This window comes from Pseudomonas sp. FP2335 (assembly GCF_030687535.1).
Taxonomy (GTDB): Bacteria; Pseudomonadota; Gammaproteobacteria; order Pseudomonadales; family Pseudomonadaceae; genus Aquipseudomonas.
Genome location: NZ_CP117437.1, coordinates 2,194,193 through 2,251,863, shown reverse-complemented (window position 1 = coordinate 2,251,863; position 57,671 = coordinate 2,194,193). Strand labels below are relative to the sequence as shown.

The following is a 57,671-nucleotide window of genomic DNA, read 5'->3' as shown; positions in this document are numbered from 1 at the left end:
CTTGACGAAAATATCCACCGCCGACAGCGGCGTGTAGTCCGCCTTCAGAATGTGCGGCACGCGGTTTTCAAACATCCACGAGTTGCCGGCGCTGTGGGTGATGACTTCGTACAAGGCATCGGCGTCGACGCCTTCGCGCAGGCCCAGGGCCATGGCTTCGGCAGACGCAGCGATGTGCACGCCGGCGAGCAACTGGTTGATGATTTTGACTTTGGAGCCCAGGCCATGGACATCGCCCAGGCGATAGACCTTGCCCGCCATGCCGGCCAGCACGGCCTCAGCCTTGGCGTAAGCAGCGTGCGGGCCGGAGGTCATCATGGTCATTTCACCGGCGGCAGCCTTGGCCGCACCGCCGGAGATCGGCGCATCGAGGTACAACAGGCCCAGCTCCGCCAGGCGCTGGCCGAGGTCAACCGCATAGGTCGGCGCCACGGTGGCGCAGCCGATCAGCAGGCTGCCCGGACGCAGTGCCGCCACCGCCCCGCCTTCACCGAACAACACGGTTTCGGTCTGCTCGGCGTTAACCACCACGGTGATGATCACATCGCAGGCTTCGGCCATCTGCGCCGCAGACGTGCAGGCCACCCCGCCTTCGCCTGCGAACTGCCGGGTGACGGCGTCACGCACGTCACAGGCATGCACATTGAAGCCGGCGCGCAGCAGCGAGCGGGCAATGCCCAGGCCCATCGCGCCCAGACCGACAACACCAACATTCTTATTATTCATGGGGTACTCCAGGGGAAAACGGCGGCTGAGGCCACACCGGCGAGCCGCGTTGGAATTGCTATCGATCATCCACCAATGAACAGATTATGTGAAGTATTTTTTCAATCTAACATTTTTTAACATCGCGTCTTTTCCGGCAAAGCGCCGCGCTCCCTGCTTGAATCATCACATCACCTGCTACTTACGTCTTATCGTAAGAATGTACTAACCAGTTACTTATCTTGCTAACATTCTCTCTTTGCCATTCACCTTGAGTGCTGTCGACATGAAACAAGCATCACGCGCCACGGGCGCCTCTAGATTTCTCCTGCTGGGATTGGGCGTCATCATCGCCCTGCTCGGCGTGGCGCTGGCCGTTGGCGGCGCCAGGCTGGTCAGCCTTGGAGGTTCCTGGTACTTCCTGATCGGCGGCCTGGCCATGGCGGTCTCCGGGCTGCTGATTGCGCGGCAGAAACCAGCCGGCGCGTGGCTGTTCGCCGCGTTCCTGGTCGGCACGGCGATCTGGGCCGTGGCGGATGTGGGCCTGGTGTTCTGGCCGCTGTTCTCGCGGCTGTTCATGTTCGCGGCCATCGGCATGGTGGTGGCACTGGTTTACCCGCTGCTGGCCGGCAAGCCGGCGCGTGGCGCGTATGGCGTCGCCGCCGTGTTAGCGGTCGGCGTGGCAGTGGCGGCGGGCAATATGTTTGTCGCCCACCCCAGCGTCGCGCCGACGGGTGCCGGTCCGGGCATCACCCCGGTGGCGGCGGCCGATGCGCAGAAAGATTGGGCGCACTACGGCAACACCGAAGGCGGCAGCCGTTTCGCCGCGCTGGACCAGATCAACCGTGACACCGTGAACAAACTCAAAGTGGCGTGGACCTACCACACAGGTGACGTCGCCCTCAGCGACGGCAACGGCGCCGAAGACCAATTGACGCCCCTGCAGATCGGCAACAAGGTGTTCATCTGCACACCGCACAACAACCTGATCGCCCTCGACGCCGACACCGGCAAAGAGCTGTGGAAGAACGACGTCAACGCCAAGTCGGCGGTGTGGCAGCGTTGCCGTGGCATGGCTTACTTCGACGCCACCGCGCCGATTGCCCAGCCGACCCAGCCCAACAGCTCACCGATCATTGCCGCCAGCGTCCCCGCCGGTGCGCAGTGCCAGCGTCGCCTGCTGACCAACACTATTGATGCACGCCTGATCGCCGTAGACGCCGACACCGGCAAGTTCTGCGAAGACTTCGGCACCCACGGCCAAGTGGATCTGAAAGCCGGCCTGGGCAACGTGCCGGACAGCTACTACCAACTGTCCTCGGCGCCATTGATCGCTGGCACCACCGTGGTGGTTGGCGGGCGCGTGGCGGACAACGTCCAGACCGACATGCCCGGCGGCGTGATCCGTGGCTTCGACGTGATCACCGGGCAAATGCGCTGGGCCTTCGACCCCGGCAACCCACAGGACAAACAAGCCCCGGCCGAGGGCAGCACCTACGTGCGCAGCACGCCAAACAGCTGGGCGCCGATGTCCTATGACCCGCTGATGAACACCCTGTTCTTGCCGATGGGCAGCTCGTCCACCGACATCTACGGGGTTGAACGCACGCAGTTGAACCACAAATACGGCGCGTCGGTCCTCGCGCTGGACGCCTCCACCGGCGCCGAAAAGTGGGTGTACCAGACCGTCCACAATGACCTGTGGGACTTCGACCTGCCGATGCAGCCAAGCCTGATCGACTTCACTGCACCCGGCACCGACAAAGCCGTGCCTGCAGTCGTGATCGGCACCAAGGCCGGGCAGATCTACGTGCTCGACCGCGCCACCGGCAAGCCGCTGACCGAGGTTAAGGAAGTACCGGTCAAGGCCGCCAACATCCCCAACGAACCCTACTCGCCGACCCAGCCTAAATCTGTGGGTATGCCACAGATCGGCGCGCAAACCCTGACCGAGTCGGACATGTGGGGTGCCACCCCGTTCGACCAACTGCTGTGCCGCATCGACTTCAAGGGCATGCGCTACGACGGCCTGTACACCGCGCCGGGCACCGATAAATCCCTGAGTTTCCCGGGCTCCCTGGGCGGCATGAACTGGGGCAGCATTTCCACCGACCCGGTGCACGGTTTTATCTTCGTCAACGACATGCGCCTGGGCCTGTGGATCCAGATGATACCGTCGCAGAACAAGGCCCAGGCCGCGTCCGGCGGCGAAGCGCTGAACACCGGCATGGGCGCCGTGCCCCTCAAGGGCACGCCGTATGCCGTGAACAAAAACCGCTTCCTGTCGGTGGCCGGTATTCCGTGCCAGGCGCCGCCGTTCGGCACCTTGACCGCGATCGACATGAAGACCCAGAAGGTCGCGTGGCAAGTGCCGGTGGGCACCGTTGAAGACACCGGCCCCCTGGGCATCCGCATGCACTTGCCGATCAAGATCGGCCTGCCGACCCTCGGCGGCACGCTGTCGACCCAAGGCGGCCTGATCTTTATCGCCGGCACCCAGGACTTCTACCTGCGCGCCTTCAACAGCGCCAACGGTGATGAAATCTGGAAAGCCCGCCTGCCCGTCGGCAGCCAAGGCGGCCCGATGACCTACGTCTCGCCGAAAACCGGCAAGCAATACGTGGTGATCACCGCCGGCGGTGCACGCCAGTCCACTGACCGTGGCGACTACGTGATCGCCTACGCCCTGCCTTAACCCCTCGATCAAGCGCGGTGCCCTCTGCACCGCGCTTTCTGTCTGGAAGAACCCGCATGACCCTCACTTCTCACACGTCCCTGGGGCGCCTGCTGCTCGGCCTGGCCCTGGGCGCAGCCTTGCCCGTACAAGCCGATGACAGCACCCTGACCGGCGACTGGGGCGGCCTGCGCCGCGAGCTCGACGCACAAGGCATCCGCTTCACCGGCGACTACAGCGGCGAGACCGCCTACAACGCCCACGGCGGCATGCACCGCTCGGCGCGCTACTCGCAGAACCTCAAGCTCGGCGTGCAGTTCGACCTGGGCAAGCTCTACGGTTTCAACAACGGCGACCGCATCCAGCTGACCATCAACGACCGACGCGGCAACAGCGCCTCCGAAGACCTGGTGGGCAACCGCCTGCCGATCCAGGAAAACTACGGCGGCCTCTACACCCGCCTCACCGAGTTGAGCTATGAGCGCACGCTGTTCACCCCGGCGCTGAACGTCAAGCTTGGCTACATGGCCATGGGCAACGACCTCGGCGGCCTCGACAGCGGCGTTCTGTGCAACTTCATGAACGCCGGTTTCTGCGGGCACCCGCTGAACATGTCCGGCGGCAGCGGCTGGACCAACTACCCGAATGCGCGCCTCGGTGCACGGGTCAAATACGACCTCTCGCCAAACTGGCAACTGCGCGTGGCGGCATTCAACGTCGACCCGCAAAGCAACGGCAACTCCAGCCGCGCCTGGCATCTGACGCCCAAGCACACCACCGGCACCGTGGTGCCCATCGAGCTGATCTACAAGCACGCGGGCACCCTGCCGGGCGAATACAAGGTGGGTTATTACTACGACAGCTCCGACGTCAAACGCATCGGCAGCACCAAGGAAGTGAGTGGACGCAGCGGGCACTACCTGCTGATCGACCAGGCCGTGTGGGCCTCGGATACATCCGCCGGTCGCGTGCTGCATGCATTTGGCCAATACTCGGCGGCCAGTGAAGCGGCCTCACCGTTCAGCAAGTGGTATGGCGCGGGCGTGGTGTTGTACAAACCGTTCGAAGGCCGCCCGCGTGACACCCTCGCCCTCGGTTACGGGCGTGCCGTGCCGAACCCGCGCAGCCGTGAGGTGCAGGAACTGGCGGCGTTCAACGCCGGTACCGATTACCCCAACCTGAACAACGCCGAGCAGTTGATCGAACTGAGCTACGGCTACCAGGCCACGCCGTGGCTGACCTTGCGTCCGGATGTGCAATACATCATCGAACCGGGGGCGTTTTCCGGGGACAAGATCGACGACGCGTTGGTCCTGGGTTTGCAGGTCAAGGCGACCTTCTAAGCCACCGGCAGCGCGTTGTTGATAATCTCGCGTGCGTAGTTCGCCAGTTGCTTGGCGCTCATCGCCGTGACCTCATCCGCCTCGATGGGCGGATGGGCGACGATGCTGACATCAGTCCTGCGCCACGCGTTGTAAGCGATATGGTTCACCGCCGGGCTGATCGTCACCGGGACGATCCCCACCCCCATTTCCTTGGCCAGCCGAAAGGCACCGCTCTTGAACGCGAGCATCTTTTCGCCATGGGTGCGCGTGCCTTCCGGGAAGATCCACAGCGACGTGTTGTCGGCCACCACCCGCCTGGCCAGCTTGCGCAACCCCTCGATAGACGCCCGTGGGCTGCTTCGATCGATGAACAGGCTGCCGGTCAACCAATACAACTGCCCTAGCAGCGGCAACCATTTGAGTGAGTGCTTGGCCACAATCACCGTACCGGGGTTGAGCGCTTGCGCCACGATCAGCGCGTCATGGTTGCATTGGTGGTTGGCCACATAAATATAGGGTTGGGTGGTGGGTACGCGGTCAAAGCCGTGCACCTCGACACGCACCGCACAGATGCGATTGATCAGCGCGTAGACTCGGCAGGCCACGTACAGGTTTCGGTTCTTCGACGGGTTGATCAGCATGTAGAGGCATAAAAACGGAAAGCTCGACACGATCAACAACAGCACCAACAAGGCTCTGGCCAACGCAATCATAAATAACCCGCTTCAGGCCGCGAGGCACAAGGCGCGGGTGGTGGTGTCGTCGATGTCGATCCAGAATGGCACGATGCGTTGGTTGTCGATGAGGTGCGGCGCCGAGATCCGGCGCGTGGTAACGCCCATCCGCTTGAGCAGGCGCTCGTTGCCCACCGCGCTGAACGCAATCAGGCGAAAAGCGCCCTTGGAGCGCGCCACATCAATCACTTCGCGAACCAGCTTTACCGTGTTCTGCCACGCTTGCTCGGCGCTCAACACCTGCCCCTTGGGCTGGCTGATGGCAAAGCGTGACAGCTCCCAAATATCCGCCGAGAACGGCGGCGGGCTTTCCCCCATCAAGTGCGGGAACACTTCACCCAGCAGGTACGGGCCATTGGTGGGCAGCAGGCGGGCGCAACCGAAGATCTCGCGATCACGGTCACAGGCCAGAACGTAAACGGTATCCGGGCGATCAAACGCATCCAGCTCACGCCCCTCTTCGCACGGCAAGGGCCAGCCCAGGGCTTTGACAAATACCTCATACCGATACTTCGCCAGGGCACTCGCCATGCCTGGCAATAGTTCACCCACTGTCCCTGTTACTGCCGTAAGCATGCCAACCACCCAACCAATATTATTGGCCGAGTACAGCAAACCGTTGATTTTGTGAGTAGCTGCCCGAATGGGCAGGTGGACTACCCCCAGAAACTATGCATCCGCCGCCTGGAACAGCCTGTATAATTCGACTCCGCCCAGCTATGACGGGCGTCGAGCATGGAAGGAACTCTTGGTGAATGACTGGCGCGAAACGTTAGTCGAGGCAGTGTCGGGCTGCACGACCGAACATGAACTATTCAATAAATTGCATGCCATTACGTCCGGCTTGGGCTTTGAATTCTGCTCCTACGGTCTAAGAATTCCGCTGCCGCTGGGCGCACCGCACTATGTCCTGCTGTCGAACTACCCGAGCGCCTGGGAAAGCAAGTACGTCAGCGAGAACTACTTCGTCCAGGACCCTACCGTCGAACATGGCCTGACCCGTTCCATCCCCCTGCATTGGTCCGCCGCGCAACAGCACAAACAATTGGCCTTCTGGGAGGAGGCGCGGCACTACCAGCTGAACCATGGCTGGTGCCTGTCTTCCCAGCGGGGGCCCAACGCGATTGGCCTGCTCTCGGTTTCACGCTCCAGTGAATATATTTCTGCGCTGGAGCTGGAGAGCGTCGAAAACAAGCTGATCTGGCTGACGCAGTTGGCGCACGAGTCCATGACACGCTTTTTCTCTGACAAATACCTGCCTGAAATCGACCGCCCCCTGACCGTGCGCGAGAAAGAAACCTTGCGCTGGACGGCACTGGGCAAGACCTATTTCGAGATCAGCATGATCCTGACCATCGACATCCGTACGGTGAAGTTTCATCTGGTCAACGCCATGCGCAAACTCCAGGCCAGCAACAAGGCCGAGGCGGCCGTCAAGGCGGCCTTGCTGGGGCTGCTTTTTTAACCCTGGCGATACTCTCCTGGCGTGCAACCAAACTCACGACGAAAGACCGTGTGCAGGTACTGCGCCGACTTGAAGCCGCAACGCTGCGCAATGTCGGCAATCGCCAGGCCACGGTTTTCCAGGCCTTTGGCGGCCGCCGCGAGCTTGAAACGCAGGATCTCGTCATGCACGCTGCACCCGCGTTCGCGGCGAAAGTGCGCCTCGAGGGATGAACGCGATACCCCCACATACGCTGCCACCTGGGCGGTCTTGATGCCCTGGCAGGCGTACTGGCGGATAAACAGCAGCGCCTGCATCACATACGGGTTGCCCAAGGGTTGATGCAGGCTGGAGGCTTGCACATTGATCGCCTCCGGCGGCACCAGGATCTGCTCGGCCTTGCACGGCTTGCCATGCAGCATCTGGTGCAACAGCGCCGCCGCCGTGCGGCCCATGGTTTCGGTGCCCTGAATCACCGAACTCAGCGGCACCCGCGTGAGCGTGCGGGTCAGTGGGTCGTTGTCGATGCCGATCAGCGCGACCTCCTCCGGCACGGCAATCCCGGCGGTCAGACAGGCTTGCAACAACTGCCGCGCACGGGCATCGGTGACGGCGATGATGCCGATGGGTTTGGGCAAGCCCTGCAGCCAGGCGATCTGCTGCTCTACGGCGCTGTCCCACAGCGGTGCGCTGGTGCCCAGGCCGCGATAGATCTCGACGGGCAGGCCGTCGCGCTGCATCAGGCGGCGAAAGGCTTTTTCCCGCTCCTGGGCCCAGCGATTGGCCTGGGCCTCGGGCAGGCTGAAACAGGCAAAGCGCGTCAGGCCCGCTTCGATCAAGTGCTCATAGGCCAGCTTCATCAAGCCGTGGTTATCGGTGGCCACGTAGGGAATGCCCTTCGGATACGCCCGCGCATCCTCATAGGAACCACCCACCGCCACCACCGGCAGTCGGCTCCCGGCCAGCGCCTCGCCAATCAGCGGATCGTCGAAGTCGGCAATGATCCCATCGCCCTGCCAGCGTTCGATGCCCTTGAGGCGGCACAGAAAGTCCTCTTCAAGGAACAAGTCCCAGGAGGCGCGGGTGCTGCTCAGGTAATTGCCGATGCCGGCGATGATGCCGCGGTCGTAGATTTTGCTGCCGTTGAACAGCAAGGCAATGCGGTGCACGGGCGGTAGGGTTTTCATTGTTTTTGTCCTGGGGCCGGTCGGGACAGACTAGACCCCACCACTCAAAATCGCACCATCCCTTGGTGATTTTCATAATCGCCAGCCCCAACACCGTTGCTAGTATCGAGACACCGCCAAGAATAATAAGGAAAACGCCATGCCGTACTTCCCAGGTGTCGAGAAGGTTCGCTTCGAAGGCCCAAACAGCGACGCTCCCCTCGCCTTTCGCCACTACGACGCAAACAAACTGATCCTCGGCAAACCCATGCGTGAACACCTGCGCATGGCCGCCTGTTATTGGCACACCTTTGTCTGGCCGGGGGCGGACATGTTTGGCGTGGGCACCTTCCAGCGCCCGTGGCAGCGCAGCGGCGAGCCAATGGCCGTGGCCATCGGCAAGGCCGAGGCGGCGTTTGAGTTTTTCTCCAAGCTGGGCATCGATTACTACAGCTTTCACGACACGGATGTCGCCCCCGAAGGCCACTCGTTGAAGGAGTACCGCCACCACTTCGCACAGATGGTCGATCACCTGGAGCGGCATCAGGAACAGACCGGCATCAAACTGCTGTGGGGCACCGCCAACTGCTTCAGCAACCCGCGCTTTGCCGCCGGCGCCGCGAGCAATCCAGACCCCGAGGTGTTTGCCGTGGCGGCCGCCCAGGTGTTCAGCGCGATGAACGCCACGCACCGGCTCAACGGGGCCAACTATGTGCTGTGGGGCGGCCGCGAAGGCTACGAAACCCTGCTCAATACCGACCTCAAGCGCGAACGCGAACAGCTCGGGCGCTTTATGCGCATGGTGGTGGAGCACAAGCACAAGATCGGCTTCAAGGGCGACCTGCTGATCGAGCCCAAGCCCCAGGAGCCGACCAAGCACCAATACGATTACGACAGCGCCACGGTGTTCGGCTTCCTGCATGAATACGGCCTGGAACATGAGATCAAGGTGAATATCGAAGCCAACCACGCGACATTGGCCGGGCACAGTTTTCATCACGAAATTGCCACCGCCGTGTCCCTGGGGATTTTCGGCAGCATCGACGCCAACCGCGGTGACCCGCAGAACGGCTGGGACACCGACCAATTCCCCAACAGCGTCGAGGAAATGACCCTCGCCACCTATGAAATCCTCAAGGCTGGCGGTTTCAAGAATGGCGGCTATAACTTCGACTCCAAGGTGCGCCGCCAGAGCCTGGACGAAGTGGACCTGTTCCACGGGCATGTAGCGGCCATGGATGTGTTGGCCCTGGCGCTGGAACGCGCAGCGGCGATGGTGCAGAACGATCGGCTGCAACAGTTCAAGGACCAGCGTTACGCCGGTTGGCAGCAACCGTTGGGCCAGGCGGTGCTGGCGGGTGAATTTAGCCTGGCGTCGCTGGCCGAGCATGCGTTTGCCAATGAGTTGAACCCGCAGGCGGTAAGCGGCCGCCAGGAAATGCTCGAAGGCATCGTCAACCGCTTCATCTACCGCTGAACGCGTTGTGAGCGGGCTTGCCCTGCACCGGGTGGCGAAGCCGCCCTAAACCCGGACGCCGCGGTGTATCAGAAAGACCGAGGCGTCTGGATTTGGGGCGGCTTCGCCACCCAGCGCGGGGCAAGCCCGCTCACTACAAAAACCCGTTTCACCTGAGTCTTTCCAACAACAATAAAAGGACGCACACCCATGAAACGCACACTTATCGCCACCGCCCTGGCCCTGCTCGCCCTGCCCGTCATGGCCGACCCAGCCCACCCGAAAATCGGTTTTTCCATCGACGACCTGCGCCTGGAACGCTGGTCACGCGACCGTGACTACTTCGTCGCCGCCGCCGAAAAACTCGACGCCAAGGTCTTCGTGCAATCGGCCGACGCCAACGAGCAAAAGCAGATTTCCCAGATCGAAAACCTAATCTCCCGGGGCGTCGACGTGATCGTCATTGTGCCGTTCAACGCCACCGTCCTCACCAACGCCGTGGCCGAAGCCAAGAAGGCCGGGATCAAGGTGGTGTCTTATGACCGCCTGATCCTCAACGCCGACATCGACGCCTACATCTCCTTCGATAACGAAAAAGTCGGCGAGATGCAGGCCAGTGGCGTGTTGCAAGCGGCGCCCAAGGGCAACTACTTCCTGCTCGGCGGCGCGCCCACCGACAACAACGCCAAGGTGCTGCGCGAAGGCCAGATGAAGGTGCTGCAACCGGCCATCGACAAGGGCGACATCAAGGTGGTGGGCCAACAGTGGGTCAAGGAATGGAACCCCACCGAGGCCCTGAGCATCGTTGAGAACGCGCTGACCCGCAACGACAACAAGATCGACGCCATCGTCGCCTCCAACGACGCCACCGCCGGTGGCGCGATCCAGGCCCTGGCCGCGCAGCAACTCGCGGGCAAGGTGCCAATCTCCGGCCAGGACGCCGACCTCGCCGCCGTCAAGCGCGTGATCGACGGCACCCAGACCATGACCGTGTACAAACCGCTCAAGCTGATCGCCACCGAAGCGGCCAAGCTTTCGGTGCAGTTGGCGCGCAATGAAAAACCGGCCTACGGCTCGCAATACGACAACGGCAGCAAAAAGGTCGACACCATCCTGCTGACCCCGACCCCGCTGACCAAGGCCAATATCGACCTGTTGGAGAAAGACGGGTTCTACACCAAAGAGCAGATTGCCGGGCAGTGACCGCCATGGCCGACTACCTGCTGCAAATGAACGGCATCGTCAAACGCTTTGGCGGTGTCAACGCCCTCAACGGCATCGACCTCAAGGTGCGGCCGGGGGAATGCATCGGCCTGTGCGGCGAGAACGGTGCCGGTAAATCCACCTTGATGAAGGTGCTGTCGGCGGTCTACCCCCACGGCACCTGGGACGGTGAAATCCTCTGGCACGGGCAACCGCTCAAGGCCCAATCCATCAGCGAAACCGAGGCCGCCGGCATCGTGATCATCCACCAGGAACTGACCCTGGTGCCCGACCTGTCGGTAGCCGAGAACATCTTCATGGGCCACGAGCTGACCCTGCCCGGCGGGCGCATGAACTACCCGGCGATGATCCACCGCGCCGAAGCCCTGATGCGCGAGCTCAAGGTGCCGGACATGAACGTGTCGCTGCCGGTGTCGCAGTACGGCGGCGGCTACCAGCAGCTGGTGGAAATCGCCAAGGCCCTCAATAAACGCGCGCGCCTGTTGATCCTTGACGAGCCCTCCTCGGCCCTGACGCGCTCGGAAATCGAGGTGTTGCTGGACATCATCCGCGACCTGAAAGCCAAGGGCGTGGCCTGCGTATACATCTCCCACAAGCTCGATGAAGTGGCGGCGGTGTGCGACACCATCGCGGTGATCCGCGACGGTAAGCACATCGCGACCACGGCCATGGCCGACATGGACATTGCGCAGATCATCACGCAGATGGTCGGCCGCGAGATGAGCAACCTCTACCCCACGCAACCCCACACGGTCGGCGAGGTGGTTTTCGAGGCGCGCAACGTCACCTGCTACGACGTCGACAACCCCAGGCGCAAACGCGTCGACGACATTTCCTTTGCGCTCAAGCGCGGCGAAATCCTCGGCATCGCCGGGCTGGTTGGCGCCGGGCGTACCGAGTTGGTGTCGGCTCTGTTCGGCGCCTACCCCGGCCGTTACAGCTGTGAGGTGTGGCTGGACGGCCAGCGGATCGACACCCGCACACCGCTCAAATCGATCCGCGCCGGGCTGTGCATGGTGCCTGAAGACCGCAAGCGCCAAGGCATCATCCCCGACTTCGGCGTGGGCCAGAACATCACCCTGGCCGTGCTCGACACCTATGCCAAGCTGACGCGCATCGATACCGAAGCCGAACTGGGCAGCATCGACCGGCAGATCGCGCGCATGCACCTCAAGACCGCGAGCCCGTTCCTGCCGATCACCAGCCTGTCCGGCGGCAACCAGCAAAAGGCTGTGCTGGCGAAAATGCTGATGGCCAAGCCGCGGGTGCTGATCCTCGACGAGCCCACACGCGGCGTGGACGTGGGCGCCAAGTATGAGATCTACAAACTGATGGGCGCGCTGGCAGCCGAAGGGGTGGCGATCATCATGGTCTCGTCGGAACTGGCCGAGGTGCTGGGAGTGTCCGACCGCGTGCTGGTGATCGGCGACGGCCAACTGCGCGGCGACTTCGTCAACGACGGGCTCACCCAGGAACAGGTGCTCGCCGCAGCGCTCAGCCACAACAACAACAACAATAATAATGATCGGAAGACCGCGTAGATGAACCAGGTCAAACAGCTGTTTACTCGCTACAAAATGCTTGCCCTGGTCATCGCCGTGGCGGTGATCTGGGTGTTTTTCAGCTGGCAGACCGAGGGCGGGTTTCTCACGCCGCGCAACCTGTCCAACCTGTTGCGGCAGATGGCGATCACCGGGATTCTGGCGTGCGGCATGGTGCTGGTGATCATCAGCGGCGAGATCGACTTGTCGGTAGGCTCGTTGCTGGGGTTGCTCGGTGGCTTGGCGGCGATCCTCGACGTGGTGTATCACGTGCCATTGCTGGCCAACCTGAGTCTGGTGGCGTTGTGCGGGTTGATGATTGGTTTGGCCAACGGCTACATGACGGCCTATCTGCGCATCCCGTCGTTTATCGTCGGGTTGGGCGGGATGCTCGCGTTTCGCGGGATTCTGCTGGGGATCACCGGCGGCACCACCATCGCGCCGGTGTCGCCGTCGCTGGTGTACATAGGCCAGGGGTATTTGCCGCATGCGGTGGGTGTTGGGCTTGGGGTGCTGTTGTTTGCGTTGACGCTGTTCCTGACCTGGAAACAGCGCCGCAATCGCGCATTGCATGGGTTGACGGCGCACTCGATGGTGCGTGACCTGGTGCGTGTGGCAGTGATCGGCGCAGTGCTCGCCGGATTCGTCACCACCCTCAACAGCTATGACGGCATTCCGGTGCCGGTGCTGCTGTTGATGGTGCTGCTCGGCGTGTTCAGCTATGTCACCAGCCAGACCGTGTTCGGCCGCCGGGTGTATGCGGTGGGCAGCAATATGGAGGCCACGCGGCTGTCGGGCATCAACGTGCAGGCGGTGAAATTGTGGATCTTCGGGATCATGGGCGTGATGTGCGCGCTCGCCGGTCTGGTCAACACTGCGCGGCTGGCTGCCGGCTCACCGTCAGCAGGCAACATGGGCGAACTGGACGCCATTGCCGCGTGCTTTATCGGCGGCACTTCGATGCGCGGCGGCTCGGGCACGGTGTATGGCGCGTTGCTGGGGGCGTTGGTGATTACCAGCCTGGACAACGGCATGTCGATGCTGGACGTGGACAGTTACTGGCAGATGATCGTGAAGGGCAGCATTCTGGTGTTGGCGGTTTGGGTGGATGTGAGTACGCGGGCTGGGCGACGGTAAGTTCCCCCATTCTCCAAAACACCCTAGAACCCTTGTGGGAGCGGGCTTGCTCGCGAATGCGGTGGTTCAGTCAACTCATTCATTGGCTGATCCACCGCATTCGCGAGCAAGCCCGCTCCCACATTTTTGACTGCATTTCAGCATTAGGGCGCTGGGGTTGCTGGAGTTTTGTCATGGTTCGTAAAGGGCCAGCAAGTCGTGTCGCTTTAAATTGCAGGACGTTTCCGAGACAATCCCCGCCGCCTTGTGCCTGCTGGAATCGGTGGCTAGTCTGCGGTCCGTCACTGCCAATTCAGTGACCGGGTTTAGCAGCCTGACTTCAATAGGCACACGGTTCACATCTGCATTTATGGTGGCTGTGCGCGGGGCACCTTCGGGTGCGCTGGTTTTCCTATTGACCGGTCTGCTAACCCGCGTACAGCTACCACCCACGTTTAGCAGCGTTGACGGTAGCTCCATTGCCCAATAGGAGTTACACCATGAACAAAGCCCTACCCGACCCACCCATCGACCCCGCCAAAGACCGCGCCGCCTTCAACCGCGCCATCGACCATTACCTGCCAGCCCAAGGCTTCCACTCGGTCAACGAAGACCTGAGTTTCGAAGACGCCCTGCTCTACACCGCCAGTTTGCTGGACAGTGCTTCGGCGACAGCGCTGGATTGTGGTGAACAGTTGGAGAGCCCCGAACGGGCGAAGATTCTGGCGGTGTGGCACCTGCTGGAGATTGCCCGCACCACGGTGGATCGCTCCATCAACTGCCTGAAACTCGTTTAAACATGTGGGAGCTGGCTTGCCTGCGATAGCGGTCTATCAGTGCCAAACAGGCTAACTGACACTCCCTCATCGCGGGCAAGCCCGCTCCCACAGTGTGACCGCGTACAGGCTTTGGTTATTTGGGGAACGATCAAAAAATGTAACAGCTGCTACGGTTTTCATTCTCATAGCGCCACGACTGGATAACGCCCTCACCCGATACGAGCACAGAGTATCGACAGTCGCGGATCCAGGTCACGAAGTAGCGCTGGCCATCGCCCTCCTTCACAACTTGGTCATAGACTTTGTTCTTGTTGACCGGGGACCAATAGGAGTCGCCACAGCCGCGGCTGCAGTCGTCATAGAGGTGGGCATCGAAGCGCGTGCCGACAAACGCGTTCCTGACGCCCGTCCATGCCGAGTGAGACGGCGCACAGCCCGCCAGCAACGAGCCCAACAAGGCGATACCCATGATTGCTTTCAACGCATTCTCCAGTGGACGGGGATAGTCATTTATCGTGACGCCGGGCTGGTTTCATCTTCTTTATAAGTTGAAACCAGCATGTAGAGGGCGACCAGCAACGCCTAAACCAGCGTCAACATAGACAACCAGAAAACCCCATATCGGGCCATATACGCGTCGAGGCCAATGACCTCCTCAGAGACTCGAACCTGTGCCACGCCATCGCTGTAGCCGATGTGCACGTCTTTCTCCATGAGCGTTTTCAGATCACCCTGAAAATAAATCCAGATCCGGTAGACGCCGTTTTGCACAATCGCCGGAATCTCCACGCTGCTCAGCAAATCCGGTTTGAGGGTATCGATACGTGATTCGTCGCGGATCTGAACGACGCCTTTCTCAGGTAGCTTGATGTGCACTTCCTTGATCACCTTGCTGCCGGTGTTCCTGAGGGTGATCAACAGCCTGACGGGGTAGTTGTCAGGTCCCCTTTCGAACGGCGCGTCGAACACGGCCAGATAGGGGGCCTGGCTCAGGTCAACAATTTTGTTGATCTGTTCGTGGCTGAGGGCACCGTTGCCGGCATGCTTGATGTCGTCATACAGGCGCGTGTAATCGAGGTGTTCCTTAACCGTGTCCAAGCGCTCGGTGAAGAGACGTGGCGCACTGTCGTATTGGTAGGAAAGATCGGCCTCGAGTTTGTTGTCGTCCTTGAGCACCATGTACATGCTCAGGACTGACAGCAGCGCGCCCGGCAAGGCCAGCAATACTCCGAATTTTACCCAGCTCAACGTGGCATTTCCCTATTGATTGACTTAACTGTGTTCGCTCGCTGGGTGAGCGTGCCAAGTTCCTTCAAGTAGAGCAAGAGAAGCCAAGACCTGCGCGCCGTTCCAGGCGCAGAAAAAAGTGTGGGAGCTGGCTTGCCTGCGATAGCGGTGCATCAGTGCCAAACTGGCTGGCTGACACACCCCTATCGCGGGCAAGCCCGCTCCCACATGTTGAACCGCGTACAGGCTTCAGTTATTTGGAGACCGGCATGGCGAACTCGGCGCCTTGCTCGATGCTCTCCGACCAGCGCTGCATGATCGACTTCTGCTTGGTGTAGAACCGCACACCCTCAGTGCCGTAGGCATGCATGTCGCCAAACAGGCTTTTCTTCCAGCCGCCAAAACCATGCCACGCCATCGGCACCGGGATCGGCACGTTGATGCCGACCATGCCCACTTCAATGCGCCGGGCAAACTCGCGGGCGATGTTGCCGTCGCGGGTAAAGCAACTCACGCCGTTGCCGAATTCGTGTTCGTTGACCAGTTTCACCGCTTCGCCGAAGTCGCTCACGCGCACGCAGGCCAGCACCGGGCCGAAGATTTCTTCGCGGTAGATGCTCATCTCTTTGGTCACGTGGTCAAACAAGGTCGCGCCGAGCCAGAAGCCGTTTTCCAGGCCCGCCTCGGTCGGCACGTAGTCGCGTCCGTCGAGCAGCAGTTGTGCGCCGGCCTGCACGCCTTGCTCGATATAACCGCTGATGCGTTCCAGGGCAGCACGGGACACGATCGGGCCCATCTCGGCTTTCAGGTCGCGGCCATCGGTGATGCGCAGTTGCTTGGCGCGCTCGGTCAGCGCGGCGATGACCTTGTCACCCACGTCGCCCACCAGCACCGCCACCGAGATGGCCATGCAACGCTCGCCGGCACTGCCGTAGGCCGCACCCATCAGGGCGTCGACGGTTTTTTCGATGTCGGCGTCGGGCATCACCACCATGTGGTTTTTCGCGCCACCCAGGCCTTGCACGCGCTTGCCGTGGCGGGCGCCGGTTTCGTAGATGTATTGCGCAATCGGCGTCGAGCCGACAAAGCTCACAGCCTTGACGTCCGGGTGTTCGATCAAGGCGTCGACCGATTCCTTGTCGCCCTGCACCACGTTGAACACGCCTTTTGGCAGCCCGGCTTCATGCAGCAACTCGGCCATGAACAACGACGCGCTTGGGTCAGTCGGGCTTGGCTTGAGGATGAAGGTGTTACCCGCCGCGATGGCAATCGGGTACATCCACATCGGCACCATCACCGGGAAGTTGAACGGCGTCACGCCCGCTACAACGCCCAGCGGCTGGCGCATGGTCCAGTTGTCCATGCCACGGGAAACCTGGTCGGAATACTCGCCCTTGAGCAGGTTCGGAATACCGCAGGCGAACTCCAGAATGTCGATACCACGGTCCACTTCGCCCTGGGCGTCGGTGAACACCTTGCCGTGTTCGGCAACGATGATGCGCGCCAGGTCGTCCTTGCGTTCACGCAGCAGGTGCAGGTACTCGAACAGCACGCGGGCGCGGCGGATCGGCGGGGTGTCGGCCCAACCGGCGAAGGCGGCCTGGGCAGCGGCGACGGCTTCGGACACGGTCTGGCGGCTGGCCAGCGCGACGCGCCCGGTCTTTTCGCCGGTGGCCGGGTTGAAGACGTCCTGATAACGATCATCGCGGGACACGCGCTGGTCGTTGATGTAGTGCTCGATTGTAGTTGTCATGGCAGTAGATCCCAGGTGGGTAGCATGCAGGTCAGTAAGTCAGACACACGATAGGCTTTCGCTTTGTTCCTAACCAGAGCAGAATCCTGAACTTATTGTCCACATACGCGAACAATCCCATCATGGAAAAGGCTGAGATCGAAGGGCTGTGGACCCATATCCACTGGCTGTCAGTACTGGAAGAGCACGGCACCTACACTGCCGCCGCCGCCCGCCTGGGTGTGAGCAAGTCCGCTGTGAGCCAGCGCATTTCCGACCTGGAAAAAGCCACCGGCACCCGCCTGGTCACCCGCACGACACGCAGCGTGCGCCTGACAGATGCGGGGTTGTCGCTGACCCGCGAAGTGCGCAGCGCCTACGCACAAATCGCACGCAGCTTCTCGTCGGTGCGCGACTCGGTCGGAGAGATTCGCGGGCTGGTGCGCCTGACCGCGCCGGTGGCCTTCGCTCGTCAGCAACTGGTGCCGCATCTGTCGGATTTTTTGCAGCAGTACCCGCAGGTGCGTATCCAGCTGGACGTATCCGACGCCCTGAGTTCACTCGCTGCCGAAGGCTACGACCTGGCGGTGCGCCATGGTTTCCAGGTGCCGGAAACCCATGTGGCGTGGAAGCTGTGCGACACCACTTCGGTGTTGGTCGCGACCCAAGACTACCTGCAACGCCACGGTGAACCCCGCGAGCCGGGCGAGTTGTCCGCGCATAACTGCCTGTTCTACCCACGCGGCACCGACCAGCCCGCCTGGACCTTCGAGCGCGGCACAAAACACCTCGAACGCCTCACGGTGCCGATCTCCGGCAGTTTCGCCACCAATAACAGCGAAGCCCTGCGAGACTCGGCCCTCAATCACCTGGGCATCGCCCTGCTCCCGGATTTCAGCGCGCATGCCGCGCTGGCCAGCGGCAAGTTGGTGCAGGTGCTCAAGGACTGGACGCTCAAGGGCGCGTTTGCCGATGAGATTTACCTGATCCGGCCGTATTCGCCCCATGTGCCGAAGTCGGTGAGTGTGTTGGTCGGGTATTTGAAGGACAAACTGTCGGGCGGATTCAGGTTCACAGGCTGAGGTTTAGCGCTTGCCGGATAGAACCAATAGTCCATAATGGACAAATTAGTTTAGTCACGGAGCATCCCATGCCCAGCACGCCTCAAGTGATCAACCAAACCCAGGCCCGCGAGCTGCTCGCCCAAGTCGATGTACCGCAGATCCTGCACAAGCTGTTCCGCGACCTGGCCGCCGGGCAGGCGGTGCAGCCGGCGCAACAGTTAGTCGAATTTCCACAGGGTGCCGGCGACTTCATCAACTACCTGGGCGTGCTGGCCGAGGAAGGCGTTTATGGCGTCAAGACCTCACCGTATATCGTGCGTGAACAGGGGCCACTGGTGACGGCGTGGACGCTGTTGATGTCGATGCACACCGGCCAACCCCTGCTGCTGTGCGATGCCGCCGAGTTGACCACCGCCCGCACGGCCGCAACGACCGCGTTGGCGGTGGAGGCGTTGGCGCCTCTGTCGGCACGGCGCTTGGCGATAATCGGCAGTGGCAAGGTGGCCCAGGCGCATCTGCATTACGTGAAAAACCTCCGGGACTGGCAAAGCATCCGCGTATTTTCGCCAAGCCTGGGCGCAGCTGCACCGCAGGCCATCGCCTACCTCAACAGCCTGGACCCACGGCTGACCATCGCGCCTACGTGCGATGCGGCTGTGGACGACGCCGACGTGATCCTGCTGTGCACCTCATCCGCCGGGCCGGTGATCGATCCAAGCCGCCTGGGCAAGCCGGCGTTGATCACCTCCATCAGCACCAACGCCCCGCGCGCCCACGAAGTACCACCCGAATCCCTGAACGGCATGCAGGTATTTTGCGACTATCGCCAGACCACCCCAGGCTCGGCCGGGGAAATGCTCATCGCCGCCGAACAGCACGGCTGGGACAAACGCCACATCGTCGGCGACCTGCCCGAACTGCTCAGCGAACACGTACCGCGCCCGTCCTACGACCGTCACGTATTCTTCCGCTCCATCGGCCTGGGCCTGGAAGACATCGCATTGGCCAATGCACTCTGGAGACACTTATGAGCCACGCAGATTTCATCATCATCGGCGGCGGCATTGCCGGCGCGTCCACGGGTTTCTGGTTGTCGCCGCACGGCAAGGTGCTGGTGCTGGAGCGTGAAAGCCATCCGGGTTATCACTCCACCGGGCGTTCGGCGGCGCTCTACACTGCCGCCTATGGCACCGCGCAAGTGCGCGCGTTGACCCTGGCCAGCCGCGCGTTTTTCGACAACCCGCCGCCGGGTTTCTGCGAACACCCGCTGCTGACGCCACGGGGCGAAATCACCGTCGACTTTATCGGCGACGCGGCCGAATTGAACGCCCAGTACCTGAGCGCCAAGGCCACCGTGGCACAGGTTGAACTGCTCAGCGCCGACGAAGCCTGCGCGAAAATGCCGATTCTGCGCCGCGAAAAAGTCCACGGCGCGCTGTACGACCCGACCGCCAGCGACATCGACACCGACGCGCTGCACCAGGGCTACCTGCGTGGCATCCGCCGCAACGGCGGCGAGGTGCGCACCGACAGCCACGTCATCGGCTTGAGCCGTGACGCCGCCGGCCTCTGGCAGGTGCAAACCGGCGATACCACCTACAGCGCGCCCGTCATCATCAACGCCGCCGGTGCCTGGGCCGACAGGCTCGGTGCGCTGGCCGGTGCCGCGCCTATCGGCCTGCAACCCAAGCGCCGCTCGGCCTTCATCTTTGCCGGCCCCGAAGGCGTCGACAGCCACCACTGGCCGATGCTGGTGGCGCTGGACGAATCCTTCTACATGAAACCCGACGCCGGCATGTTCCTCGGCTCGCCGGCCAACGCCGACCCGGCCGAACCCCAGGACATCCAACCCGAAGAGCTGGACATCGCCATGGGCATCTACCAGATCGAAGAAGCCACCACCCTGACCATCCGCCGCCCGACGCGTACCTGGGCCGGGCTGCGCAGCTTTGTGCAGGATGGCGATTTGCTTGCAGGTTTCGATCCCGTGGTACCCGGCCTGTTCTGGGTGGCCGCCCAAGGCGGGTATGGCATCCAGACCTCCCCGGCCATGGGCCAGGCCAGCGCGGCGCTAGTGCGCGGGGCGCCATTGCCGGAGCCACTGACGCGGTTCGGCCTCGACGCTGGTATGCTCTCCCCCGCACGCCTGGAGCCCCATTGATGAACAGCGCCGAACAAGAACAGATCATGCAGAACTTCCGGGCGATGGCCGACGCCATCGCCACGCTGTTCTTTCCCCACGCCGAAGCAGTGCTGCACGATTTGCGCTCGCAAAAGGTCGACTACATCGCCAACAACCTGTCGAAACGGGCAATTGGCGACGACTCGGCGCTGGAGGACATGCTCAGTGACGACATCAGCGACGTCAATATCGGCCCGTACGAAAAGCTCAATTGGGATGGTCAGAAAATTCGCAGCCTGAGCACCGTGCTGCACGACCACACAGGTCGGCGCCTGGCGGTGCTGTGCATCAACCTGAATATTTCACTGTTTGAAAACGCCAAGGCGGCGCTGGACCTGTTTCTCTCGCCGAGCAAACTGATCCCACAGCCGGACTCGCTGTTTCGCGATGATTGGCAAGAGCGCATCAACACGTTTTTGCATGCCTGGATGCGCGAGCGGCAACTGAGCCTCAACCTGCTGACCCGCGACCACAAGCGCGAACTGGTGCTGGCGCTGCATGCCGAGGGCGCGTTCAAAGGCAAGAGCGCCTCGAACTACGTGGCCAACGTGCTGGGCATGGGGCGGGCGACGGTCTACAAACACCTCAAGGAATTGAAAGGCCATTGAGGCACCTCGGTCGTAGTGAGCGGGCTTGCCCCGCGCTGGGCGGCGCAGCCGCCCCAAACGATCCACCGCGGTGTTTCAGGAAGACCGAGGTGCCTGGATTTGGGGCGGCTGCGCCACCCAGCGCGGGCAAGCCCGCTCACTACAATAGGGGGTGCCGGGTTGTGTGGGCATCAATCGCCGTAGATGTCGGACTTGAAGTACTGCTGCGAAATCTTCTGGTACTCACCGCTCGCCCGAATCCCGTCAATCGCCGCGTTCAACTGCGTGACCAACGCCTCATTGCCCTTGCGCACCGCGATCCCCGCGCCCTCGCCCACGTATTTCGGGTCCTTCAGCTCGGGCCCGACAAACGCATAGCCCTTGCCCCGAGGCATCTGCAGGAAGTCATTCAGCGGGATGGTGTCGGCAAAGATCGCATCCAGCCGACCGGCCGCCAGGTCCATGTAGATTTCTTCGTTATTACTGTAGCGCTTGACGGTGATGCCCTTGGGTTCAAATACCTCGGTGGCATAACGGTCGGTGGTGGTCGCACGCTGCACGCCGATGGTCTTGCCCTTGAGGCTGGCGTAGCCGTCATCCACCACCGCGCCGTCCTTCATCACCAGCCGCGACGAGGTGAAATAGTACTTGTGGGTGAAGTCCACCGACTTCTTGCGGTCTTCATTGATGGTCATGGACGACAAGGCCATGTCGATTTTCTTCACCTTGAGGGACGGAATCAGACCATCGAACTCACCTTCGACCCACACACACTTGACCTTCATCTGCGCGCACAGGGCGTTGCCAATGTCGTAGTCAAAACCGACGATCTCGCCTTTTTCCGTCTTGGAGGCAAACGGTGGGTACGCCGCTTCAATGCCGATGCGCAGGGTTTTCTCGGCTGCCATCAACGGGCAGGACGCAAGCAGGCCCAAGGCCAGGGCGGTGATGAGGGGGAGTTTCTTCATGATGAGGTTCTCGCGGGTTGTTGTTGGTTTGGCAAGAGAGAAGAAAGCGCTGCTGCAACTGTTTTGTACTTATAATTCCATACTGGACTTTTACGTCTTCATCGTCAATCGCAGTTGTAGCGCGTGTGTACCAACACCCGGGTAAACGCCGGAGCGGCCCGCGCCCCTTCCCGCGCACCGCGAATCCAGCGCACCGCCGCCGCCAGTTCGCCGACGAAATCATGGGACACCACGTAGTCCATCACCCCGGATTCGAGCATCGCCCGCGTATGCCCGGTCAACTCGTGGCCGACGAATACCGGGCGCTGCTCGGCGGGAATCGTGCCGATGGCCTGGGCCACGCCACGGTTGGCGCCGGCCACGTTGTAGATTGCCGCCGGGTAGTCGTGCTTGGAGAAATAGCGCAGCAACTGCTCGGCGGTGGTCTGCGGGCTGTCGTCGGACATCATTCGCTCGTCGATTTTCAAGTGCGGGAACTCCGCGCGCAGCACCCGTCGAAAGCCCATTTCCCGCTCCTGTTGGCAGCGAAACGCCATGCTCGTGACCAGCAGGATCTTGGCCCTCTGCCGCGCCAGGCGATTGCCGATCAACAGTCCGGCGACGCTACCGGCCGCATATTGATCGTTGCCCACATAGGCACTGCGCCCCGAGTTGGGCAGGTCGGTGGTCAGGCAGACCACGGGGATCGCCTGGCGACACAAGGCGCGGATGGCACGATTGATCGCCGGGTGTTCGCGGCACACCACTATCACACCGTCGGCCGTGGCGCCGTCGGCCTGCACCTGGTCGGCCAATGCCGCAGGATCGACCTGATTGCTCGGCACGTAGCTGCCGTGTACCACCACGCCGGGGGTCGAACTGTTGATCTCCTCCTGCGCACTGGCCAGCGTGGCGTTGAAGGTTTCCCCCGACTCACAGAACAGTTTGATATGCAGGGTGGCCGTGCCGTTGGCCAGGTCCTGCTTGAGCTTGTCCAACGCCGCCAGCACCTTGAGCCGGGTATTTTCGCGCACCCCGGCGCGGTTATTGAGTACGCGGTCCACGGTAGCGACGCCGACCCTGGCAACCCTGGCGATCTGCTCCACGGTAGGGCCCTTCCAGAGTTGCGTGGAGCTTTGCTGAGGCATGGCGGCGCATCCTGAATGATGTAAATACCCTCCGTTATAAACCGCAAACCTCTATTTATGCAGTTTTTTAAGCGTCCTTATTTGATGGTTTTCACATCAGACTTTGCCCTTGCTCAGCCTTGAACACGGCGTGGTCGCTGCGAATAATCGCCCCACAACAACCACAACACTCCGTCAGGAATCGCGCTATGAAACTGGGATTTGTCACCGACACCCTGGGCAACCTGCCCTTGGGCGATGTGCTCAAGCACGCCGAACGCATGGGCCTGTCCGGCCTGGAAGTGAACACCGGCGGCTGGTCCACCGCGCCACACTTGAACCTCAAGCACATGCTCGACAGCAACGCCGCCCGCCGCGATTTCACCCGCAGTTTCGAGCAGCACAACCTGGAAATCATCGCGCTGAACGCCAACGGCAACCCGCTGCATCCGACCCAGCCGGAGCAGGCGCAGTGCCTCAAGGACACGATTCGCCTGGCCGGTGAGCTGGGGATCAAGACCGTGTGCACCATGTCCGGCCTGCCCGAAGGCCAGGCCGGCGACCGCATGCCCAATTGGGTCGTAGCCTCGTGGCCGCCGGAGACGCAGACCATCCTGCGCTACCAATGGGAAGAGCGCCTGCTGCCGTTCTGGAGCGAGATCGCCGACCTGGCCAAGGCCCACGGCGTGGAGCGCATCGCCCTCGAATTGCACGGCAGCCAGTGCGTGTTCAACGTGCGCTCGCTGCTCAAGCTGCGCAACGCCATCGGCCCGGTGATCGGCGCCAACCTCGACCCGTCGCACCTGTTCTGGATGGGGGCCGACCCACTGGCCGCCGCCGATGCCCTGGGCGATGCGCTGTACCACGTGCACGCCAAGGACACCCTGCTCAACACGCCGGTGCAGGCGGTGGATTCGCTGCTGGAAAACGGCTCGCTGATGGACGTGTCGGCACGCAGTTGGTCCTACATCACCCTCGGTTTCGGCCATGGCGAGCAGTGGTGGCGACAGTTCTGCTACCGCCTGAAAATGGCCGGCTACGACGGCTGGCTGTCCATCGAACACGAGGATGTGCTGCTCAACAGCCTCGAAGGCCTGGAGAAATCCGTGGCGCTGATGCAAGGGGTGATGCCGGTGGCGGCCAGCGATTTCAAGCCTCAGGCGATCTGAGCCCCCTCACTGCCGTTTGGCAATAATGCGCGTTGCTCGATGTGACCAGCAACAGCCGCATGGAAGTCGGCCTGGCGCGTGGCGCCTATCAGGTCGAGTTCGACCGTATGCCCGGCGGCATGCCGGCCTCATCCGGTGGCCAGGGGCTGGGGGTGGATGAGTTCAGTTTCTGGTGCGACAACAGCTTGCCCCATGCCGAGAAGAAAAAGTCGCTGGAGCGGTTTATCAAGCATGTGGTGCCGGCGTTTCGTTGAGCGGCAGTGAGTGCAACGGCCCGCGCAATGGGGGCCGTTTCGGCTCAGTCGGCCATGACGACAAGATTGCCGTTGCCCCGGTCGCTGTAGCGCACCGCCCTCGCCTGCTGCAAGGCCTGCGCTACGTCACCGTTGGTTAATTGGGCGACGACAGGACAAGTCACACATCTGTGGACATCGGCGGGGCTGTTCAACGATGTGAGTAGCACGCTGAAGGTCCACTCATCTTCATATCCTTCGAAGTCGTCACAGTGCCAGCGGATCAGACGGCTGTGGTCGACAATCACAGCCAGGCCCTCCACCTCGACCGGAAAATAGAACCCGGAATTTGGCAGCACCAAAGGCGTTGCCCAGAAGCCAACGTGAACCAACGGCTCAACGTTACCCGGCACATCAGTCCCGAAACCACTCAGGCTGATCTGCAACACCAGATAGCCGTAAATGTCATTGCTGCCTTTGCGGTATATCGGCATCGAGTAGCCCATTTCCTGCCGTACCCACTTCTCGGCATCGTAGATGCCGGACTGCGAAGACCAGGTTGCAGGCGTCCAAAAATCCGCTGCCAGCTCCTGATGCAACGCACGACTCAGCTCAGCCTTGATCGCCGTCGCCAGCCGCGTGCATTCCTCGCCGACCTCAATGAGAAAGATCTGTGCCTTGCGGATCGATTGGCCTATTTCAGACATGGGTAGTGCTCCAGATTCGGCGGCGTCAGATGATCAAAACCGGAAAAGCCCGCCCAGAAAAACGGCTGGCCAGGCAAGGCTTCAGGGAGCTCGGGCGCGGCAAGCTTCGAGAAACCGCTGAAGGGCGCAATGTGCAGCAGTTTCAGAAATGCGCAGGCTTGTCGGGCCCACTTTTGCAGCGGGCCGTCCAGTGCGTTCAACAGGTCCGCGACCTGATGCCAGGGCCGCAGCATGAGCCTGCCGTTCCATACGTCATTGCTCAGCGCACTCTCCCCGGCACTGACGTCCGGCGCGATGAACAGGTGATAGGCCGACGCGCGCTCAGCCGCGCTCAGGTACTGCGTCCACTGCTGCTGGAGCTGATCAGGCGGGCTCAACGGCGAGCGCCATTTCAGTTCCACGATCAACGTTCGCGACGCTCCGCACGGCCAGTGCAAACGCACCACCAGGTCCGGCTCAATCCCATCCTTGAGCCAGAAATCCATGCTGGCGGTACTCACCACACCATCCGGAAATGGCAGTGGCAGCGCCTTCTCGCGATACTCAACCAACGCCCGCCAGAATTCACCAATGGCCACATCCGGCAAAAACGCCAGTGGCGAAAAAATCAATGAAGTGATTTCGTCTTCGGCGGCGATGCGTTTTTCTTCGCCGTCACGAATCCCGCGATAGCGTTGATACAAGCGGCTTTTGTTCTGCGTGAAAGCGTGCAGCATCGTGGATGATCAACCTCGGACAACTGAGAAGTGCCGGCGATGGTAACACCCTCATCGGGGGCAAGCCCCCGATGGCGTTAGACCAGCCAACACATCTGCCAACCCCACTTACAGGTCGTAACGCACCGCCACCCCAAACGTACGCGGCGCACCCGCATCGATAATGTCGCCGCCACGGTTGTTGGTCACGTATTCCTTGTCGAAGGCATTTTTCACAAAGCCCGACACCGCCACATTCCTGGTGACCTTGTACTCACCGCTGAAGTTGGCCAGCACATAGTTGTCGCTGCGCCGCTCGCCCGTCACCTTGCCTGCCGTGTCGAACTCATACTCCGGCGGCGCCGTGCTCTGGTACGTAACGTCGGTGTTCAAGGTCAAACGCTCATTGAAGCGGTAGATGCCGCCCACCGAGACTTTGTACTTGGGCGAATCTTTCGTTACCAGCCTGGCTATACACACCGGGCGTGCGGGCAAACACGTCGACCAGGCTGCGATTGATCTTTTCGCCGCTGACTTGACCTGCTGAAAAAAAATCCCACCCAGGCATTGTTAACATCTTAATCATAAGATTAACATGTTAACCAACCCAGCCAGACTCAGGAGATCCGCATGCCCCGCGCCGCCAGCGAAATCGCCACAGGCACCTTGTTCGGCGTTGCCTTGAACTACACCGGTCTGCTGCAAAGCCGACTGGCCGAATTCAACCAACCGCCCTACCAGCAGCCACCGCAAAAACCGGTCCTGTTCATCAAGACCCCCAACACCCGCACCACCGACGGCCAAGCCGTGACCGCCCCCGCCGGCGAGCGCCTGCAACCCGGCCCGGCGCTGGGCGTGGTAATCGGCAAGACCGCCAGCCGCGTCGCCGAGCAGGACGCCCTGGCCCACGTCGCTGGCTACCTGATCGTCAACGAATTCAGCCTGCCCGAAGACAGCTACTACCGCCCCGCCGTCAAAGCCAAGTGCCGCGATGGCTTCTGTGCACTCAGCAGCGAGGTGATCCCCACCCGCGATGTTCCGCACGCCCACAACCTGATACTCAAGCTGCTGGTCAACGGCGAAGTGCGCCAGGAAAACAGCACCGCCAATTTCGTGCGCAGCATTCCCCGGCTGATTGCCGAACTCAGCGAATTCATGACCCTGCATGAAGGCGACGTGCTGATCACCGGCACCCCGGAAGGCCGCGTCGATGTAGTGCCCGGCGATGACGTCGTGGTGGAAATCAGCGGCCTCGGTCGCCTGCGCAACTCAATCGTGGCCGAGTGAGGAATCACCGATGAAACACGCACGCATCCGTTATCAGAACCAGATCCACACCGTCACCGTAGAAGCCGACAACGCCGTGCGCCTCGCCGATGGCCGCCTGCTCGCCGAACATCAGGTGCAATGGCTGCCGCCTGCCGAGGGCAGCATGTTCGCCCTGGGCCTGAACTACGCCGACCATGCCGCCGAACTGGCCTTCAACGCGCCCACCGAACCGCTGGCATTCATCAAGTCGCCGGGCACTTACACCGGCCACAACCAAGTGACCTGGCGCCCCGAAAACGTCAAGTACATGCACTACGAGTGCGAGTTGGTGGCGGTGATCGGCAAACCGGCGCGCAACGTCAAGCGGGCGGACGCGCTGGACTATTTGGCCGGCTACACGGTGTGCAACGACTATGCAATCCGCGACTACCTGGAAAACTACTACCGCCCCAACCTGCGCGTGAAGAACCGCGACTGCACCACCCCAGTCGGCCCGTGGATCGTCGACGCCGCCGACGTGCCCGATCCGTCGCGACTGACCCTGCGCACCTGGATCAATGGCGAGTTGAAGCAGCAAGGCAGCACTGCCGACATGATCTTCGACATCCCCTACCTGATCGAATACTTCTCCAGCTTCATGACCCTGCAACCCGGCGACATGATCGCCACCGGCACGCCCGAAGGCCTGGCCGATGTGGTGCCGGGGGATGAAGTGGTGGTGGAAGTCGAAGGCGTTGGCCGCCTGGTCAACCGCATCGTCAGCGAATCCGAATTCTTTGCCGCGCGCGGCTGAACACAACAACAGAGAGCACAGCATGATCAAGCACTGGATCAACGGCCGCGAAGTCGAGAGCCGCGACACCTTCACCAACTACAACCCGGCCACCGGCGAAGCCCTGGGTGAAGTCGCCAGCGGCGGTGCCGAGGAGGTCAACCTGGCCGTCGCGGCGGCCAAGCAGGCCTTCCCCAAGTGGGCCAACACCCCGGCCAAGGAGCGCGCGCGGCTGATGCGCAAGCTCGGCGAGTTGATCGAGCAGAACGTGCCGAACCTGGCCGAACTGGAAACCCTCGACACCGGCCTGCCGATCCACCAGACCAGGAACGTGCTAATCCCGCGTGCCTCGCATAACTTCGATTTCTTCGCCGAAGTCTGCACGCGCATGGACGGCCACAGCTACCCGGTCGACGACCAGATGCTCAACTACACCCTGCGCCAGCCGGTGGGGGTCTGCGCGCTGGTGTCGCCGTGGAACGTACCGTTCATGACCGCCACCTGGAAGACCGCGCCCGCGCTGGCCCTGGGTAACACAGCGGTGCTGAAGATGAGCGAACTGTCGCCGCTGACCGCCAATGAACTCGGGCGCCTGGCACTGGAAGCCGGCATCCCGCCCGGCGTGCTCAACGTCGTTCAGGGTTACGGCGCAACGGCCGGCGATGCGCTGGTACGCCACCCCGATGTGCGCGCGATTTCCTTCACCGGCGGCACTGCCACCGGGCGGCGGATCATGCAGACCGCAGGCTTGAAAAAGTACTCGATGGAACTGGGCGGCAAGAGCCCGGTGCTGATTTTTGACGATGCCGACCTTGATCGCGCCTTGGACGCAGCGCTGTTCACTATCTTCTCGCTGAACGGTGAACGCTGCACCGCCGGCAGCCGCATCTTTATCCAGGAAACCGTCTACGACAGCTTCGTCGCCGAGTTCGCCGCACGCGCCAAGCGCCTGATCGTCGGCGATCCGCAAGACCCGAAGACCCAGGTCGGCTCGATGATCACCCAGGCCCATTACGACAAGGTCACCGGTTATATCAAGATCGGCATCGAAGAAGGCGCCAACCTGCTGGCCGGCGGCCTGGAACGCCCGGCCAATCTGCCGGCGCATTTGTCCAAGGGCCAGTTCATCCAGCCCACCGTGTTTGCCGACGTGGACAACCGCATGCGCATCGCCCAGGAAGAAATCTTCGGCCCGGTGGTGTGCCTGATCAAGTTCAAGGACGAGGCCGAAGCCCTGCGCCTGGCCAACGACACCGAGTACGGCCTGGCCTCCTACATCTGGACCCAGGACATCGGCAAGGCCCATCGCCTGGCATACGGCATCGAAGCCGGCATGGTCTTCATCAACAGCCAGAACGTGCGCGATTTGCGCCAGCCGTTCGGCGGCGTCAAGGGCTCGGGCACCGGGCGTGAAGGCGGCGAATACAGCTTCGAGGTGTTTACCGAAGCCAAGAACATCTGCATCTCCATGGGCAGCCATCACATTCCACGCTGGGGGCTGTGAGGATCGACTCGCTATCGTGAGCCTGCCGGGTTTATAAAACGGCAAGGGTCACCGGCCACCTTCGCGCAGACCAATCACAAGAATCCGGGCCCTCGAGGGCCCCGCCAGGAGAACCGTCATGGGCAAGCTTGCTCTAGCCGCCAAGATCACTCACGTGCCGTCGATGTACCTATCGGAACTGCCCGGCCCACGCCAGGGCTTTCGCCAGGCCGCCATCGACGGGCATCGCGAAATCGGCCGACGCTGCCGGGAACTGGGAGTCGATACGCTGGTGGTGTTCGACACCCACTGGCTGGTCAACGCCAACTACCACATCAATTGCGGGCCGCATTTCAAGGGCCTGTACACCAGCAACGAACTGCCGCACTTCATCAGTAACATGGAGTACGAGTTCCCCGGCAACCCGGAGCTGGGCAAAATCCTCGCCGATGAATGCAACCGCCTTGGCGTGGAAACCATGGCCCACCACGCCACCACCCTGGCGCCGGAATACGGCACGCTGGTGCCGATGCGCTACATGAACGCCGACCAGCATTTCAAGGTGATCTCGGTGTCGGCGCTGTGCACCTCGCACTACCTCAACGACAGCGCCCGCCTCGGCTGGGCCATGCGCAAGGCGGTGCAAGAGCACTACGACGGTACCGTGGCGTTCCTTGCCAGCGGTTCACTGTCACACCGTTTTGCCCAGAACGGCCAGGCCCCGGAATTCGCCACCCGGATCTGGAGCCCGTTCCTCGAAACCCTCGACCAGCGTGTGGTGCAGATGTGGCAGGACGCCGAGTGGCCGGAGTTCTGCGGCATGCTCCCGGAGTACGCGGCCAAGGGGCACGGCGAAGGTTTCATGCATGACACCGCGATGCTGTTGGGGGCCATGGGCTGGTCGAACTACGACGCCAAAGTCGAAGTACTGACGCCCTACTTCGCCGCCTCCGGTACCGGCCAGATCAACGCGATTTTCCCGGTGACGCCACAGGACGGCTCGGCCACGCCGCCGGCCAGCGCGTCCAACCCCACTGCCGTGGCCTCCACCAGCCGCCTCTGACAGAGAGACCTGACATGCCCCACTTAGTCCTGCTCTACACCGCCGACCTGGAGCCCTGCGCCGACATCCCGGGCCTGTGCCGGGCACTTGCCGACACCATGCTCGAGCAACACGACGCAAGCGGCAAAGCGGTCTTCCCCAAGGGCGGCACCCGCGTGCTGGCCTACCCCGCCGCCCACAGCGCCGTGGCCGACGGCAACGGCGACTACGGCTTTCTCTACGCCAACCTGCGCATGGGCGCCGGGCGCAGTGCAGCGGTGCACCAACAGGTCGGCGACCAATTGCTGGCGGTGTTGAACGCACACCTGGGCCACCTGCTGCTGCAGCGACCGATCGGCATCACCCTGCAGATCGACGAAAGCCCGGGCCAGGTCTACGACGGCAAACACAGCAGCCTGCACCCGCTGTTCAACCGCTGAATCCTTTTTTGCAGAGAGACCCGTCATGCTCGATTCAACCTTGATCCAACTGGCGGCCGAGCGCCTCGACACGGCCGAACGCACGCGCCAGCAAGTCGCGCAGTTTTCCCTCAGCTACCCCGACATCACCCTCGACGACGCCTACGCCATCCAACGCGCATGGGTAGCACGCAAGATCAGGGACGGGCGCAAGCTGGTCGGCCACAAGATCGGCCTGACCTCCCGCGCCATGCAGGTCTCGTCGAACATCACCGAACCCGACTTCGGCGCCCTGCTCGACGACATGTTCTTCGACGAAGGCACCGACATCCCTTTCGAACGCTTCATCGTGCCGCGGGTGGAAGTCGAACTGGCGTTCATCCTCGGCAAACCCCTCAAGGGCCCGAACGTCACGGTATTCGACGTACTCGATGCCACCGAATGGGTGATCCCGGCGCTGGAAATCATCGACGCGCGCATCCAGCAGGTCGATCCGCAGACCGGCGCCACCCGCAAGGTGTTCGACACCATTTCCGATAACGCCGCCAACGCCGGCGTGGTGATGGGCGGCCGCCCGGTACGCCCCACCGACGTGGACCTGCGGCGGATTCCGGCGGTGCTGTACCGCAACGGCGTGATCGAGGAATCCGGGGTCAGCGCCGCCGTGCTCAATCACCCGGCCAAGGGCGTGGCATGGCTGGCCAACAAGCTCGCGGCCTACGACGTGAGCCTGGAACCGGGGCAGATCATCCTCGGCGGCTCGTTCACGCGGCCGGTGACGGCCAGTCCGGGCGACACCTTCCATGTCGACTACGACCAACTGGGCAGCATTGCCTGCCGCTTTGTCTGAGGGTGTAGTGATGCTGAAAAACACGTTCAAGGCCCGCCTCAAGGCGGGTGAACCGCAGATCGGCCTGTGGCTGGGCCTGGCGGATGCGTACTGCGCGGAACTGGCCGCCAACGCCGGGTTCGACTGGCTGCTGATCGACGGCGAACACGCGCCCAACGACCTGCGCAGCCTGCTCGGCCAGTTGCAGGCAATTGCGCCCTACCCCTCGCAGCCGATCATCCGCCCGGTGCAGGGCGACACGGCGTTGATCAAACAAGTGCTGGATATTGGTGTGCAGACCCTGCTGGTGCCGATGGTTGAAAGCGCCGCCCAGGCGCGCGAGCTGGTGCGCGCCATCACCTACCCGCCCCAGGGCATTCGGGGCGTCGGCAGCGCGTTGGCGCGGGCGTCGCGCTGGAACAGCGTGCCGGATTACCTGGACAAGGCCGACGCAGAAATGTGCCTGCTGGTGCAGATCGAAAACACCAAGGGCCTGGCCAACCTCGATGCCATCGCCGCGGTCGACGGCGTAGACGGCGTGTTCATCGGTCCAGCGGACTTGTCGGCAGCCATGGGCCATCGGGGCAACCCTGGCCACCCGGACGTACAAGCGGCGATCGAAGAGGCGATTGCGCGGGTGTGCAAAGCAGGCAAGGCGGTTGGCATTCTGAGTGCCGATGAAAAACTGGCGCGCCGCTACCTGGAATTGGGCGCTACTTTTGTCGCCGTCGGCGTGGATACCACCGTATTGATGCGCGGGCTGCAAACCCTAGCGGGTCGCTTCAAGCAGATTGCCCCCCCTGGACCCGCAGCAGGTGGGGTGTACTGATCCCAGAACACAGGGATCGGCGGTGTCCTCGTTTGCCGAGTTTGGCGCACATCCAACTGTGGGGGCTGGCTTGCCTGCGATAGCGGTGGGTCAGCCAGCATTTGTATCGACTGACACGCCGCCTTCGCGGGCAAGCCCGCTCCCACAGGGGTTTGGCGCACATCCAACTGTGGGGGCTGGCTTGCCTGCGATAGCGGTGGGTCAGCCAGCATTTGTATCGACTGACACGCCGCCTTCGCGGGCAAGCCCGCTCCCACAGGGGTATGGTGCACATCCAACTGTGGGAGCTGGCTTGCCTGCGATAGCGGTGGGTCAGCCAGTATTTGTGTCGGCTGACACGCCGCCTTCGCGGGCAAGCCCGCTCCCACAGGGGTATGGTGCACATCCAACTGTGGGGGCTGGCTTGCCTGCGATAGCGGTGGGTCAGCCAGCATTTGTGTCGACTGACACGCCGCCTTCGCGGGCAAGCCCGCTCCCACAGGGGTTTGGTGCACATCCAAGTGTGGGAGCTGGCTTGCCTGCGATAGTGGTGGGTCAGTCAGCATTTGTGTCGACTAACAGGCCGCCTTCGCCAGTTGCGGATGCGGCAACACCAGCGAATACACGCCCTGGTGATACAGCAGCGGCGCCCGGCCAAAGTCGTCGAAGCGCACGACCTTGCCGATCATGATCCAGTGGTCCCCGCCATCCACCTGCTGGTACTTCTCACAATGAAAGTGCGCGGCACAGTCGGCGAACACCGGCGCCCCTCCTTCACCGCGTTCATGGTCAACCCCGGCAAACCGGTCTTCCCGGGGCCGCGCAAAATTGTTCGACAGGTCGATCTGGTTGGCCGCCAGGATGTTCACCGCAAAATGGCTCGCCTGCTCGAACACCGCATGGCTGCTGGAACGTTTGTCGATGCTCCACAACACCAGCGGCGGGTCCAGCGATACCGAGTTGAAACTGTTGGCCGTGACCCCGACCTGCTGGCCGTTCTCAGTCGCGGCGGTGACCACCGTGACACCCGTGGCAAAGTTGCCCAGGGCGCGGCGAAAGGCGCGTGAATCGAATTCAGTAGACATGCAAGACTCCTCGCGCCGCAGCCGTGCCGCAGCGCTGATTATTATGATTGAACGCCGACTCAGACCATCGTGGGATCGGGCTCAAGCCCCATCAGCTCGCGCCCGAGAATCTGCGCGCACACGTCGTAGTCGGTGTAGGCATGCGCCCCGGTCATATGGGCGTCGCGCCACAACCGTTGCAGCTCGTTGCTCTCCATCCACGCCCCGCCGCCGGCGGCTTCAAACAAGCGGTCCACGGCCTGGATGCACATCTTCACGGCGTACGCCTGGTTGGTGCGCCAGAACGCCAGGGTTTGTTTCGACGGGTACGCATGGCGGGCGCCATGCTCGGCGTGTTCCTGCCAGGTTTTTTCCAGGAATGCGCGGGCGGCGGCGACCTGGTGGGTCGACTCGGCCAGGCGCATCAGCGCCGGGGTGGCCGCGCCGACCTGGGCGCCGGTGTAGGCGCGCACGCGGTGGCGCGTCTTGTCGCGAAAGGCTTCGAGCATCCGCTCGGCAACGCCAAGGCTCACCGTCGAGAAACCACTGGCGAAATACGGCCGATAGGGCGTGAAGTAAATCTCGCTGTCGGGGTACAAGCCAAACCCGGCGGATTTGCCTTCCATCATGTCCTTGGCTTTCTGGATGCGGTAGTTGGGCACAAACACCTTATCGACGCTCAAGGTCTTGGTGCCGCTGCCGCGCATGCCCACGGCGAACCAGTCGTCGAGGATCTGATAATCACTGCGCGGCAACACCGCAAAGCAATAATCCTGGCCGCCCTCGGAGTTGTGTCGGCGACAGCCCAGGATCGCCCACTCGGCGTGATCACTGCCGCTGCTCCAGCCCATCTGCCCACTGAAGAGCACACCACCGTCGACCTCCTCGACCTGGCCGAACGGCGCAATACTGCTGCTGGCCGTCGCATCGGGGTTCTCCCGCCACAGCTCGTCCTGCAACTGCTTGGAAAACATCGCCAGTTGATGACTATGGGTGCACAGCAGACTCATCGCCCACGCTGTGCTCGCACACGCGCCGGCCAACAGCGCAATGCAGTCGCAGAACGCCGGCAATGACATTTCCAGGCCGCCGTAGGCCTTGGGTTGAAACGCACGGTGCAGGCCAAGGCTTTTAAGCAAGGCGATATTGGCCGCTGGCACTTTCCGTTCGGTTTCGGCCTGGGCGGCATTCGCGGCAATGCTCGGCAGGATCGCCTTGAGGTCTTCCAGCAGGGAGTTGGAGGGTTGCATCGGGACACCTGTTTTTATTGGAGTTGGTGGCCAGTATTGCGAGCGCGGGCGTGGGGCGAAATGGACGTTTCGCGGGGACTGTTGCACTTTTCATAGGCCCGCTACGCCAACATCGGCGTCACTTCAGATTTTTGACACTGGCAAACGTCGACTCCCCTCGCGCCTGCTCCAACACATTCATCGGTGCCGGTGCGGGGCGCAGTTGAATCATCGGTTTCAACACCTGCGAGCGCTCACCGTCGGTGACCGAGCGCTCATCACTGGGCGGCACGCCAAAGTACTCGCGGTAGCATTTGGAGAAGTGCGGCGTGGACACAAAGCCACAGAGCACCGCCAACTCGACAATGGAAATGGGCGTCTGCTTGAGCAACTGCCGCGCACGGATCAGCCGCAGCCGCAGGTAATAGCGCGACGGCGAACAATGCAGGTACTTCTGGAACATCCGCTCAAGCTGGCGACGCGACAGCGCGACGTAAGCGGCCAGCTCATCGAGGTTGATCGGCTCTTCGAGGTTGGCTTCCATCAGCGCGACAATTTCCTGCAACTTCGGTTGCTGGGTGCCGAGCATGTGCTTGAGTGGCACGCGCTGGTGGTCCTGCTCGTTGCGGATGCGTTCGTACACGAACATGTCCGAAATCGCCGCCGACAACTCATGCCCGTGATCGCGGCCGATCAGGTGCAACATCATGTCCAGGGGCGCCGTCCCCCCCGAGCTGGTGAGACGCTCACGGTCGAGGGTGAACAGGCTGGAACTGACGCTCACCCGTGGAAACGCTTCCTGCATGGCCGCCAACCATTCCCAGTGCACGCTGCATTCGTGCCCATCGAGCAAGCCGGCCCGCGCCAGCACCCAACTGCCGGTGCAGATGCCGCCCAGGCGCTTGGAATAGCGTGCCTGGCCGCGCAGCCATTTGAGCAGTTCGCCGGTCACGGTGCCTTGGATACCAATGCCGCCGCATACGATCACGCTGTCTGCGGACGGCACGCTGACAATCGAGCCGTCCGGGGTGACGGGCACGCCGTCGCTGGCCCAGACCGGGTGGCCGTCGAGGCTCGCGGTGTGCCAGCGATACAGCTCCTGGCCCGCCAATTGGTTGGCCATGCGCAACGGTTCCAGGGCGGACGCCAGCGAGATCAGCGTGAACTGGTCCAGCAGCAAGAACACAATGCTGTTGACCGCCCGGGTGGTCATGGTTGGGTGGCTGCGGCTACGGGCAATTGCGCGGGTCCGGGATGTCGTGCGGTGATCAGGCCGATGAATGAAATCAACAACGCCAGGCCCAGGGTCGACGACACCTCGAAGCGGTGCTCCGGCGTCACCAGCATCACCGTCAACGCGCCGCAAATGAACGCAATCACCAGCCACGTCAGCCAGGGAAACAGCCACATCTTGAACGTCAGCGGCACGTTACGCCGCTGCAGGATCTTGCGCATGCGCAGTTGCGAAATCGCGATCACCAAGTACACCAGCAAGGCAATGGCGCCCGAACTCGCCAGCAAAAACTGGAACAACCCGGCCGGCATGAAATAGCTGAGCAGCGTCACCCCCGCGCCCAGCACAGTACTGGCCAGCACCGCGGCCCGGGGCACGCTGGCCGCCGAGGTCTTTTTCATCAGCGCGGGAGCATCGCCGCGCTTGCCCAGGGAAAACAGCATGCGCGACGCAATGTAGATCGATGAGTTCATGCAACTGGCCACGGCGATCAGTACCACCACATCCACCAGCAGCTTGGCGTGGGGAATGTTCATCAGTTCCAGTGCGCGCTGGTAGGAGCCGACCGACGCCAGCAACGGGTCATCCCAGGGCACCACGGAGATCACCACAAAAATCGATAACACATAGAACACACCGATACGCCACATCACCGAACGGGTCGCGCGGGCGATGTTCTGCGCCGGGTTGCTGGACTCCGCGGCCGCGATGGTCACCGCTTCGGTGCCGATGAAGCTGAACATGATGGTAATGAACGCGCCGACCACCGCCGACAGTCCATTCGGCGCGAACCCACCGTGTTCCTCCATCAAGCGGCCGAGCCCGCTGGCCTCGCGCTCGGGGATCCAGCCCATCAGCACGGCAAAACCCAGGCCAATAAAGCCGATGATCGCCACCACCTTGGCCATGGCGAACCAGAACTCGAATTCGCCGTACTTGGACACGCTGAACAGATTGGTGACCACCAACAAAAAGATCGACAGCAAGGCAAAGAGCCAAGCGTCGATCTGCGGGAACCATTGGTTGAGGATATGCCCGGCGGCCAGGGCTTCGATGGGGATCACCAGCACCCAGAACCACCAGTACAGCCAGCCGATGGTGAAGCCGGCCCAGCGCCCGATGGCCTGGTCCGCATAGGTCGAGAACGAACCGGTGTCTGGGTTGGCCACCGCCATCTCGCCAAGCATGCGCATGACCAGCACCACCAGCAACCCGGAAAACAGATAGGCCAGCATCACGGCCGGGCCCGCCGCTGCAATCGCGTGCCCGGAGCCGACAAACAGCCCTGCGCCGATAATCCCTGCGATAGACAACATGGTGACATGGCGCGGCTTGAAGCCTTGCGCCAATTGACCGTTCAAATCCTTGGAACTCAGGCTATTCATCGTTGTTTTTATTCTCGGTGATCGACGTTGAGGCGTACTGACTGATCAGTCAGGCGATCATCATCTCTTAATGATGAGTCACCTTACGCGGGCCGGCTTGCGCGAAAATAGCCTGAGGGCGGCACGAATGTGCCTGATATCGACATTCGTGGTTGACGCTGGCCTCAAAAATCCACGCTGGCCGACAGCTGCAACGTGCGCGGATAACCCGGCGAGAAAGCGCCGTACGACGCCACCCCCGACCAGTATTCACGATCAAACACGTTCTGCACCGTGGCGCGGAAGGTGGTAGGCCGCCCTTCGATCTTGGTCGCGTAGCGCGCGCCCATGTCGATGCGCGTCCACGCATCCAACTGCTGGGTATTGGCCTGGTCGACGTACTGGCGGTCGGTATAGATCGCGCCGCCGGTAAGGGTGAAACCTTCCAGCCCCGGCGTGTCCCACTCGGCCCAGAGGTTGGCCTGGATGTCCGGCACGCCCACGGGTTTGTTGCCACGGTTGGCGGCGGTGGCGGATTGGGTCAGCTCGCCATCGAGAAAGGTCACACCGCCCATCAGGCGCGTGCCGGGCGCCACTTCGCCATACAGGCTCAGCTCGACACCACGGTTGCGCTGCTCGGCCTGTACCGAAAACACATTGCCGGCACCGACTTCGCCGCTGGGCTTTTCAATCTGGAACAACGCCACGCTGGTCATGAAGCGGCCGTGTTCATACTTCACGCCCAGTTCGTGTTGCTTGGACTCGTAGGGCGCAAAGGTCTCGCCGGCATTGCTCGCCGTACCGGGTGCGGCATCGCCTTTGCTCAGGCCTTCGACGTAGTTGTAGTAGAGCGACACGTCATCCCAGGGCTTGACCACCACGCCCAGCAGCGGCGTATTGGCGCTGGCGTCATACCGCGCACTGACCCCGCCGGTGCTGTTGTAGTTGCGCGATTCGATGGCTTGGTGACGCATGCCCAGGGTCAGTTGGAGGCGGTCTTCGAACAGGCCCAGGGTGTCGGTCAACGCCACGCCGGACAGCTCGGTTTCGGAAATGCGCAGCACCTTCGGCGTGTTGATGTACTGCTGGGGCGTGTCCACCGGGTGATAGATGTTGGAGTAAATGTCCTTGCCGTTGATGATGCCCCGCGACAGCTCATCCCTATAACGGCTCGCCATCAGTGTGGTGGTATGCGTCACCGGGCCGGTGGCAAAGAGGCTGCGCAGGCCGATGTCGGCCGTCGAACGGTCGACGTTGAATTTGTAATAGCCCGGCGTGTTTTTGGTGTCACCGGCGTCATTGAGGATGCGCGGCACCTGGTCGGACAGGCGCTTCACATCCGAACGCCCGCCACCGGCGTGGGCGAACACCGTCAGGTTGTCGTTCAGGTCATATTCGCCGCCGAACAGCAACGATTGCTCCTTGGTGTCCGACCAGCCCCACTTCTGCGGCAGGCTGGTGCGGCCATTCGGCGCGGACGGCACCTGCACGCCCGGTTGAATGGTGAACGGACGCGAGGCGCCCTCCCAGCTTTCCTTCTGGCTCAGGTAGTCGAGGTTCAGGCGCAGGCGCTCGCCGCGATAATCCAAGGCAATCGCGCCGATGCCCACGTCGCGATGCTGGTTGTCCACGGCCGTGTCGCCGCCTTGCAGGCTGCCGTTGAAGCGCACGCCAAACTGGTTTTCAGCGCCGAAACGGCGGCTCAGGTCGAGGTGGCCGCCAACCTGGCTGTCCGACGCATAGCTGCCGGTAAAGCGCGTCAGGTCCTCGTCCAGCGGACGTTTGGGCACGATATTGATCACCCCGCCGACGCCGCTGTTGGGCGAGATGCCGTACACCAGCGCCCCCGGCCCCTTGAGCACTTCGATGCGCTCGGCGTACTCGGTAAATGCGCGGTAGTTGGGCGCTACGCCGTAGACGCCGTCATAGGCCAGCTCGCCGAGGTTGCCCTCGCCAATCGCGAAACCACGGATGAAAAACGAGTCGACGATGCCGCCGTTCTGCCCGGTGGAACGCACCGAAGGGTCGCGCTCCAGTGCGTCGGCGACGGTCACGGTTTGCAGGTCGGCAAGGGTCTTGGCGGTGTAGCTGGTGACGCTGAACGGGGCGTCCATCACGTCCTTGTTGCCCAGCATGCCCAGGCGCGCGCCCCGCGCCACCTGGCCGCCGGCGAGCACCTCGGGCAAGGCGCTGGGGCCGTTGTACACGGCGTTGACGTTCGTCGCGTCAAGGGTCAGGCTCTGCGCGCTGTCGTCGCTCGGCTCGGCGGTGGCGGCCCAGGCGTTGCTGCTGGCGGCGGCCAACAACAGGGCGGTACGAATGGCGAATGTTAACCGGCTGGCAACGGGCATGACGGTGGGGTCCTTGCATCGAGAGAAGATGAGAATTACTCCTGATGCCAGCCAACCGACGAAAAAGTATCAGCCCCCCGCCGTTTTTTTTACAACGAGATTGATCCATGCCACCGACCCGCATCCTGATTTCCCTGCTGTTCGCGATCCAGCTCGTGTCGATGGGCGCGATGGAAATGAGCGGCCCGTTCTGGCCAGTGCACTTGCGTGGGCTGACCGACTCCGATGCGTTGTTCAGCTTCGCCAGCATCGCCGTGTACGTCGGGCCGATGCTCGGCATCCTGCTGACCAGCGCGTTCTGGGGACGCGTCGGTGATCGTCATGGCCACAAGCTGATGATGATCCGCGCCCTGATCGGCCTGACCCTGACCCAACTGGCGCTGGCCTTGATCAGCGACATCTGGGCGATCCTGCTGTTGCGCTTTGTGCAGGGCGCGTGTGCCGGGTATATCGCCCCGGCCCAGGCGTATGGCGTAAGTATCGAGGCGCCGGCCCGGCGCGCGCGGTTGTTTGCGCTGTTGCAGATCTCCACCAACGTCGGCTCGCTGCTCGGTGCGGTGGTCGGCGGCTTGATCCTCGATCACGCGACGTTTTTCTGGATCAACCTCAGCGCCTCGGCACTCTGCGCGGTGTGCACGCTGGTTGCGGCGCTGAGCCTGCCGGACGTGCCGCCGCAGAAGAAACCCGTGAGCGCGTCGAGCGCCGTGGTATGGCGCGGTTCGGCGCTGCTGCCGCTGCTGGTGGTGATGGGCATTCTGCTGCTGGCGCGGATGCTGCCGCAGACCTCGTTCGCGCTGTATGTGAGCAGCACATTCAACGTCAGCAACGCCTGGGTCGGCCTGTGCTACGGCCTGCTGGCATTGGGTTTCATCCTGAGCGCAACGACATGGGCGCGGCATTTCGAAGGGCGTGACCAAGGCGATTCCCTGCGGCGCATTGCCTGGGTGGTACTCGCGTGCATAGCGCTCACCGGCATCGCCGGCATCACCCGCAACCCGCTGGTGTTCGCCCTCGGTTACCTGCTGTGGGGCGTGTTGCTCGGGGCGACCACGCCGGTGCTGATGGCGTTGATTTCAAAGAGCGCCGACAGCTCAAGCCAGGGCCACGTGCTGGGGATCGCCCAGGGCACTGCGCAATTCGCCTCGATTGCCGGTATCGCCATCGGTGGCCTGCTCAGCCAGGTGTATGGCCTGGCGTATACCTACCTGTTCGTCTGCGCGGCGTATGGGCTGGCACTGCTTGCGATTCTCGCGTTGCGTTCACGCCGGGTTGTCCCTTAGCATTGGGAATACTTCTCAATTGCACGGATGTGCGCCATGAGCGAAATCCTCGACGCCGATCACAACCACCACCTGCGCGCAATCGAGGCGCTGTACAGCGGGCATCACGGCTGGCTGTACGCCACGCTCAAACGCAAACTCGGCAACGCCATGGATGCGGCCGACCTGGCCCAGGACACCTTCACCCGGATCCTCGCCTCCCAGGTCACGGTGATCGACCAGCCACGTGCCTACCTGACCTGCGTGGCCAGGGGCATCCTGGTCAATTGGTATCAGCGCAAGGCGTTGGAACGGGCTTATCTGGAAGCCCTCGCCAGCGCGCCGCTACAGCAAGCACCGTCGGCGGAAACCCACTTCATGGTGCTGGAAACCCTGCACGAAATCGACGCGATGCTCGACGCGCTGCCGCCACTGGTCAAGCGCGCGTTCCTGCTGTCGCAGCTCAGCGGCCTCAAGTACGACGCGATTGCCGAGCAACTGGGCGTGTCGCTGATCACCGTCAAACGCTACATGAAACAGGCGTTTGTGCAGTGCCTGATGCTGGTGGAATAAGCCCATGCTCAGCCTGCGCAAACAGCCACCGCTCGCCGCCGATGTCCTCGAAGAGGCCGCCGAATGGCTGATGCGCCTGAGCGAAAACGACCTCAGCGCCAGCGAACGCGCCGAGTGGGAACGCTGGAAAACCAGCAGCCCCGAACGTGATCGCGCCTGGGCCCGGGCGCAGTTGCTGCAAAGCAAGCTCGGCGGGCTGCCGCCGGCCCTGGCGATGTCGGCGCTGGATCGTCCAAGCCACCCGGAACGCCGCGCGGCGCTGGGCAAGCTCGCGTTGTTGCTGGCGGTGATGCCGGTCGGCTGGGGCAGTTGGAAACTTGCGCAATCCCAGCAATGGACCGCCGACTACCGCACCCACGTCGGCGAACGCCGTGAACTGGTGCTGGCCGATGGTTCGCGTATCACGCTCAACACCGATACGGCCATCGATGTGCGTTTTGACAGCCAGCAGCGTCTGGTGCACTTGCGCGAAGGTGAGATGCTGGTGCAGACCGCCGCGGATACCTCGCGCCCATTCCTGGTCAGCACCCGCCAGGGCCGCATGCAGGCCCTGGGCACGCGCTTCACCGTGCGCGAACTGAGCCCGCTCACCCAGCTGGCGGTGCTCGAAGGCGCGGTCAAGGTGATGCTGGCCGAGAACAACCAGAGCACACCGCTGATCGTCAACGCCGGGCAGCGCATGGACTTTTCTGCGCAGACCTTTGGTGGGGTGGCGGCTACCGACCGTAATGTGGGGGCCTGGACCCAGGGCATGTTGATGGCTGACAGGATGCGCCTGGCGGATTTCGTTGCCGAACTGGCGCGTTATCGGCGTGGTTTTGTGCGTTGTGATCCTGCGATTGCTGATTTGCGTATCTCTGGGGCGTTTCCCATCAGTGATACACAGCGCACGTTGAACATGCTGGTGCAGACATATCCGGTGGTTGTCAGTGGGCATTTGAGTGGGTATTGGCTCACGTTGTCGGCGGCTTAGGGTTCCGCTCTTACAGCGGGTCACTTTTGGAAAGGTCCGAAAGTAACCAACAGGTCCTCGCCCCAACACTCGGCGCCTGGCCTGGGCTCGGTGTGCCTAAGATCAAAAGCCAGAGCAAGAGCAAACCACAGTTCCATCTGATACATGGCGATCCAAATGTGGGAGCGGGCTTGCTCGCGAATGCGGCGTATCAGCCAACTCATTCATCGGCTGATCCACCGCATTCGCGAGCAAGCCCGCTCCCACAGTTTTGACCCCGTTCAACCCGCCCGAATGGATACGTACACCAAAAATAAACCCCTGCCACCCTGATACTTTTCCCAATCTCAACTGGCAAACACATCAAACCCCACTCCAACCCACAGGCCCCCCATCCATGCTCGTGATCCGCAGCGCACTGCTCAGCCTGGCCCTCACCAGCGCCGCCATGGCCGCGCAGTTGGATGGGGTGACAATGCGTGCCTACCAGATCACCCCCGGCCCCCTCGGCGCCACGCTGTCGAACTTCGCCGTGGACGCCGGCATCGCGCTGTCGTTCCTGCCGGCGCTCACCGACGGACTGACCAGCCCCGGCCTATCCGGCACCTATTCGACCGAGGAGGCCGTCACCCGCCTGCTCGCCGGCAGCGGCCTGGAAATGGTCTTGCGCGCAGACGGCAGCTACACCCTGGCACTACGCCGGGTCACCCTGTCGGAAACCACCGTCAGCGGCACGGCACAACGCAGCGACAGCCTGCCGCCAGCCTATTCCGGCGGCCAGGTCGCGGTCGGCGGGCGCCTGGGCATGCTCGGCAACCGCGACGTAATGGACGCGCCCTTCAGCGTCAGCACCTACACCGCGTCGCTGATCAAGGACCAGCAGGCCACCACCGTCGGCGATCTGCTGGAACGCGACTCTTCGGTGCGCTCCACCGGGCAGACCGGCGGCATTGTCGATTCGTTTTTCATCCGCGGCTTCCCGGTGGGCGAAGGCAACCTCGGCGAACTGGCCTTCGACGGCGTCTACGGCGTGGCCTCCAACTATCGCGTGTTTACCGAGTACGCCGAGCGCATCGAAGTGGTCAAGGGCCCCGGCGCCCTGCTCTACGGCATGTCGCCCAACAGTGCGGTGGGCGGCGTGATCAATGTGGTGCCCAAGCGCTCCCTCGACGAAGACCTGACCCGCTACACCGCCAGCTACACGCAGGACGCCCACATCGGCAACCGCATCGACATCAGCCGCCGCTTCGGTGACGAGCGCCGCTTCGGCCTGCGCCTGAACGGCGGCGTGCAGCAGGGCAACACGGTGATCGACGCGCAATCACGCGACGTCGGCATCGGTGCGCTGTCCCTGGATTACCAGGGCGAGCGCCTGCGCGGCAGCCTGGACCTGATCTCCCAGGAAGAAGAGTTCGACGCCGCTTCCCGACCGTTCCTGATCACCCCCGGCGTGAACATTCCCAACGCGGCCAACGGCCGCACCAATGTCAGCCAGGACTGGGGCTGGTCCCGCACCCGCGACAAATCCGCGTTGCTCAGCGGCGAATATGACCTCAACGATGCCCTCACTCTGTTCGCCCACGCCGGCGGCGGCAAATCCGCCGTGGCGCGTATGTCCGACCAGACGCCGAAGATCATCAACGCCGCCGGCGACACCGATTCCACACCCGGTTACTACCGCTTCGAAGTCCAGCGCTACACCGTGGACGCCGGTGCCCGCGTACGCTTCGACACCGGGCCGGTCAGCCACACCAGCGTGGTGCAGGCCAGCCGTTATCGCGACGAGCTGTCACGCGGGATCATTTCCGGCGCCTCGGTGCTGTCGAATATCTATCACCCCACCGACCGCCCCAAGCCGTCGATCCCCAAGCCGGACGCGCCGAAAGTCTCGGCCACCGAGCTGACCGGCGTGGCCATCGCCGACACCTTGTCGATATTGGACCAGCGCGTGCAGGTCACCGTCGGCCTGCGCCAACAGCGCATCCAATCGAACAACTACAACACCGCGGGCGCAGTCACCAGCGCCTACGACGATGGCAAGACCACGCCGCTGTTCGGCGCCGTGCTCAAGCCGTGGGATCACGTGGCGTTCTACTACAACTACCTCGAAGGCCTGAGCAAGGGCGATGTGGCGCCGTCCAACGCGGCGAACGCCGGTGAGATCTTTGCGCCTTACGTGTCCACGCAGCATGAGGTCGGGGTCAAGCTCGACTACGGCACCTTCATGTCGACCCTGGCGCTGTTCCAGATCGACAAACCCAGCGGCGAACTGGCCGCCGGGCGCTTTTCGGTGCAGGGCGAACAGCGCAACCGTGGCCTGGAATTGAGCGTGTTTGGCGAAGTCGCCCAGGGCGCGCGCCTGCTCGGTGGCGTGACCCTGCTGGACGCGCAATTGACCCGCAGCGGCATCGCCGCCAACCGTGGCAATACCCCGGTCGGCGTGCCCGAGGTGCAGGCCAACCTGTGGGCCGAATGGGACACGCCGACAGTCGAGGGGCTGACGTTGACCGGCGGCGCGATCTACACCGCCAGCCAGTACGTCGACCAGGCCAACACCCAGCGCCTCGATCCCTGGACCCGCATCGATGTCGGCGTACGCTACAGCACGCGCATCGCCGAGCGACCGACCACATTCCGCGCCACGCTGCAGAACCTGTTCGACCGCCAGTACTGGTCCGGCGTGGCCTCCTACGGCGCGTTCTCCCAGGCCTCGCCACGCACCCTCCTCCTCTCGGCCACGGTCGATTTCTGATACCTGCAAGGGCTTACATGATGCTTTCGATTGTGCGATGCGGCCACGTCCTGGCGGCGCTGTTGTTCACCGGGTTGCTGGGCATGCCGGCGTTTGCCACCCCCACCACGGTCACCGATCTGCTCGGCCGCCAGGTCAAGGTCAACCTGCCGGTGCAGCGGGTGATTCTCGGCGAAGGCCGCCAGCTGTACCTGGTGGCCGCACTGGACACGCAAAACCCCATCGAACGCATCGTCGGCTGGCGCAAGGACTTGATCCAGTCCGACCCGGACACCTACAACGCCTACCTGCGCAAATTCCCCGCCATCGCCAAGATCCCCACCTTCGGCGGCTTTGAAGACGGCACCTTCGACATCGAACAAGCCATCTCCCAGCGCCCCGACGTGATCATCCTCAATATCGAGGCGCAGCACGCCACCGAGGATGCGCGCTACATCGAGAAACTCGACGCCCTGGGCATCCCGGTGGTGTACGTGGACTTTCGCAACCAGCCCATGACCAACACCGAGCCGACCATGCGCCTGTTTGGCCAGTTGTTCGGCAAAGAGCAGCAGGCCGAAGCATTTATCGCGTTTCGCAACAAGCAGATCCGCCGTGTCACCGACGTGATCGCCGCGCAGCAGCCCCCGCGCCCTGCGGTATTTATCGAGCGTATCGGCGGTTACACCGACGATTGCTGCCTGAGTTTCGGCAATGAAAACTTCGGCCTGTTCGTCGAGCTGGCCGGCGGCAACAACATCGCCAAAGGCATTATTCCCAGCACCTTCGGCCAGTTGAATCCCGAGCAGGTGATCGTCGCCAACCCGGCCCAGGTGGTCGTCACCAGCGCCAACTGGGAGGCGTTCGCGCCGGGTGGGCACTGGGTCGGCGTCGGCCCCGCGGCCGACATGGCCGAGGCCCGGCGCAAACTGGCGTGGTACACCGGCCGCCCGGCCTATGCCGGGATCAAGGCCCAGGAGCAGCAAGCGTTCCACGCGATCTGGCACCAGTTCTACAACAGCCCTTACCAGTTCGTGGCGATCCAGCAGTTGGCCAAGTGGTTTCACCCGACGCTGTTTGCCGACCTCGATCCCGAGGCCGCCTTTCGCGAGTTGCACGAGCGCTTCCTGCCGGTGCCCTACGAGCCGGGCTACTTCGTGAGCCTCAAGCCATGAGCGCCTACCGCCAGCTGGTGCTGCGCAAACGCCTGATCCTCTGCGTCATGGCCGTGCTGTTGTTGGGCAGTGTGTTGCTCGACCTGGCCCTGGGGCCGGCGCGCTACAGCCTCAGTGAAGTGCTCGGCGCACTGTTTGCCCCGGACACCGCCGCGCCGCAAGTGCGCGTGGTGATGTGGGACATCCGCCTGCCCGTCGCGCTGATGGCGGTGGCCGTGGGCGCCGCGCTGTCCCTGGCTGGCGCGCAGATGCAGACCATCCTCAACAACCCGCTGGCCAGCCCGTTCACCCTGGGCCTGTCCGCCGCCGCCAGTTTCGGCGCCGCCATGGGCCTGGCGTTTGGTGTGGCGCTGTTCCCGCTGGCGGCGCAGTACATGGTGCCGCTCAACGCGTTCATCATGGCCATGCTCTGCGCGCTGCTGATCCACTTCCTCAGCCTGCGCCGTGGCGTGAGCGCCGAAACCATCGTGCTGCTGGGCATTGCGCTGGTGTTCACGTTCAATGCGCTGCTGGCGCTGGTGCAATTTTTTGCCACCGAACAAGCGGTGGCCGCCGTGGTGTTCTGGACCATGGGCAGCCTGACCAAGGCCACCTGGCCCAAGTTGGGGGTGATCTGCCTGGTGATCCTGATCACCCTGCCGATTTTCGCCAAGCGCGCCTGGGCCCTTACCGCGTTGCGCCTGGGCGACGACAAGGCCGCCAGCTTCGGCATCAACGTGCGCAGCCTGCGCTTGCAGACGCTGATCATGGTCAGCCTGCTCGCCGCGTTCCCGGTGGCGTTTGTCGGCACCATCGGCTTTATCGGGCTGGTCGGTCCGCACATCGCGCGCATGCTGATCGGCGAAGACCAGCGCTTCTTCCTGCCCGCCTCGCTGCTGACCGGCGCACTGATCCTATCGGCCAGCTCGGTGGTGAGCAAGACCCTGATCCCCGGCGCGATTTTCCCGATTGGCGTGGTCACCTCGTTGATCGGCGTGCCGTTCTTTATCTCCCTGATCCTCGGCGGGAAGAAAAACTCATGGTAAGTATTCAGCTGGACGACTTGGGCGCCTGCTACGGACCACGCACCATCATCAGCGGCGTCAGTACCGCACGCTTTGTCGGCGGCCAGGTGGTCGCCGTGGTCGGCCCCAACGCTGCCGGTAAATCCACCCTGTTCAAGCGCATCGCCGGGCTGCTCGACGGGCCGGGTAAGGTGATCCTGCAAGGTTCGACCAAGGGTGTGCAGGGCATCAGCTACATGCCCCAGGGCCTCAATGCCAGCGCCCGGTTGACGGTGTACGAATCGGTGCTGCTGGCGCGCAAGCAACTCGCGCCGGGCTGGACGGTGCACGATGACGAACTGCGGCTCGTGGATGAGATGCTTGACGCCCTGGGCATCCGCGACCTGGCCTTTCGCAACCTCGGTGAACTCAGCGGCGGCCAACAGCAACTAGTCTCCATCGCCCAGACCCTGGTGCGCGAACCCGAAGTGCTGCTGATGGACGAGCCCACCAGCGCCCTCGACATGCATCGCCAGGTGCAGGTGCTGGGCTTTATGCGCGCCCTCGCCCGCCAGCGCCAGGTGATCGTGTTTATCGCCCTGCACGACCTCAACCAGGCGCTGCGCTTCGCCGACCAGGTGCTGGTGATCGCCGACGGCACGGCCCAGGCCAGCGGGCCGAGTCATGAGGTGATCAATGAAGCCATGCTACGCACGGTGTACAAGGTTCAGGCGCGCATCGAACGCTGTAGCCGGGGGCAGCACCATATCCTGATTGACGACATCGTCTAACTGGCACAATCCTCGCGAATGCTTGCCTGATCCTCTGGATTTGACGACGGCCGGGCACATGCCCCTTGCGTGGTGGTCTAGAGTTCGACACTAAGCGGCCAGCGCATTCCCGATCCTATAAAGGCCGCACCTACCGTCGACGTGCAGGTGAGCCATGGAATTACGAATCAACCAGACGACCTATCAGGTCGATGCGGATGCCGATACCCCGTTGCTGTGGGTAATCCGCGATGACCTCGGCCTGACCGGCACCAAGTACGGCTGCGGCCTGGCCCAGTGCGGCGCCTGTTCGGTGCTGGTGGACGGCAACGTGGTGCGCAGTTGCGTGACCCCGGTGGCCGGGGTGGTCGGGCGTGACATCACTACCATCGAGGCGATTGAAGCCGATGCCGTGGGCAAGCGCGTGGTCGCGGCCTGGGTCGAGCATCAGGTGGCGCAGTGCGGGTATTGCCAGTCCGGGCAGGTGATGGCGGCCACCGCGCTGCTCAAGCACACCCCCAAGCCAAGCACTGCGCAGATCGACGCGGCGATGGTCAACCTGTGCCGGTGCGGCACCTACAACGCGATTCATGCGGCGGTCGACGACCTGGCCAAGCAGGAGCTCGCCTGATGAATACCCGCGATGAACTATTCGATGGCCCGGTGAACCTGTCGCGCCGGCGCTTTCTGGCGAGTACGGCGGTGGGTGCGCTGGTGATCGGTTTCGGCTTGCCCCTGGGTACGTCCAGGGTGCAGGCCGCGACGGCGGAACGCGGTACCCAGGTGCCGGCGTTCCTGGAGATTCGCCCGGACGGTAGCGTGCGATTGCTCAGCCCCTTCATGGAAGGCGGGCAAGGCACGCACACGGCGATGGCGCAGATTGTCGGAGAGGAACTGGACGCTGACCCCGCGACCTTCATCGTCGAGGCCGCACCACCGGGCGAGGCCTACGTGGTGATGGAAAACGGCATGCGCATCACCGGCGGCAGCATGTCGGTGCGTATGAGCTACCCCACCATGCGCCGCCTGGGCGCGCTGGCCCGGGCCATGTTGTTGCAGGCTGGCGCCGAGCAGTTGGGCGTGCCTCTGACCGAACTGAGCACCCAACCCGGTCGCGTGGTACACGCGGCGTCCGGGCGTTCCCTGGGCTACGGCGAGTTGGCCGGACGCGCCCTGGACATGCCGGTGCCCGACCTGGCAGGCATCAAGCTACGCGACCCGAGCCAGTTCCGTTGGATCGGCAAGCCGGTACGTCGCGTCGATGCCTACGACAAATCCACCGGCAAGGCGCAATACAGCATCGACCTCAAGGTCGACGGCATGCTCCACGCCGCGGTGCAACACGCACCGCGCCTGGGCATGACGGTGGGCAGCCTGCGCAATCAGGCGCAGGTCGAAGCGATGAAGGGCGTGCACTCGGTGCATCAACTGCCCGGCGCCGTCGCCGTGGTGGCCGAACGTTGGTGGCATGCCAAGCGTGCGGTGGAGGCGCTCCAGGTTGACTGGCAAGAGGCTGGTGCAGACGCGACCGTTCGGGTGATGCCCGCGGACTTTTCCAGCGATGGCTGGCGCGATGTGCTTGCGGCCCAGCAAGGCCCGGGGCGTGACGATGAAAACGAAGGCGATGTCGCCGCCGCGCTGAAAGGCGCCAAAACCAGCGTCGAAGCCACCTACCATAACCAGTACGTCAACCACGCCCAGCTGGAACCGCCCTCTGCCCTCGCCCGCTTCAATCCCGACGGCACCCTGGACATCTGGCTGCCCAACCAGGCGCCGGACATGTTCCGCGCCGACATCGCCAAGCGCGCGGGTCTCGATCCGGCGCAGGTCAACCTGCACTCGCCGTTGCTGGGCGGTTTTTTTGGCCGGCATTTCTTGTATGACTCGGCCAGCCCGTATCCCCAGGCCATCGCGCTGGCCAAGGCGGTCGGCCGCCCGATCAAGCTGATCTGGAGCCGCGAGGAAGAGTTCCTGCGCGACGTGCTGCGCCCGGTGGCGGTGGTCAAGTTCCGTGCCGCGCTGGATGACAAAGGCTTTCCCGTGGCCATCGAGGCGGTCAGCGCCACCGAAGGCCCAACGGAAGCGATCGCCGGTAAACAGGGGGCCAAACTCGACCCCACGGCCCTGGAAGGATTGTCGGGAAAATCCTATGCGATCCCCAATAAACGCATCGCGCAGATCTACGTCAAAGGCCCGGCGATGCTGGGTTATTGGCGTTCGGTGGGCAATTCGCTGAATGACTTTTTCTACGAAGCGTTCCTCGACGAGTTGGCGGACAAGGGCGGCCACGATCCTTACGAGTTGCGCCTGCACCTGCTGCGTGACAACCCACGGCTGACCACCCTGCTGCAAGCGGTGGGCGAGTTGTCCGGCGGTTGGAAACGCGGGCCGTTCACCGCCGAGGACGGCAGCCGCCGTGCGCGGGGCGTGGCCATGGCCTCGCCGTTCGGCTCCCATGCGGCGGTGATCGCCGAGGTGTCGATTGAACACGGCCAGGTCAAGGTGCATGACATCTGGGAAGCAATTGACCCGGGCAGCATCGTCAACCCGGCGATTGTCGAAGCCCAGGTGAATGGCGCGGTGGCGTTGGGCTTGTCCCAGACGCTGCTGGAGGAAGCAGTGTTCGTCGACGGCAAGCCGCGGGCACGCAATTACGACCTGTACCCGATCCTGCCGCCGTCGCGGATGGCGCGGGTGCATGTGCGGATTGTCGAGAGCGGCGAAAAGATGGGCGGCATCGGCGAACCGCCGCTGCCCGCCGTCGCGCCGGCCGTGGCCAATGCGGTGGCGCAGTTGACCGGCCAGCGCATCCGCAGCCTGCCCCTGAGTCGCCACACCTTCAGCTAACGCCAGGAACCGCCCATGAACAACCGTCGATTCGCAAGAACCGCAGGCTGGCTGGCGCTGCCCTGCCTGGTCGCCGCCGCCGTGCTGGCCTGGTATGTCACCCGCCAGCCCGCTTCGCCCTTTGAGCAAACACAAAGTGTGGATGCCGCATTGGTCAGTCGCGGCGAATACGTCGCCCGGCTCAGTGACTGCGTGGCCTGCCACAGCCTGCCAGGCAAGGCGCCGTTCGCCGGCGGCCTGGAGATGGCCACGCCGCTGGGCGCGATCCACGCCACCAACATCACGCCGGACCGCGACAACGGCATCGGCAACTACTCCCTGGCCGACTTCGACCGCGCAGTGCGCCATGGCGTGACGCCGGACGGGCGCCGGCTCTACCCCGCGATGCCCTACCCGTCCTATGTGAAGCTCAGCGACGACGACATCCGGGCGCTGTACGCGTTTTTCATGGCAGGTGTGCAACCGGCCAACCTGCCGAACATCCCCAGCGACATTCCCTGGCCGCTGAACCTACGCTGGCCCATCGCGTTGTGGAACGGCGTGTTCGCCCCCAGCACGCCCTACGCGGCCAAACCGGCGCAGGACGAACTGTGGAACCGTGGCGCGTATATCGTGCAAGGCCCCGGCCACTGCGGCAGTTGCCACACCCCGCGAGGGCTGGCGTTCAACGAGAAGGCCCTGGACGAGTCCGGCGCGCCCTTCCTCGCCGGCGCCCTGCTCGACGGCTGGTACGCCCCCAGCCTGCGCCAGGACCCCAACAGCGGGTTGGGACGCTGGAGCGAGGCGCAGATCGTGCAATTCCTCAAGACCGGGCGCAACGCCCATGCGGTGGTCTACGGCTCGATGACCGAGGCGTTCAACAACTCCACCCAGTTCATGCAAGACGCCGACCTGGCCGCCATCGCCCGTTACCTCAAGTCGCTGCCCGGCGACCCGCAGCGTGACGGCGCGCCGTGGCAATACCAGGCGGCGGCCGCCAGCAACGCGCCCGGCGCCCACACCTATGCGACCCGCTGCGCGTCCTGCCACGGCCTGGACGGCAAGGGCCAGCCCGAATGGATGCCGCCCCTGGCCGGCGCCACCTCGGCACTCGCCAAGGAAAGCGCCTCGGCGATCAACATCACCCTCAACGGCTCGCAACGCGTCGTCGCCGCCGGCGTGCCGGACGCCTACCGCATGCCGGCCTTTCGCGAACAACTGTCGGATCAGGAAATTGCCGAAGTGCTCAGCTACATGCGCAGCACCTGGGGCAACAACGGTGGCCCGGTGGATGCGCAGGCGGTAGGCAAGCTGCGTGGGCATACCGACCCGGCGAGCAGCAGCCCGATTATTTTGCATATGCGCTGAGGTCGGGCCTCAGCGATGCTGATGCTGCGGTTCACCGCAACTATAGCGGTGATCCCTTCGCAGCCTCGCTGGGGCTCGACAGCTCCCACATTTTGATCTCCATGCATCAGGGGACTTCGCTGGGTTACTGGCGTTTTGTCATGGTTTGTAAAGGGCCAGCAAGCCGTGTCGCTTTAAATTGCAGGACGTTTCCTAGACAATCCCTGCCGCCTTGTACCTGCTGGAATCGGTGGCTAGTCTGCGGTCCGTCACTGCTCATCAGTGACCGGGTTTAGTCGCCCGACTTCCAGTTGTGCGCAAGCTGTCACCGTGTTCATGGTGGCTGTGCGCAGGGCACCTTCGGGTGCGCCGGATCCAACTGGCCGGTCGACTAACCTGCGTACAGCCGCCACCCTCGTTTAGTCGCGAGGGGTCGGCTCCTCACCTACCAGTTGGAGATACACGATGAATAAGGTTGTGCCAGATCCCCCCTTCGACCCCGCCAAAGACCGCGCCGCCTTCAACCGCGCCATCGATCACTACCTGCCCACCAGAGGTTTCCACTCGGTCAACGAAGACCTGAGCTTCGAAGACGCCCTGCTCTACACCGCCAGCCTGCTCGACAGCGCGTCGGCCACCGCACTTGATTGTGGTGAACAACTGACAAGCCCCGAGCGGGCAAAGATCCTGGCAGTGTGGCATTTGCTGGAAATTGCCAAGACCACGGTGGATCGCTCTATTAACTGCCTGAAATATAACTAAAAAATCTGGGACCTAGCTTGATTGCGATCGCGCCGTGCCAGTCGCCAAAAATGTCAGCCGAACCACCGCTTTCGCAGGCAAGCCAGCTCCCACATTTGAATTTGCGCCTGGCTCAAAAAACAGGCTCACCAGGTATCCCCTGTGGGAGCGGGCTTGCCCGCGAAGTCGGTATGCCAGTCGCCAAAAAATGCCAGCTGACCCACCCTTTCGCAGGCAAGCCAGCTCCCACATTTGAATTTGCGCCTGGCTCAAAAAACAGGCTCACCAGGTATCCCCTGTGGGAGCGGGCTTGCCCGCGAAGGCGGTATACCAGCCGCCAAAAATGCCAGCCGAACCACCGCTTTCGCAGGCAAGCCAGCTCCCACATTTGAATTTGCGCCTGGCTCAAAAAACAGGCTCGCCAGGTATCCCCTGTGGGAGCGGGCTTGCCCGCGAAGGCGGTATGCCAGCCGCCAAAAATGCCCGCTGAACCACCGCTTTCGCAGGCAAGCCAGCTCCCACATTTAAATTTGCGCCTGGCTCAAAAAAAAGGCTCACTAGGTATCCCCTGTGGGAGCGGGCTTGCCCGCGAAGGCGGTATGCCAGTCGCCAAAAATGCCAGCTGCCCCACCCTTTCGCAGGCAAGCCAGCTCCCACATTTGAATTTGCGCCTGGCTCAAAAAACAGGCTCACCAGGTATCCCCTGTGGGAGCGGGCTTGCCCGCGAAGGCGGTATGCCAGTCGCCAAAAATGCCCGCTGAACCACCGCTTTCGCAGGCAAGCCAGCTCCCACATTTGAATTTGCGCCTGGCTCAAAAAACAGGCTCACCTGGTATCCCCTGTGGGAGCGGGCTTGCCCGCGAAGGCGGTATACCAGCCGCCAAAAATGCCAGCTGCCCCACCCTTTCGCAGGCAAGCCAGCTCCCACAGAGAAGCTCCAGCATCTGATAGCCCTCATCACAATTGTTAACCGTTTCTTTGACGTTTTTTTCTCATCTGCCGCTCTACATTCGCCGCGCCCAAACATGCAAATGATTCCTATTGGTCTAGGCTCAATCGACCACTAGCGGACTTCCCGTGCAGTTATAAAAACCGGAGCGCTCACCGCATGACCAGCCGTCTTCCTTCCTTTATCAAAAAAGCCCTGCTCGCCACTGCATTGGTCAGCGCGGGGCATGTGTATGCCGCTGATTCGGTGGGCATCGTGGTGTACAACGCCCAGCACGAAAGCCTGACCAAGGCTTGGGTCGAAGGGTTTACCCAGGAGACCGGTATTCCGGTGACTATCCGCAACGGCGATGACACCGAGATGGGCAACCAGATCGTGCAGGAAGGCGCCGCCTCTCCGGCCGATGTGTTTCTCACCGAGAACTCGCCAGCCATGGTGCTGGTGGACAACGCCGGGCTGTTCGCGCCGGTGGCACCGACCACCCTGGAGCAGGTAGACGCCGCTTACCGTCCGGCCCATGGCAAGTGGATTGGCATTGCCGCGCGTTCGACGGTGTTTGTGTACAACCCAAGCAAGCTCAACGCCGGCGACTTGCCGAAATCCCTGCTGGACCTCGCATCACCAAGCTGGAAAGGCCGCTGGGCCGCGTCCCCGGCCGGGGCCGACTTCCAGGCCATCGTCGCCGCTGTGCTGGAACTCAAGGGCGAAGCCGCGACCCTCGATTGGCTCAAGGCGATGAAAGCCAACGCGGCCATCTACCGTGGCAACAGCGCGGTGCTCAAGGCTGTCAACGCAGGCCAGATCGACAGCGGCGTGATTTATCACTACTACAGCTTCGTCGACCAATCCAAGACCGGCGAAAACAGCAAGAACACCCAGTTGCACTACTTCAAGCACCAAGACCCGGGCGCATTCGTGAGTATTTCCGGCGCCGGTGTATTGGCCTCCAGCAAACACCAGGAACAGGCCCAGGCCTTCGTGAAGTGGATCACTGGCAAAGATGGCCAGGCGATCTTGAAAGACGGCAACTCGTTCGAATACGCCGTTGGCCAGAACGCGCAATCCAACCCCAAGCTGGTGCCGCTGGCGCAACTGGACGCGCCGAAAGTCGACGCCTCCAAGCTCAACAGCAAAAAAGCGGTTGAGCTGATGACCCAAGCCGGACTGCTCTGATTGTTGCCTGAAACGTCCCTCCCCGGCATTGCCCACGCGATGCCACACAAACGCACCCACGGCCTGTTCAGAGGCTGTGGGGGTACGTGGGTCACCGGCCTGTCGGTGCTGGTTTCGCTGCTGGCGCTGTTGCCGATTGCGTTTGTGATCGGGGTGTCCTGGCAGATCGGCTGGGCGCAGATCGAGGCGTTGGTGTGGCGGCCACGGGTCGGCGAGTTGCTGGTCAACACCGTGCTGCTGGTGATGTTCACCCTGCCCCTGTGCATTGCGCTCGGCGTGGCCCTGGCGTGGTTGACCGAACGCACCAACCTGCCCGGCCGCCGCGCCTGGTCGCTGCTGGCGGTTGCGCCGCTGGCGGTGCCGGCGTTTGTGCACAGTTACGCGTGGGTCAGCCTGGTGCCGTCGATCCACGGCTTGCCGGCCGGTGTGCTGGTGTCGGTGATTGCCTATTTCCCATTTCTGTACCTGCCGGTGGCGGCGACCCTGCGCCGGTTGGACCCGGCCATCGAAGACGTGGCCGAATCCCTGGGCCTCAAGCCCTGGGCGGTGTTCTGGCGCGTGGTCTTGCCACAGCTGCGCCTGGCGATCTGCGGCGGTGCGCTGCTGGTGGGCCTGCACCTGCTGGCCGAATACGGCCTGTACGCGATGATTCGCTTTGATACCTTCACCACGGCGATTTTCGATCAATTCAAATCCACCTTTAATGGCCCGGCCGCCAATATGCTCGCGGCGGTGCTGGCCCTGTGTTGCCTGGCGATGCTCACCGCCGAATCCGCCGCGCGCGGCCATGCACGGTATGCGCGGGTCGGCTCCGGCAGCGCCCGCGAACAACGCACCGTGCAACTGAGCACGAGCACCACCCTGCTCGCCCTGACCCTGCAAGGCGTGACCTGCGCGTTGGCCCTTGGCGTGCCGCTGATCACCCTGGGCCAGTGGCTGGTCGCCGGTGGCGCGCAGGTCTGGCAGTTCGACGAGCTGCTGCCGGCACTCCTGCAAACCGTGCAACTGGGCGTTGCTGGCGCACTGTTGACCACCTGCGCGGCGGTGCCGATCGCCTGGCTGTCGATTCGCGCACCGGGGCGCTTGCAACGCCTCCTGGAAGGCTGCAACTACATCACCAGTTCGCTGCCCGGCATCGTCGTTGCGCTGGCGCTGGTCACCGTGACCATCCACTTCGCCCGGCCGATCTACCAGACCACCATTACGGTGCTGCTCGCCTACTTGTTGATGTTCCTGCCACGGGCCCTGGTGAGCCTGCGTGCCGGTATCGCCCAGGCGCCGGTGGAGCTGGAAAACATGGCGCGCAGCCTCGGCCGTTCGCCGGGCCGCGCGTTGTGGCTGATCACCATGCGCCTGGCCGCACCGTCCGCTGCGGCGGGTGCGGCGCTGGTGTTCCTGGCGATCACCAACGAGCTGACTGCCACCCTGCTGCTGGCGCCCAACGGCACCCGCACCCTGGCCACCGGTTTCTGGGCGATGACCAGTGAGATCGACTACGCAGCAGCAGCCCCTTACGCGCTGATCATGATCCTGTTGTCACTGCCGTTGACCGGCCTTCTCTACCACCAATCCAAACGCACGGCAGGCCGATGAACGCCCTCGAACTGAACGCACTCTGCAAATCCTTTGGCACCCAGCGTGCCCTGGCGGATGTCAGCCTGTCGGTGCCCACCGGCAGCCGCACCGTGATTGTCGGGCCGTCCGGCTCGGGCAAGACCACCTTGTTGCGCATGATCGCCGGCTTTGAATTTCCCGACTCCGGCAGCCTCACCCTCGACGGCCAACCGCTGGTCGACAGCACCCACGCCGTGCCGGCCCATCAGCGCCAGATCGGCTATGTACCGCAGGACGGCGCACTGTTCCCGCACATGACGGTGGCCGACAACATCGGCTTCGGCCTGGCCACCCAGGGCCAAGCGCGCCACACACGCATCGCCGAATTGATGGACAGCGTGGCCCTCGACGCCAACATGGCGCGGCGCTGGCCCCACGAACTATCCGGCGGCCAGCAACAGCGCGTGGCGCTGGCCCGCGCCCTGGCGCAACAACCCCGGCTGATGTTGCTGGATGAACCGTTCTCGGCCCTGGACACCGGGCTGCGCTCGGCGATGCGCAAGATGGTTGCGCGGCTGCTGAGCGACGCGGGTATCACCACGATCCTGGTGACCCACGATCAAAGCGAGGCGCTATCGTTCGCCGATCAACTGGCAGTGATGCGCCAGGGCCGCCTGGTGCAATCGGGCCATCCGATGGACCTGTACCAATACCCCGTCGACGAGCAGACCGCGTTGTTTCTCGGCGAAGCCGTCGTCATGCCCGCAAGGATCGAAGCCGGCTGGGCCCACTGCGGCCTGGGCCGCGTGCCAGTCGACAGCAAGCTCGACCACGAAACCTCGCGGATCATGCTGCGCCCGGAACAACTGCAACTGAGCGCCAGTCACGATAGCGGCTGCCGTGGCGTGGTGACTGAACGCGAATTCGGCGGCAATACCTG

At 62.9% G+C, this 57,671-nt stretch carries 49 protein-coding genes and 4 pseudogenes (2 of these 53 running past the window's edge); 36 read left to right on the top strand and 17 right to left on the bottom strand.

Annotated elements, in window-relative coordinates; genetic code table 11:
- Positions 1-726: the 5' portion of an L-threonate dehydrogenase gene (ltnD, locus tag PSH81_RS10180; protein WP_305392435.1), read on the bottom strand. Its footprint begins 180 nt before the window's first position; only the first 726 of its 906 coding nucleotides appear in the window; its start codon is at positions 724-726; its stop codon lies off the left edge, out of view.
- Between the two features lie 265 nt (positions 727-991).
- Between ltnD and PSH81_RS10175 the strand changes: the two genes are divergently transcribed.
- Positions 992-3,400 (top strand): glucose/quinate/shikimate family membrane-bound PQQ-dependent dehydrogenase, encoded by a 2,409-nt coding sequence (locus PSH81_RS10175; RefSeq protein WP_305392434.1) that lies wholly within the window; start codon positions 992-994, stop codon positions 3,398-3,400.
- 56 nt (positions 3,401-3,456) lie between these two features.
- Entirely contained in the window at positions 3,457-4,722 is a 1,266-nt protein-coding gene (locus tag PSH81_RS10170) for a carbohydrate porin (protein ID WP_226455995.1), read from the top strand.
- Here PSH81_RS10170 and PSH81_RS10165 read toward each other — a convergent pair.
- Together PSH81_RS10165 and PSH81_RS10160 are read right to left on the bottom strand one after the other, a co-directional pair.
- Positions 4,719-5,417 (bottom strand): 1-acyl-sn-glycerol-3-phosphate acyltransferase, encoded by a 699-nt coding sequence (locus PSH81_RS10165; RefSeq protein WP_305392433.1) that lies wholly within the window; start codon positions 5,415-5,417, stop codon positions 4,719-4,721. The genes PSH81_RS10170 and PSH81_RS10165 overlap by 4 nt on opposite strands.
- Before the next feature lie 12 nt (positions 5,418-5,429).
- Positions 5,430-6,014: an acyl-homoserine-lactone synthase gene (locus PSH81_RS10160; RefSeq protein ID WP_305392432.1), complete on the bottom strand. Its 585-nt coding sequence runs from the start codon at positions 6,012-6,014 to the stop codon at positions 5,430-5,432.
- Between the two features lie 175 nt (positions 6,015-6,189).
- Between PSH81_RS10160 and PSH81_RS10155 the strand changes: the two genes are divergently transcribed.
- Complete coding sequence (locus tag PSH81_RS10155) at positions 6,190-6,903, top strand: autoinducer binding domain-containing protein (RefSeq protein ID WP_192300885.1); 714 nt, start codon at positions 6,190-6,192, stop codon at positions 6,901-6,903.
- Here the strand turns inward: PSH81_RS10155 and PSH81_RS10150 are convergent.
- Positions 6,900-8,069, bottom strand: a complete 1,170-nt coding sequence (locus PSH81_RS10150) for a XylR family transcriptional regulator (RefSeq protein ID WP_305392431.1) — start codon at positions 8,067-8,069, stop codon at positions 6,900-6,902. The genes PSH81_RS10155 and PSH81_RS10150 overlap by 4 nt on opposite strands.
- A 139-nt stretch (positions 8,070-8,208) precedes the next feature.
- On the opposite strand from PSH81_RS10150, the gene xylA reads away from it, so the two are divergent.
- The 5 genes from xylA (at position 8,209) to PSH81_RS10125 (ending at position 14,182) form a co-directional block, all read left to right on the top strand.
- Positions 8,209-9,525 carry a xylose isomerase gene (xylA, locus tag PSH81_RS10145; RefSeq protein WP_226455998.1) on the top strand — a complete coding sequence of 439 codons (1,317 nt, stop codon included), beginning with the start codon at positions 8,209-8,211 and terminating at the stop codon, positions 9,523-9,525.
- A 189-nt stretch (positions 9,526-9,714) separates the two neighbouring features.
- Complete coding sequence (gene xylF / locus PSH81_RS10140) at positions 9,715-10,707, top strand: D-xylose ABC transporter substrate-binding protein (protein ID WP_192300882.1); 993 nt, start codon at positions 9,715-9,717, stop codon at positions 10,705-10,707.
- A 5-nt stretch (positions 10,708-10,712) separates the two neighbouring features.
- On the top strand, positions 10,713-12,269 hold the full coding sequence (xylG, locus tag PSH81_RS10135; RefSeq protein ID WP_305392430.1) for a D-xylose ABC transporter ATP-binding protein: 1,557 nt from the start codon (positions 10,713-10,715) through the stop codon (positions 12,267-12,269).
- The gene (locus PSH81_RS10130; protein ID WP_305392429.1) at positions 12,270-13,406 is read left to right on the top strand and encodes a sugar ABC transporter permease; all 1,137 of its coding nucleotides are present in this window, start codon (positions 12,270-12,272) and stop codon (positions 13,404-13,406) included.
- A 479-nt stretch (positions 13,407-13,885) separates the two neighbouring features.
- Positions 13,886-14,182 (top strand): hypothetical protein, encoded by a 297-nt coding sequence (locus tag PSH81_RS10125; RefSeq protein WP_226456003.1) that lies wholly within the window; start codon positions 13,886-13,888, stop codon positions 14,180-14,182.
- A 130-nt stretch (positions 14,183-14,312) separates the two neighbouring features.
- Here PSH81_RS10125 and PSH81_RS10120 read toward each other — a convergent pair whose 3' ends face one another.
- From PSH81_RS10120 to PSH81_RS10110, 3 genes are all read right to left on the bottom strand, one after another.
- Positions 14,313-14,645 (bottom strand): hypothetical protein, encoded by a 333-nt coding sequence (locus tag PSH81_RS10120; RefSeq protein ID WP_305392428.1) that lies wholly within the window; start codon positions 14,643-14,645, stop codon positions 14,313-14,315.
- Between the two features lie 101 nt (positions 14,646-14,746).
- Positions 14,747-15,412 carry a hypothetical protein gene (locus PSH81_RS10115; protein WP_226456005.1) on the bottom strand — a complete coding sequence of 222 codons (666 nt, stop codon included), beginning with the start codon at positions 15,410-15,412 and terminating at the stop codon, positions 14,747-14,749.
- 232 nt (positions 15,413-15,644) lie between these two features.
- Positions 15,645-17,144 (bottom strand): CoA-acylating methylmalonate-semialdehyde dehydrogenase, encoded by a 1,500-nt coding sequence (locus tag PSH81_RS10110; protein ID WP_305392427.1) that lies wholly within the window; start codon positions 17,142-17,144, stop codon positions 15,645-15,647.
- Between the two features lie 122 nt (positions 17,145-17,266).
- On the opposite strand from PSH81_RS10110, the gene PSH81_RS10105 reads away from it, so the two are divergent.
- From PSH81_RS10105 to PSH81_RS10090, 4 genes are all read left to right on the top strand, one after another.
- Positions 17,267-18,205, top strand: coding sequence for a LysR family transcriptional regulator (locus PSH81_RS10105; RefSeq protein ID WP_192300877.1), 939 nt, complete (start codon positions 17,267-17,269; stop codon positions 18,203-18,205).
- A gap of 68 nt (positions 18,206-18,273) precedes the next feature.
- Positions 18,274-19,218, top strand: coding sequence for an ornithine cyclodeaminase family protein (locus PSH81_RS10100; RefSeq protein WP_305392426.1), 945 nt, complete (start codon positions 18,274-18,276; stop codon positions 19,216-19,218).
- On the top strand, positions 19,215-20,348 hold the full coding sequence (locus PSH81_RS10095; protein WP_305392425.1) for an FAD-binding oxidoreductase: 1,134 nt from the start codon (positions 19,215-19,217) through the stop codon (positions 20,346-20,348). The genes PSH81_RS10100 and PSH81_RS10095 overlap by 4 nt, the downstream gene beginning before the upstream one ends.
- On the top strand, positions 20,348-20,977 hold the full coding sequence (locus PSH81_RS10090) for a transcriptional regulator (RefSeq protein WP_192300874.1): 630 nt from the start codon (positions 20,348-20,350) through the stop codon (positions 20,975-20,977). Before PSH81_RS10095 ends, PSH81_RS10090 begins: the two co-directional genes overlap by 1 nt.
- Positions 20,978-21,147: 170 nt before the next feature.
- Here PSH81_RS10090 and PSH81_RS10085 read toward each other — a convergent pair whose 3' ends face one another.
- A complete protein-coding gene (locus tag PSH81_RS10085; RefSeq protein ID WP_192300873.1) occupies positions 21,148-21,924 on the bottom strand; it encodes an ABC transporter substrate-binding protein in 777 nt (258 codons plus the stop codon).
- Positions 21,925-22,028: 104 nt separating this feature from the next.
- Positions 22,029-23,051: a LacI family DNA-binding transcriptional regulator gene (locus PSH81_RS10080; protein ID WP_226456011.1), complete on the bottom strand. Its 1,023-nt coding sequence runs from the start codon at positions 23,049-23,051 to the stop codon at positions 22,029-22,031.
- Between the two features lie 188 nt (positions 23,052-23,239).
- On the opposite strand from PSH81_RS10080, the gene PSH81_RS10075 reads away from it, so the two are divergent.
- The 3 genes and pseudogenes from PSH81_RS10075 to PSH81_RS10070 all read left to right on the top strand — a co-directional run.
- Complete coding sequence (locus PSH81_RS10075; RefSeq protein ID WP_305392424.1) at positions 23,240-24,199, top strand: sugar phosphate isomerase/epimerase; 960 nt, start codon at positions 23,240-23,242, stop codon at positions 24,197-24,199.
- Between the two features lie 26 nt (positions 24,200-24,225).
- Positions 24,226-24,348 (top strand): annotated as a pseudogene (locus PSH81_RS27505) (LLM class flavin-dependent oxidoreductase); the annotation flags it as partial.
- Positions 24,340-24,453: pseudogene (locus tag PSH81_RS10070) on the top strand (LLM class flavin-dependent oxidoreductase); the annotation flags it as partial. The pseudogenes PSH81_RS27505 and PSH81_RS10070, both read left to right, overlap by 9 nt.
- A gap of 44 nt (positions 24,454-24,497) precedes the next feature.
- On the opposite strand, the gene PSH81_RS10065 reads toward PSH81_RS10070, so the two are convergent.
- The 3 genes and pseudogenes from PSH81_RS10065 to PSH81_RS10055 form a co-directional block, all read right to left on the bottom strand.
- Positions 24,498-25,139, bottom strand: coding sequence for a hypothetical protein (locus PSH81_RS10065; protein WP_305392423.1), 642 nt, complete (start codon positions 25,137-25,139; stop codon positions 24,498-24,500).
- On the bottom strand, positions 25,127-25,855 hold the full coding sequence (locus PSH81_RS10060) for a hypothetical protein (RefSeq protein ID WP_226456014.1): 729 nt from the start codon (positions 25,853-25,855) through the stop codon (positions 25,127-25,129). Before PSH81_RS10060 ends, PSH81_RS10065 begins: the two co-directional genes overlap by 13 nt.
- A 108-nt stretch (positions 25,856-25,963) precedes the next feature.
- Positions 25,964-26,284: pseudogene (locus tag PSH81_RS10055) on the bottom strand (energy transducer TonB); the annotation flags it as partial.
- Positions 26,285-26,464: 180 nt separating this feature from the next.
- On the opposite strand from PSH81_RS10055, the gene PSH81_RS10050 reads away from it, so the two are divergent.
- From PSH81_RS10050 to hpaI, 7 genes are all read left to right on the top strand, one after another.
- A complete protein-coding gene (locus tag PSH81_RS10050; protein ID WP_305392422.1) occupies positions 26,465-27,121 on the top strand; it encodes a fumarylacetoacetate hydrolase family protein in 657 nt (218 codons plus the stop codon).
- A gap of 10 nt (positions 27,122-27,131) precedes the next feature.
- On the top strand, positions 27,132-27,896 hold the full coding sequence (locus PSH81_RS10045) for a fumarylacetoacetate hydrolase family protein (RefSeq protein WP_305392421.1): 765 nt from the start codon (positions 27,132-27,134) through the stop codon (positions 27,894-27,896).
- A gap of 22 nt (positions 27,897-27,918) precedes the next feature.
- Positions 27,919-29,379, top strand: coding sequence for a 5-carboxymethyl-2-hydroxymuconate semialdehyde dehydrogenase (gene hpaE / locus PSH81_RS10040; RefSeq protein WP_305392420.1), 1,461 nt, complete (start codon positions 27,919-27,921; stop codon positions 29,377-29,379).
- A gap of 118 nt (positions 29,380-29,497) precedes the next feature.
- A complete protein-coding gene (gene hpaD, locus PSH81_RS10035; protein ID WP_226456017.1) occupies positions 29,498-30,421 on the top strand; it encodes a 3,4-dihydroxyphenylacetate 2,3-dioxygenase in 924 nt (307 codons plus the stop codon).
- A gap of 14 nt (positions 30,422-30,435) precedes the next feature.
- Positions 30,436-30,840: a 5-carboxymethyl-2-hydroxymuconate Delta-isomerase gene (locus PSH81_RS10030; protein ID WP_226456018.1), complete on the top strand. Its 405-nt coding sequence runs from the start codon at positions 30,436-30,438 to the stop codon at positions 30,838-30,840.
- A 25-nt stretch (positions 30,841-30,865) separates the two neighbouring features.
- Positions 30,866-31,669 carry a 2-oxo-hept-4-ene-1,7-dioate hydratase gene (gene hpaH, locus PSH81_RS10025; RefSeq protein ID WP_226456019.1) on the top strand — a complete coding sequence of 268 codons (804 nt, stop codon included), beginning with the start codon at positions 30,866-30,868 and terminating at the stop codon, positions 31,667-31,669.
- 10 nt (positions 31,670-31,679) lie between these two features.
- Positions 31,680-32,477: a 4-hydroxy-2-oxoheptanedioate aldolase gene (gene hpaI / locus PSH81_RS10020; protein ID WP_226456020.1), complete on the top strand. Its 798-nt coding sequence runs from the start codon at positions 31,680-31,682 to the stop codon at positions 32,475-32,477.
- 566 nt (positions 32,478-33,043) lie between these two features.
- Here hpaI and PSH81_RS10015 read toward each other — a convergent pair.
- The 5 genes and pseudogenes from PSH81_RS10015 to PSH81_RS09995 form a co-directional block, all read right to left on the bottom strand.
- Positions 33,044-33,541 (bottom strand): annotated as a pseudogene (locus PSH81_RS10015) (flavin reductase family protein); the annotation flags it as partial.
- Between the two features lie 59 nt (positions 33,542-33,600).
- On the bottom strand, positions 33,601-34,770 hold the full coding sequence (locus PSH81_RS10010) for a p-hydroxyphenylacetate 3-hydroxylase oxygenase component (RefSeq protein ID WP_305392419.1): 1,170 nt from the start codon (positions 34,768-34,770) through the stop codon (positions 33,601-33,603).
- Positions 34,771-34,888: 118 nt separating this feature from the next.
- Complete coding sequence (locus PSH81_RS10005; protein WP_305392418.1) at positions 34,889-35,962, bottom strand: GlxA family transcriptional regulator; 1,074 nt, start codon at positions 35,960-35,962, stop codon at positions 34,889-34,891.
- Positions 35,959-37,368 carry a GABA permease gene (gabP, locus tag PSH81_RS10000; RefSeq protein WP_192300411.1) on the bottom strand — a complete coding sequence of 470 codons (1,410 nt, stop codon included), beginning with the start codon at positions 37,366-37,368 and terminating at the stop codon, positions 35,959-35,961. The genes PSH81_RS10005 and gabP overlap by 4 nt, the downstream gene beginning before the upstream one ends.
- Positions 37,369-37,532: 164 nt before the next feature.
- Entirely contained in the window at positions 37,533-39,698 is a 2,166-nt protein-coding gene (locus PSH81_RS09995) for a TonB-dependent siderophore receptor (RefSeq protein WP_305392417.1), read from the bottom strand.
- Positions 39,699-39,805: 107 nt separating this feature from the next.
- On the opposite strand from PSH81_RS09995, the gene PSH81_RS09990 reads away from it, so the two are divergent.
- The 14 genes from PSH81_RS09990 to PSH81_RS09925 form a co-directional block, all read left to right on the top strand.
- On the top strand, positions 39,806-40,978 hold the full coding sequence (locus PSH81_RS09990) for an MFS transporter (RefSeq protein ID WP_305392416.1): 1,173 nt from the start codon (positions 39,806-39,808) through the stop codon (positions 40,976-40,978).
- Between the two features lie 36 nt (positions 40,979-41,014).
- On the top strand, positions 41,015-41,530 hold the full coding sequence (locus tag PSH81_RS09985) for a sigma-70 family RNA polymerase sigma factor (protein ID WP_192300408.1): 516 nt from the start codon (positions 41,015-41,017) through the stop codon (positions 41,528-41,530).
- Positions 41,531-41,534: 4 nt separating this feature from the next.
- Positions 41,535-42,503, top strand: coding sequence for a FecR domain-containing protein (locus PSH81_RS09980; protein WP_305392415.1), 969 nt, complete (start codon positions 41,535-41,537; stop codon positions 42,501-42,503).
- Between the two features lie 376 nt (positions 42,504-42,879).
- A complete protein-coding gene (locus PSH81_RS09975; RefSeq protein ID WP_305392414.1) occupies positions 42,880-45,234 on the top strand; it encodes a TonB-dependent receptor in 2,355 nt (784 codons plus the stop codon).
- Between the two features lie 20 nt (positions 45,235-45,254).
- A complete protein-coding gene (locus PSH81_RS09970) occupies positions 45,255-46,388 on the top strand; it encodes an ABC transporter substrate-binding protein (RefSeq protein WP_226456180.1) in 1,134 nt (377 codons plus the stop codon).
- Positions 46,385-47,413: an iron ABC transporter permease gene (locus PSH81_RS09965; RefSeq protein WP_305392413.1), complete on the top strand. Its 1,029-nt coding sequence runs from the start codon at positions 46,385-46,387 to the stop codon at positions 47,411-47,413. Before PSH81_RS09970 ends, PSH81_RS09965 begins: the two co-directional genes overlap by 4 nt.
- Entirely contained in the window at positions 47,407-48,162 is a 756-nt protein-coding gene (locus PSH81_RS09960) for an ABC transporter ATP-binding protein (protein ID WP_305392412.1), read from the top strand. Before PSH81_RS09965 ends, PSH81_RS09960 begins: the two co-directional genes overlap by 7 nt.
- A gap of 154 nt (positions 48,163-48,316) precedes the next feature.
- Complete coding sequence (locus tag PSH81_RS09955) at positions 48,317-48,772, top strand: (2Fe-2S)-binding protein (protein WP_305392411.1); 456 nt, start codon at positions 48,317-48,319, stop codon at positions 48,770-48,772.
- Positions 48,772-50,988 (top strand): molybdopterin cofactor-binding domain-containing protein, encoded by a 2,217-nt coding sequence (locus PSH81_RS09950; RefSeq protein WP_305392410.1) that lies wholly within the window; start codon positions 48,772-48,774, stop codon positions 50,986-50,988. The genes PSH81_RS09955 and PSH81_RS09950 overlap by 1 nt, the downstream gene beginning before the upstream one ends.
- Before the next feature lie 15 nt (positions 50,989-51,003).
- Entirely contained in the window at positions 51,004-52,335 is a 1,332-nt protein-coding gene (locus tag PSH81_RS09945; RefSeq protein WP_305392409.1) for a cytochrome c, read from the top strand.
- 444 nt (positions 52,336-52,779) lie between these two features.
- Positions 52,780-53,076 carry a hypothetical protein gene (locus PSH81_RS09940; RefSeq protein ID WP_226456031.1) on the top strand — a complete coding sequence of 99 codons (297 nt, stop codon included), beginning with the start codon at positions 52,780-52,782 and terminating at the stop codon, positions 53,074-53,076.
- A gap of 1,087 nt (positions 53,077-54,163) precedes the next feature.
- Positions 54,164-55,177 carry an iron ABC transporter substrate-binding protein gene (locus PSH81_RS09935; RefSeq protein WP_226456032.1) on the top strand — a complete coding sequence of 338 codons (1,014 nt, stop codon included), beginning with the start codon at positions 54,164-54,166 and terminating at the stop codon, positions 55,175-55,177.
- 39 nt (positions 55,178-55,216) lie between these two features.
- Positions 55,217-56,770, top strand: coding sequence for an iron ABC transporter permease (locus PSH81_RS09930; protein ID WP_305392762.1), 1,554 nt, complete (start codon positions 55,217-55,219; stop codon positions 56,768-56,770).
- Positions 56,767-57,671 carry the 5' portion of an ABC transporter ATP-binding protein gene (locus tag PSH81_RS09925; protein WP_305392408.1) on the top strand. It continues 163 nt past the right edge of the window, so the window shows 905 of its 1,068 coding nt (coding positions 1-905); it begins with the start codon at positions 56,767-56,769; the stop codon falls past the right edge of the window. Before PSH81_RS09930 ends, PSH81_RS09925 begins: the two co-directional genes overlap by 4 nt.

What these genes read in the sequence shown, in the direction of transcription:
- PSH81_RS10125 (WP_226456003.1), top strand. Translation starts at nt 13,886, where the DNA reads ATGAACAAAGCCCTACCCGACCCACCCATCGACCCCGCCAAAGACCGC.
- PSH81_RS09950 (WP_305392410.1), top strand. Translation starts at nt 48,772, where the DNA reads ATGAATACCCGCGATGAACTATTCGATGGCCCGGTGAACCTGTCGCGC.
- PSH81_RS09995 (WP_305392417.1), bottom strand. Translation starts at nt 39,698, where the DNA reads ATGCCCGTTGCCAGCCGGTTAACATTCGCCATTCGTACCGCCCTGTTG.
- PSH81_RS09940 (WP_226456031.1), top strand. Translation starts at nt 52,780, where the DNA reads ATGAATAAGGTTGTGCCAGATCCCCCCTTCGACCCCGCCAAAGACCGC.
- PSH81_RS09965 (WP_305392413.1), top strand. Translation starts at nt 46,385, where the DNA reads ATGAGCGCCTACCGCCAGCTGGTGCTGCGCAAACGCCTGATCCTCTGC.
- xylF (WP_192300882.1), top strand. Translation starts at nt 9,715, where the DNA reads ATGAAACGCACACTTATCGCCACCGCCCTGGCCCTGCTCGCCCTGCCC.
- PSH81_RS09980 (WP_305392415.1), top strand. Translation starts at nt 41,535, where the DNA reads ATGCTCAGCCTGCGCAAACAGCCACCGCTCGCCGCCGATGTCCTCGAA.
- PSH81_RS10165 (WP_305392433.1), bottom strand. Translation starts at nt 5,417, where the DNA reads ATGATTGCGTTGGCCAGAGCCTTGTTGGTGCTGTTGTTGATCGTGTCG.
- PSH81_RS09935 (WP_226456032.1), top strand. Translation starts at nt 54,164, where the DNA reads ATGACCAGCCGTCTTCCTTCCTTTATCAAAAAAGCCCTGCTCGCCACT.
- PSH81_RS09975 (WP_305392414.1), top strand. Translation starts at nt 42,880, where the DNA reads ATGCTCGTGATCCGCAGCGCACTGCTCAGCCTGGCCCTCACCAGCGCC.
- PSH81_RS10160 (WP_305392432.1), bottom strand. Translation starts at nt 6,014, where the DNA reads ATGCTTACGGCAGTAACAGGGACAGTGGGTGAACTATTGCCAGGCATG.
- PSH81_RS10050 (WP_305392422.1), top strand. Translation starts at nt 26,465, where the DNA reads ATGCCCCGCGCCGCCAGCGAAATCGCCACAGGCACCTTGTTCGGCGTT.
- hpaE (WP_305392420.1), top strand. Translation starts at nt 27,919, where the DNA reads ATGATCAAGCACTGGATCAACGGCCGCGAAGTCGAGAGCCGCGACACC.
- PSH81_RS10005 (WP_305392418.1), bottom strand. Translation starts at nt 35,962, where the DNA reads ATGACCACCCGGGCGGTCAACAGCATTGTGTTCTTGCTGCTGGACCAG.
- PSH81_RS09960 (WP_305392412.1), top strand. Translation starts at nt 47,407, where the DNA reads ATGGTAAGTATTCAGCTGGACGACTTGGGCGCCTGCTACGGACCACGC.
- PSH81_RS10010 (WP_305392419.1), bottom strand. Translation starts at nt 34,770, where the DNA reads ATGCAACCCTCCAACTCCCTGCTGGAAGACCTCAAGGCGATCCTGCCG.
- PSH81_RS09970 (WP_226456180.1), top strand. Translation starts at nt 45,255, where the DNA reads ATGCTTTCGATTGTGCGATGCGGCCACGTCCTGGCGGCGCTGTTGTTC.
- PSH81_RS10105 (WP_192300877.1), top strand. Translation starts at nt 17,267, where the DNA reads ATGGAAAAGGCTGAGATCGAAGGGCTGTGGACCCATATCCACTGGCTG.
- hpaH (WP_226456019.1), top strand. Translation starts at nt 30,866, where the DNA reads ATGCTCGATTCAACCTTGATCCAACTGGCGGCCGAGCGCCTCGACACG.
- PSH81_RS10100 (WP_305392426.1), top strand. Translation starts at nt 18,274, where the DNA reads ATGCCCAGCACGCCTCAAGTGATCAACCAAACCCAGGCCCGCGAGCTG.
- gabP (WP_192300411.1), bottom strand. Translation starts at nt 37,368, where the DNA reads ATGAATAGCCTGAGTTCCAAGGATTTGAACGGTCAATTGGCGCAAGGC.
- PSH81_RS10060 (WP_226456014.1), bottom strand. Translation starts at nt 25,855, where the DNA reads ATGCTGCACGCTTTCACGCAGAACAAAAGCCGCTTGTATCAACGCTAT.
- PSH81_RS10170 (WP_226455995.1), top strand. Translation starts at nt 3,457, where the DNA reads ATGACCCTCACTTCTCACACGTCCCTGGGGCGCCTGCTGCTCGGCCTG.
- PSH81_RS10030 (WP_226456018.1), top strand. Translation starts at nt 30,436, where the DNA reads ATGCCCCACTTAGTCCTGCTCTACACCGCCGACCTGGAGCCCTGCGCC.
- PSH81_RS10045 (WP_305392421.1), top strand. Translation starts at nt 27,132, where the DNA reads ATGAAACACGCACGCATCCGTTATCAGAACCAGATCCACACCGTCACC.
- xylG (WP_305392430.1), top strand. Translation starts at nt 10,713, where the DNA reads ATGGCCGACTACCTGCTGCAAATGAACGGCATCGTCAAACGCTTTGGC.
- xylA (WP_226455998.1), top strand. Translation starts at nt 8,209, where the DNA reads ATGCCGTACTTCCCAGGTGTCGAGAAGGTTCGCTTCGAAGGCCCAAAC.
- PSH81_RS10130 (WP_305392429.1), top strand. Translation starts at nt 12,270, where the DNA reads ATGAACCAGGTCAAACAGCTGTTTACTCGCTACAAAATGCTTGCCCTG.
- PSH81_RS09990 (WP_305392416.1), top strand. Translation starts at nt 39,806, where the DNA reads ATGCCACCGACCCGCATCCTGATTTCCCTGCTGTTCGCGATCCAGCTC.
- PSH81_RS10150 (WP_305392431.1), bottom strand. Translation starts at nt 8,069, where the DNA reads ATGAAAACCCTACCGCCCGTGCACCGCATTGCCTTGCTGTTCAACGGC.
- hpaI (WP_226456020.1), top strand. Translation starts at nt 31,680, where the DNA reads ATGCTGAAAAACACGTTCAAGGCCCGCCTCAAGGCGGGTGAACCGCAG.
- PSH81_RS09955 (WP_305392411.1), top strand. Translation starts at nt 48,317, where the DNA reads ATGGAATTACGAATCAACCAGACGACCTATCAGGTCGATGCGGATGCC.
- PSH81_RS10090 (WP_192300874.1), top strand. Translation starts at nt 20,348, where the DNA reads ATGAACAGCGCCGAACAAGAACAGATCATGCAGAACTTCCGGGCGATG.
- PSH81_RS10175 (WP_305392434.1), top strand. Translation starts at nt 992, where the DNA reads ATGAAACAAGCATCACGCGCCACGGGCGCCTCTAGATTTCTCCTGCTG.
- PSH81_RS10075 (WP_305392424.1), top strand. Translation starts at nt 23,240, where the DNA reads ATGAAACTGGGATTTGTCACCGACACCCTGGGCAACCTGCCCTTGGGC.
- PSH81_RS10080 (WP_226456011.1), bottom strand. Translation starts at nt 23,051, where the DNA reads ATGCCTCAGCAAAGCTCCACGCAACTCTGGAAGGGCCCTACCGTGGAG.
- PSH81_RS09985 (WP_192300408.1), top strand. Translation starts at nt 41,015, where the DNA reads ATGAGCGAAATCCTCGACGCCGATCACAACCACCACCTGCGCGCAATC.
- PSH81_RS10065 (WP_305392423.1), bottom strand. Translation starts at nt 25,139, where the DNA reads ATGTCTGAAATAGGCCAATCGATCCGCAAGGCACAGATCTTTCTCATT.
- PSH81_RS09930 (WP_305392762.1), top strand. Translation starts at nt 55,217, where the DNA reads ATGCCACACAAACGCACCCACGGCCTGTTCAGAGGCTGTGGGGGTACG.
- PSH81_RS10095 (WP_305392425.1), top strand. Translation starts at nt 19,215, where the DNA reads ATGAGCCACGCAGATTTCATCATCATCGGCGGCGGCATTGCCGGCGCG.
- PSH81_RS10085 (WP_192300873.1), bottom strand. Translation starts at nt 21,924, where the DNA reads ATGAAGAAACTCCCCCTCATCACCGCCCTGGCCTTGGGCCTGCTTGCG.
- PSH81_RS09945 (WP_305392409.1), top strand. Translation starts at nt 51,004, where the DNA reads ATGAACAACCGTCGATTCGCAAGAACCGCAGGCTGGCTGGCGCTGCCC.
- PSH81_RS10110 (WP_305392427.1), bottom strand. Translation starts at nt 17,144, where the DNA reads ATGACAACTACAATCGAGCACTACATCAACGACCAGCGCGTGTCCCGC.
- hpaD (WP_226456017.1), top strand. Translation starts at nt 29,498, where the DNA reads ATGGGCAAGCTTGCTCTAGCCGCCAAGATCACTCACGTGCCGTCGATG.